This is a genomic window from Nocardioides sp. URHA0032, assembly GCF_000620645.1.
In the GTDB taxonomy this organism is placed as follows: domain Bacteria; phylum Actinomycetota; class Actinomycetes; order Propionibacteriales; family Nocardioidaceae; genus Nocardioides.
This window is the reverse complement of record NZ_JIAV01000020.1, coordinates 113,988-169,941: the sequence shown is the minus strand read 5'-3', so window position 1 is coordinate 169,941 and position 55,954 is coordinate 113,988. Positions and strand designations below refer to the sequence as shown.

The 55,954-nt window shown below is 71.7% G+C and carries 56 protein-coding genes and 2 tRNA genes (2 of these 58 only partly in view); 20 read left to right on the top strand and 38 right to left on the bottom strand.

The window, feature by feature from the left end:
* Both N538_RS0111240 and N538_RS0111235 read right to left on the bottom strand, forming a co-directional pair.
* Nucleotides 1-128, bottom strand: the 5' end (the start) of a protein-coding gene (locus tag N538_RS0111240) for an LLM class F420-dependent oxidoreductase (protein WP_028637391.1). 760 nt of this gene lie to the left of the window's left edge; only the first 128 of its 888 coding nucleotides appear in the window; it begins with the start codon at nt 126-128; the stop codon falls past the left edge of the window.
* Nucleotides 129-159: 31 nt separating this feature from the next.
* The gene (locus tag N538_RS0111235) at nt 160-1,377 is read right to left on the bottom strand and encodes a CaiB/BaiF CoA transferase family protein (RefSeq protein WP_051549191.1); all 1,218 of its coding nucleotides are present in this window, start codon (nt 1,375-1,377) and stop codon (nt 160-162) included.
* A gap of 131 nt (nt 1,378-1,508) precedes the next feature.
* Between N538_RS0111235 and N538_RS24950 the strand changes: the two genes are divergently transcribed.
* Nucleotides 1,509-1,832: a WhiB family transcriptional regulator gene (locus N538_RS24950; protein WP_051549226.1), complete on the top strand. Its 324-nt coding sequence runs from the start codon at nt 1,509-1,511 to the stop codon at nt 1,830-1,832.
* Between the two features lie 44 nt (nt 1,833-1,876).
* Nucleotides 1,877-2,053, top strand: a complete 177-nt coding sequence (locus N538_RS0111225) for a hypothetical protein (protein ID WP_155992058.1) — start codon at nt 1,877-1,879, stop codon at nt 2,051-2,053.
* Here N538_RS0111225 and N538_RS0111220 read toward each other — a convergent pair.
* From N538_RS0111220 to rocD, 4 genes are all read right to left on the bottom strand, one after another.
* Nucleotides 2,050-2,292 (bottom strand): hypothetical protein, encoded by a 243-nt coding sequence (locus N538_RS0111220; protein ID WP_028637388.1) that lies wholly within the window; start codon nt 2,290-2,292, stop codon nt 2,050-2,052. The two genes, N538_RS0111225 and N538_RS0111220, sit on opposite strands and share 4 nt — an antisense overlap.
* Nucleotides 2,293-2,337: 45 nt before the next feature.
* Nucleotides 2,338-3,756 (bottom strand): Re/Si-specific NAD(P)(+) transhydrogenase subunit beta, encoded by a 1,419-nt coding sequence (gene pntB / locus N538_RS0111215; protein WP_028637387.1) that lies wholly within the window; start codon nt 3,754-3,756, stop codon nt 2,338-2,340.
* 2 nt (nt 3,757-3,758) lie between these two features.
* Nucleotides 3,759-5,339 (bottom strand): Re/Si-specific NAD(P)(+) transhydrogenase subunit alpha, encoded by a 1,581-nt coding sequence (locus N538_RS0111210; RefSeq protein WP_051549225.1) that lies wholly within the window; start codon nt 5,337-5,339, stop codon nt 3,759-3,761.
* A 148-nt stretch (nt 5,340-5,487) separates the two neighbouring features.
* Entirely contained in the window at nt 5,488-6,741 is a 1,254-nt protein-coding gene (gene rocD, locus N538_RS0111205) for an ornithine--oxo-acid transaminase (RefSeq protein ID WP_028637385.1), read from the bottom strand.
* A gap of 138 nt (nt 6,742-6,879) precedes the next feature.
* On the opposite strand from rocD, the gene pruA reads away from it, so the two are divergent.
* Nucleotides 6,880-8,508, top strand: coding sequence for an L-glutamate gamma-semialdehyde dehydrogenase (pruA, locus tag N538_RS0111200; RefSeq protein ID WP_028637384.1), 1,629 nt, complete (start codon nt 6,880-6,882; stop codon nt 8,506-8,508).
* A gap of 67 nt (nt 8,509-8,575) precedes the next feature.
* Nucleotides 8,576-9,430 (top strand): MurR/RpiR family transcriptional regulator, encoded by an 855-nt coding sequence (locus N538_RS24945; protein ID WP_197025307.1) that lies wholly within the window; start codon nt 8,576-8,578, stop codon nt 9,428-9,430.
* 66 nt (nt 9,431-9,496) lie between these two features.
* Here N538_RS24945 and N538_RS24940 read toward each other — a convergent pair whose 3' ends face one another.
* From N538_RS24940 to mftD, 8 genes are read right to left on the bottom strand one after another with little or no spacing between them, the layout of a single operon-like run.
* Nucleotides 9,497-10,600: a branched-chain amino acid ABC transporter permease gene (locus N538_RS24940; RefSeq protein ID WP_081790430.1), complete on the bottom strand. Its 1,104-nt coding sequence runs from the start codon at nt 10,598-10,600 to the stop codon at nt 9,497-9,499.
* Nucleotides 10,597-11,472, bottom strand: coding sequence for a branched-chain amino acid ABC transporter permease (locus N538_RS0111185; RefSeq protein WP_028637383.1), 876 nt, complete (start codon nt 11,470-11,472; stop codon nt 10,597-10,599). Before N538_RS0111185 ends, N538_RS24940 begins: the two co-directional genes overlap by 4 nt.
* Nucleotides 11,469-12,203 (bottom strand): ABC transporter ATP-binding protein, encoded by a 735-nt coding sequence (locus N538_RS0111180; protein WP_028637382.1) that lies wholly within the window; start codon nt 12,201-12,203, stop codon nt 11,469-11,471. The genes N538_RS0111185 and N538_RS0111180 overlap by 4 nt, the downstream gene beginning before the upstream one ends.
* A 1-nt stretch (nt 12,204) precedes the next feature.
* Complete coding sequence (locus tag N538_RS0111175) at nt 12,205-12,954, bottom strand: ABC transporter ATP-binding protein (RefSeq protein WP_051549186.1); 750 nt, start codon at nt 12,952-12,954, stop codon at nt 12,205-12,207.
* Complete coding sequence (locus N538_RS0111170) at nt 12,951-14,207, bottom strand: ABC transporter substrate-binding protein (protein ID WP_028637380.1); 1,257 nt, start codon at nt 14,205-14,207, stop codon at nt 12,951-12,953. The genes N538_RS0111175 and N538_RS0111170 overlap by 4 nt, the downstream gene beginning before the upstream one ends.
* 56 nt (nt 14,208-14,263) lie before the next feature.
* On the bottom strand, nt 14,264-15,571 hold the full coding sequence (locus N538_RS24935; RefSeq protein ID WP_028637379.1) for an aspartate aminotransferase family protein: 1,308 nt from the start codon (nt 15,569-15,571) through the stop codon (nt 14,264-14,266).
* On the bottom strand, nt 15,555-17,051 hold the full coding sequence (locus N538_RS0111160; protein WP_028637378.1) for a GMC family oxidoreductase: 1,497 nt from the start codon (nt 17,049-17,051) through the stop codon (nt 15,555-15,557). Before N538_RS0111160 ends, N538_RS24935 begins: the two co-directional genes overlap by 17 nt.
* Before the next feature lie 26 nt (nt 17,052-17,077).
* Nucleotides 17,078-18,259 carry a pre-mycofactocin synthase MftD gene (gene mftD / locus N538_RS0111155; RefSeq protein ID WP_028637377.1) on the bottom strand — a complete coding sequence of 394 codons (1,182 nt, stop codon included), beginning with the start codon at nt 18,257-18,259 and terminating at the stop codon, nt 17,078-17,080.
* 273 nt (nt 18,260-18,532) lie between these two features.
* Between mftD and N538_RS0111150 the strand changes: the two genes are divergently transcribed.
* From N538_RS0111150 to N538_RS0111140, 3 genes are read left to right on the top strand one after another with little or no spacing between them, the layout of a single operon-like run.
* The gene (locus tag N538_RS0111150; RefSeq protein WP_036570169.1) at nt 18,533-19,825 is read left to right on the top strand and encodes a glutamine synthetase family protein; all 1,293 of its coding nucleotides are present in this window, start codon (nt 18,533-18,535) and stop codon (nt 19,823-19,825) included.
* Nucleotides 19,815-20,957, top strand: coding sequence for an amidohydrolase family protein (locus N538_RS0111145; protein WP_028637375.1), 1,143 nt, complete (start codon nt 19,815-19,817; stop codon nt 20,955-20,957). Before N538_RS0111150 ends, N538_RS0111145 begins: the two co-directional genes overlap by 11 nt.
* Nucleotides 20,950-22,113 (top strand): M20 metallopeptidase family protein, encoded by a 1,164-nt coding sequence (locus tag N538_RS0111140; RefSeq protein WP_028637374.1) that lies wholly within the window; start codon nt 20,950-20,952, stop codon nt 22,111-22,113. Before N538_RS0111145 ends, N538_RS0111140 begins: the two co-directional genes overlap by 8 nt.
* Before the next feature lie 441 nt (nt 22,114-22,554).
* Here N538_RS0111140 and N538_RS28410 read toward each other — a convergent pair whose 3' ends face one another.
* The 10 genes from N538_RS28410 to N538_RS0111090 all read right to left on the bottom strand — a co-directional run bounded on the left by N538_RS28410 (nt 22,555) and on the right by N538_RS0111090 (nt 29,451).
* Complete coding sequence (locus tag N538_RS28410) at nt 22,555-23,385, bottom strand: site-specific integrase (RefSeq protein WP_051549185.1); 831 nt, start codon at nt 23,383-23,385, stop codon at nt 22,555-22,557.
* The gene (locus tag N538_RS24925; RefSeq protein ID WP_051549184.1) at nt 23,382-23,618 is read right to left on the bottom strand and encodes a helix-turn-helix transcriptional regulator; all 237 of its coding nucleotides are present in this window, start codon (nt 23,616-23,618) and stop codon (nt 23,382-23,384) included. The genes N538_RS28410 and N538_RS24925 overlap by 4 nt, the downstream gene beginning before the upstream one ends.
* A gap of 156 nt (nt 23,619-23,774) precedes the next feature.
* Nucleotides 23,775-23,850, bottom strand: a tRNA-Ala gene (locus N538_RS0111125).
* A gap of 57 nt (nt 23,851-23,907) precedes the next feature.
* A complete protein-coding gene (locus tag N538_RS0111120; protein ID WP_028637373.1) occupies nt 23,908-24,372 on the bottom strand; it encodes an SRPBCC family protein in 465 nt (154 codons plus the stop codon).
* A gap of 16 nt (nt 24,373-24,388) precedes the next feature.
* A complete protein-coding gene (gene sepX, locus N538_RS0111115) occupies nt 24,389-25,195 on the bottom strand; it encodes a divisome protein SepX/GlpR (protein ID WP_028637372.1) in 807 nt (268 codons plus the stop codon).
* A gap of 61 nt (nt 25,196-25,256) precedes the next feature.
* Complete coding sequence (locus N538_RS0111110; RefSeq protein ID WP_028637371.1) at nt 25,257-25,868, bottom strand: GNAT family N-acetyltransferase; 612 nt, start codon at nt 25,866-25,868, stop codon at nt 25,257-25,259.
* Nucleotides 25,865-26,344, bottom strand: coding sequence for a MogA/MoaB family molybdenum cofactor biosynthesis protein (locus N538_RS0111105; RefSeq protein WP_036570166.1), 480 nt, complete (start codon nt 26,342-26,344; stop codon nt 25,865-25,867). The genes N538_RS0111110 and N538_RS0111105 overlap by 4 nt, the downstream gene beginning before the upstream one ends.
* Entirely contained in the window at nt 26,341-26,826 is a 486-nt protein-coding gene (gene moaC / locus N538_RS0111100) for a cyclic pyranopterin monophosphate synthase MoaC (protein ID WP_028637369.1), read from the bottom strand. Before moaC ends, N538_RS0111105 begins: the two co-directional genes overlap by 4 nt.
* Entirely contained in the window at nt 26,826-28,058 is a 1,233-nt protein-coding gene (gene glp / locus N538_RS0111095) for a molybdotransferase-like divisome protein Glp (RefSeq protein WP_028637368.1), read from the bottom strand. Before glp ends, moaC begins: the two co-directional genes overlap by 1 nt.
* A complete protein-coding gene (locus tag N538_RS0111090; RefSeq protein ID WP_036570164.1) occupies nt 28,051-29,451 on the bottom strand; it encodes a UTP--glucose-1-phosphate uridylyltransferase in 1,401 nt (466 codons plus the stop codon). The genes glp and N538_RS0111090 overlap by 8 nt, the downstream gene beginning before the upstream one ends.
* A 23-nt stretch (nt 29,452-29,474) precedes the next feature.
* Between N538_RS0111090 and N538_RS0111085 the strand changes: the two genes are divergently transcribed.
* Entirely contained in the window at nt 29,475-30,062 is a 588-nt protein-coding gene (locus N538_RS0111085) for a 5-formyltetrahydrofolate cyclo-ligase (RefSeq protein ID WP_028637366.1), read from the top strand.
* A gap of 8 nt (nt 30,063-30,070) precedes the next feature.
* On the opposite strand, the gene N538_RS0111080 is transcribed toward N538_RS0111085, so the two are convergent.
* Nucleotides 30,071-32,653, bottom strand: coding sequence for a penicillin acylase family protein (locus N538_RS0111080; RefSeq protein WP_036570162.1), 2,583 nt, complete (start codon nt 32,651-32,653; stop codon nt 30,071-30,073).
* Between the two features lie 81 nt (nt 32,654-32,734).
* On the opposite strand from N538_RS0111080, the gene N538_RS0111075 reads away from it, so the two are divergent.
* Genes N538_RS0111075 through N538_RS0111065 form a run of 3 tightly spaced genes read left to right on the top strand, consistent with a single transcriptional unit; the run spans nt 32,735 to nt 34,101 of the window.
* Nucleotides 32,735-33,040, top strand: a complete 306-nt coding sequence (locus N538_RS0111075) for an FmdB family zinc ribbon protein (protein WP_028637364.1) — start codon at nt 32,735-32,737, stop codon at nt 33,038-33,040.
* A gap of 56 nt (nt 33,041-33,096) precedes the next feature.
* Complete coding sequence (locus N538_RS0111070; protein WP_028637363.1) at nt 33,097-33,717, top strand: SAF domain-containing protein; 621 nt, start codon at nt 33,097-33,099, stop codon at nt 33,715-33,717.
* A gap of 9 nt (nt 33,718-33,726) precedes the next feature.
* Nucleotides 33,727-34,101, top strand: a complete 375-nt coding sequence (locus N538_RS0111065) for an MscL family protein (protein WP_028637362.1) — start codon at nt 33,727-33,729, stop codon at nt 34,099-34,101.
* Here the strand turns inward: N538_RS0111065 and N538_RS28990 are convergent, their stop codons facing one another.
* Nucleotides 34,102-34,272 (bottom strand): hypothetical protein, encoded by a 171-nt coding sequence (locus tag N538_RS28990; RefSeq protein ID WP_197025306.1) that lies wholly within the window; start codon nt 34,270-34,272, stop codon nt 34,102-34,104.
* A gap of 24 nt (nt 34,273-34,296) precedes the next feature.
* A complete protein-coding gene (locus N538_RS0111055) occupies nt 34,297-35,481 on the bottom strand; it encodes an LCP family protein (RefSeq protein ID WP_028637361.1) in 1,185 nt (394 codons plus the stop codon).
* Between the two features lie 159 nt (nt 35,482-35,640).
* On the opposite strand from N538_RS0111055, the gene N538_RS0111050 reads away from it, so the two are divergent.
* A tRNA-Arg gene (locus N538_RS0111050) sits at nt 35,641-35,716 on the top strand.
* Nucleotides 35,717-35,761: 45 nt separating this feature from the next.
* Here N538_RS0111050 and N538_RS0111045 read toward each other — a convergent pair.
* Entirely contained in the window at nt 35,762-36,784 is a 1,023-nt protein-coding gene (locus N538_RS0111045) for a cation diffusion facilitator family transporter (RefSeq protein ID WP_028637360.1), read from the bottom strand.
* Between the two features lie 108 nt (nt 36,785-36,892).
* Between N538_RS0111045 and N538_RS0111040 the strand changes: the two genes are divergently transcribed.
* Nucleotides 36,893-37,258 (top strand): ArsR/SmtB family transcription factor, encoded by a 366-nt coding sequence (locus N538_RS0111040; protein ID WP_028637359.1) that lies wholly within the window; start codon nt 36,893-36,895, stop codon nt 37,256-37,258.
* 37 nt (nt 37,259-37,295) lie between these two features.
* Here the strand turns inward: N538_RS0111040 and N538_RS0111035 are convergent, their stop codons facing one another.
* The gene (locus tag N538_RS0111035) at nt 37,296-38,453 is read right to left on the bottom strand and encodes a saccharopine dehydrogenase NADP-binding domain-containing protein (RefSeq protein ID WP_036570258.1); all 1,158 of its coding nucleotides are present in this window, start codon (nt 38,451-38,453) and stop codon (nt 37,296-37,298) included.
* 43 nt (nt 38,454-38,496) lie between these two features.
* Between N538_RS0111035 and N538_RS0111030 the strand changes: the two genes are divergently transcribed.
* Nucleotides 38,497-38,766 (top strand): DUF2277 domain-containing protein, encoded by a 270-nt coding sequence (locus N538_RS0111030; protein ID WP_028637357.1) that lies wholly within the window; start codon nt 38,497-38,499, stop codon nt 38,764-38,766.
* Nucleotides 38,763-39,572: an NAD-dependent protein deacetylase gene (locus N538_RS24920; protein ID WP_036570160.1), complete on the top strand. Its 810-nt coding sequence runs from the start codon at nt 38,763-38,765 to the stop codon at nt 39,570-39,572. The genes N538_RS0111030 and N538_RS24920 overlap by 4 nt, the downstream gene beginning before the upstream one ends.
* 12 nt (nt 39,573-39,584) lie before the next feature.
* Here N538_RS24920 and N538_RS24915 read toward each other — a convergent pair whose 3' ends face one another.
* Nucleotides 39,585-41,015, bottom strand: a complete 1,431-nt coding sequence (locus N538_RS24915; RefSeq protein ID WP_051549183.1) for a serine/threonine-protein kinase — start codon at nt 41,013-41,015, stop codon at nt 39,585-39,587.
* Between the two features lie 67 nt (nt 41,016-41,082).
* Nucleotides 41,083-41,769, bottom strand: coding sequence for a metal-dependent transcriptional regulator (locus N538_RS0111015; RefSeq protein WP_028637356.1), 687 nt, complete (start codon nt 41,767-41,769; stop codon nt 41,083-41,085).
* Nucleotides 41,770-41,817: 48 nt separating this feature from the next.
* On the opposite strand from N538_RS0111015, the gene N538_RS0111010 reads away from it, so the two are divergent.
* A complete protein-coding gene (locus N538_RS0111010) occupies nt 41,818-43,137 on the top strand; it encodes a cryptochrome/photolyase family protein (protein ID WP_028637355.1) in 1,320 nt (439 codons plus the stop codon).
* A 51-nt stretch (nt 43,138-43,188) separates the two neighbouring features.
* Nucleotides 43,189-44,769, top strand: coding sequence for a glycoside hydrolase family 13 protein (locus N538_RS0111005; protein WP_028637354.1), 1,581 nt, complete (start codon nt 43,189-43,191; stop codon nt 44,767-44,769).
* Here the strand turns inward: N538_RS0111005 and N538_RS28405 are convergent.
* The 3 genes from N538_RS28405 to N538_RS24910 all read right to left on the bottom strand — a co-directional run bounded on the left by N538_RS28405 (nt 44,730) and on the right by N538_RS24910 (nt 47,068).
* Nucleotides 44,730-44,906, bottom strand: coding sequence for a hypothetical protein (locus N538_RS28405; RefSeq protein WP_155992057.1), 177 nt, complete (start codon nt 44,904-44,906; stop codon nt 44,730-44,732). The genes N538_RS0111005 and N538_RS28405 overlap by 40 nt on opposite strands.
* A 61-nt stretch (nt 44,907-44,967) precedes the next feature.
* Nucleotides 44,968-45,444, bottom strand: coding sequence for a MarR family winged helix-turn-helix transcriptional regulator (locus tag N538_RS0110995; protein WP_028637353.1), 477 nt, complete (start codon nt 45,442-45,444; stop codon nt 44,968-44,970).
* Nucleotide 45,445: 1 nt separating this feature from the next.
* Complete coding sequence (locus N538_RS24910) at nt 45,446-47,068, bottom strand: MDR family MFS transporter (protein ID WP_331279520.1); 1,623 nt, start codon at nt 47,066-47,068, stop codon at nt 45,446-45,448.
* 197 nt (nt 47,069-47,265) lie between these two features.
* On the opposite strand from N538_RS24910, the gene N538_RS0110985 reads away from it, so the two are divergent.
* Genes N538_RS0110985 through uvrA form a run of 3 tightly spaced genes read left to right on the top strand, consistent with a single transcriptional unit; the run spans nt 47,266 to nt 50,902 of the window.
* Complete coding sequence (locus N538_RS0110985) at nt 47,266-47,784, top strand: SigE family RNA polymerase sigma factor (RefSeq protein WP_028637352.1); 519 nt, start codon at nt 47,266-47,268, stop codon at nt 47,782-47,784.
* The gene (locus N538_RS24905; protein ID WP_197025305.1) at nt 47,781-48,401 is read left to right on the top strand and encodes a hypothetical protein; all 621 of its coding nucleotides are present in this window, start codon (nt 47,781-47,783) and stop codon (nt 48,399-48,401) included. Before N538_RS0110985 ends, N538_RS24905 begins: the two co-directional genes overlap by 4 nt.
* A gap of 47 nt (nt 48,402-48,448) precedes the next feature.
* Complete coding sequence (gene uvrA / locus N538_RS0110975; RefSeq protein WP_028637350.1) at nt 48,449-50,902, top strand: excinuclease ABC subunit UvrA; 2,454 nt, start codon at nt 48,449-48,451, stop codon at nt 50,900-50,902.
* Nucleotides 50,903-51,164: 262 nt separating this feature from the next.
* Here the strand turns inward: uvrA and N538_RS0110970 are convergent, their stop codons facing one another.
* The 4 genes in view from N538_RS0110970 to pdxH are tightly spaced (at most 42 nt apart) and all read right to left on the bottom strand, a layout consistent with a single transcriptional unit that may run on beyond the window.
* Nucleotides 51,165-53,132, bottom strand: coding sequence for an ABC transporter ATP-binding protein (locus N538_RS0110970; protein WP_028637349.1), 1,968 nt, complete (start codon nt 53,130-53,132; stop codon nt 51,165-51,167).
* A complete protein-coding gene (locus tag N538_RS0110965) occupies nt 53,129-54,865 on the bottom strand; it encodes an ABC transporter ATP-binding protein (RefSeq protein ID WP_028637348.1) in 1,737 nt (578 codons plus the stop codon). The genes N538_RS0110970 and N538_RS0110965 overlap by 4 nt, the downstream gene beginning before the upstream one ends.
* Nucleotides 54,865-55,473: a TetR/AcrR family transcriptional regulator gene (locus tag N538_RS24900; protein WP_155992056.1), complete on the bottom strand. Its 609-nt coding sequence runs from the start codon at nt 55,471-55,473 to the stop codon at nt 54,865-54,867. Before N538_RS24900 ends, N538_RS0110965 begins: the two co-directional genes overlap by 1 nt.
* Before the next feature lie 42 nt (nt 55,474-55,515).
* Nucleotides 55,516-55,954: the 3' portion of a pyridoxamine 5'-phosphate oxidase gene (gene pdxH / locus N538_RS0110955; RefSeq protein ID WP_028637347.1), read on the bottom strand. 194 nt of this gene lie beyond the right edge of the window; the window shows 439 of its 633 coding nt (coding positions 195-633); its start codon lies off the right edge, out of view — the gene reads right to left on this strand; it ends in the stop codon at nt 55,516-55,518.

Below are 55,954 nucleotides of genomic sequence, written 5' to 3'. Positions count from 1 at the left end.
GGCAGGGCGACGTGATCGGTCATCCAGAGCGAGTCGAACCCGACCTTCTCCGCGAATTGGGCGATCTCCGTGATCGCATCGGGGCCAGCCCACGGGCCTGCGCCCGGGATCCTGATTCCGACCTTCATCTACATGTTCCTCTCGTGAGTGCTTCGGTGGTCATCGGACGACGGACGCGGCCGTCAGCCGATCGACGTCCTCCGTCGAGTAGCCCAGGTCGAGGAGGACCTCGACGCTGTGCTCCCCGACGGACGTCGGTGGCCGGCGGATGCTGCCCGGCGTGTCCTGGAGCTTGATCGGGATCCCCGGGATGCGAAGGGGACCGAGCTCGTCGTGCGCGACATCGACCACGAGGTCCATCGCGCGGATCTGGGGGTGGGCGACCGCCTCGTCGTAGGCGAGGACGGGGGCGCAGATGATGTCGTGGCTCGACAGCAGCGCCACGATCTCGTCGCGGTCGTGCTCGGCGAACCACGGCGCGAGTGCCGCGTCGATCGCCGCCGCGTTGGCGAGCCGATGTGCGGCGGTGTCGAACCGCGGGTCCTCGAGGAGCTCGGGCTGTCCGGTCGCGTTCACGAGCTTGGCGAAGTGCCGGTCGTTGAACGCGACCACGTGGACCAGTCCCGAGTCCTTGGTCCGGTAGGCGTTGTACGGCGCGTAGAAGTTGCTCGCGTTGCCCGGCCGTTCCTGGACGTAGTCGGCGAAGAGGTACTGGCCGAACCACGGCGCCTGGAGATGGAAGAGCGCGCCGACGAGCGAGACCGATCCGTTCTGACCCGCTCCCGACCGCTGCCGCGCGAACAGCGCCACGAGCGCGGCGACGGCGACGAGGTATCCGGCAGAGCTGTCGGCGATCGGCGGTCCCGCCTTGATGGCGTCACCGTCGCGCGGCCCCGTCGCGGCCATGAATCCGGTGATCGCCTGGGCGACCGGGTCCATCGCCGGCCGACCGGCCAGCGGACCCTGGTCGCCGTACCCGCTGACGTTGAGCGCGACCAGGTGCGGATGGCGTGCCTCGAGCTCCTCGGCGGTCAGCCCGAACCGCTCGCGGACCGCGGGGAGCATGTTCTCGATGAGGACGTCGGCGCCGGCGAGGAGGCGGTGGAAGACCTCGCGGCCCTCGGCGGTCCGCAGGTCCACCGCGACCGCCTTCTTGTTCCGGTTGACCCCGGAGTAGACCCCGCTCATCCCGTCGCGGCCCGGGCCGAAGGTACGCGACTCGTCACCGCCGATCGGCTCCACCTTGACGACGTCCGCTCCGAAGTCGCCCAGGATCGACGCACCCAGGGGGCCGGCCACCATGGTCGCCGCGTCGATCACCTTGATGCCCTCGAGTGCCTGCACGTCGATCCCTTGTTCATTATCCTGAACCTTCATCAGGATTTCGAACACCGTAGGTCGCCGGAAGACCCGTGTCAAGCGTCACTTCACATCCGGAGCCCGACGACGTATGTTCGTCATAATGATCGGGGTTCTCTATGTCGAACACTGCTGGGAGGCGCACGGACATGCACGAATGGAGCACGGACGCCAGGTGCCTCCACGAAGATCCCGAGCTGTTCTTCCCCCGCGGGGAAGGAAGCCGGGCGCAGCGTCAGATCGAGGCGGCCCGCGTCGTCTGCGCGAGCTGCCCGGTGCGCGGCGACTGCCTCGCCTTCGCGGTGACCACGGATGCCCAGTACGGCGTCTGGGCCGGCACCACCCCGCGGGAGCGCCGCCGGCTCCGCCGCCGGGCCGGCCTTGCCGCCAGTCCCAGGAGGGTCGTGCGGCGCACCCTCGCCGAGCTGTCCCAGGCTCGCGACCAGTACGACCTCACGCCGAGGTCGTCATGACGTCTCACCGATCACACGGATCGCACCGAAAGGACGTGGCCCCCATGGCCGCTCTGCTGAAGCTCGTGGCGCACGACGTCGCCCACCTCCTATGGAGGGGGGTGGTGGTCATCGGCGCTGCCCGGTCCCCGTTCCTGTACGGCGAGCTCCGCGCGCAGGCCCGGTCCGCGCACGTCGGGCCCCTGTTCGACCAGGGCCGCCCGCGCCCTCCTCGCGGCTAGGCGGACGCCTCGACGCCGACGGTCGCAGCGGCCGCGCAGTCCGGGCACGCCCGGTCGTGCGGCACCGTGTCGAATGCGGCCCAGTGCTTCTGCCAGCCACTCGCATCCTGGCCGCACGCGGAACGGGACGTGCCGACCGTCTTGGCATGGACCAGGTACAGCAACGGGTCCATCGGACCGGTCGCCTCGGGCGCCTGGTCCAGCCCGAAGGGTGACGTCGCGAACCAGGGTTCGGGCATCTCTTTCTCCTCTGCTCGGTTGGTCGTGACGGGTCGTCGGTGCGGTCACATGGCTCGGAGGATGTCCCCGACGCGGTCCTTGGCGTCGCCGAAGAGCATCGAGCTGTTCTCCCGGAAGAACAGGGGGTTCTGGACACCGGCGTAGCCGACGGCCATCGAGCGCTTGAAGACGATGACGTTCGATGCCTCCCACACGGTGAGCACGGGCATGCCCGCGATCGGGCTGGTGGGGTCCTCTGCGGCGGCCGGGTTGACCGTGTCGTTGGCGCCGATCACCAGCACGACGTCGGTGGCCGGGAAGTCGTCGTTGATCTCGTCCATCTCGAGCACGATGTCGTAGGGCACCTTCGCCTCGGCGAGCAGCACGTTCATGTGGCCGGGCAGACGACCTGCGACCGGGTGGATGCCGAAGCGGACCTGCACGCCCCGGTCGCGGAGCTTCCGGGTCAGCTCCGCGACGCCGTACTGGGCCTGGGCGACCGCCATCCCGTAGCCCGGGGTGATGATCACCGAGGACGCACCCGAGAGCAGCCCGGCGACCTGCTCCGCGCTCATCTCCCGGTGCTCGCCGACGTCCCCGTCCTCGGCCGGAACGCCGACGATGCCGAAGCCACCGGCGATGACCGAGACGAACGAGCGGTTCATCGCCCTGCACATGATGTACGACAGGTACGCGCCCGAGGAGCCGACCAGGGCACCGGTGATGATCAGCAGGTCGTTGTCGAGCAGGAAGCCAGACGCCGCGGCGGCCCAGCCCGAGTAGCTGTTGAGCATCGAGACGACGACCGGCATGTCTCCGCCGCCGATCGAGGCGACCAGGTGCCAGCCCAGGGCCAGCGCGACGACCGTGACCGCGACCAGCACCCACAATTGCGGGCGGGCGCAGAACCACGCCGTCAGCCCGACGAAGGCGGCGAGGGCGCCGAGATTGAGGAGGTTCTTGCCCGCCAGCGTCAGCGGGGCCGACCTGATCCTCGCGGAGAGCTTCAGGTTCGCGACGATCGACCCCGTGAAGGTGACCGCGCCGATGAACACCCCGATGACGACCTCGGCATGGTGGATGCCGAGCATGTCCTGGGACTGCAGGTCCAGCGCTTCTGCCCCGTGGGCGGCGTGCTCGACGAGCAGGTAGCCGTTCCATCCGACCAGCACGGCAGCCAGGCCCACGAACGAGTGGAGCAGCGCGATGAGCTCGGGCATGCCGGTCATCTCGACCACCCGGGCCCGCCGCAGGCCGATGCCCCCGCCGAGCGCCGTCGCGACGACGAGCACGACGAGGTTCGTGACCGGGACGTTGTCGTGGACCGTCACGGCAGTCGTCGTGGCGAGCGCGAGCGCCATGCCGGCGATGCCGAGCTGGTTGCCGACGGCGGCGGTCTCGTGCCTGGAGAGTCCCCCGAGGGCGAGGATGAACAAGAGGGCGGCCACCAGGTACGCCGCCTGGCTCGCAGTCTCGATGGTCATGGTCAGCTCCTCGAGAACATGGCGAGCATGCGTCGCGTCACCGCGAAGCCACCGAAGATGTTGATGGAGGCCAGCAGCGTCGCCGCGGCAGCGAGCACGATCACCGCCGGCTCGTCGTTGGCCAGGTTGAGCAGGGCGCCGACGACGATGATGCCGCTGATCGCGTTCGTCACCGACATCAGTGGGGTGTGCAGCGCGTGGTGCACGTGGCCGATGACGTAGAACCCGATGACGATCGCCAGGGCGAAGACGGTCAAGTGCGGCAGCAGCGTCGGGGGCGCGAGCGCCGCAAGGAGGAGGAGGGCGAAGCCGAGCGCCAGAGTCCCGCCGAGGCGGTCCGCCGTACTGCGTCTCGCACTCGACGGTGGGGCGACCGCCGGATCGGCGGCGGGGGGCTCCGCGGGAGCTGCCGAGACGTGTACCGGCGGTGGTGGCCAGGTCGGCTCGCCGTGCCGCACGACCGTCATCGCTCGCTGGACGGCGTCCTCGAGGTCGAGGACCAGCCGACCGTCCTTCTCCGGCGTCAACAGCTTCATCAGGTTCACCACGTTGGTGCCGTAGAGCTGCGAGGCCTGCGCCGGCAGTCGGCCGGCGAGGTCGGTGTAACCGATGATCGTGACGCCGTTGGCGGTGACGATCGCGGCGCCGGGGACGGTGCCTTCCACGTTGCCTCCGTTGGCCGCAGCCATGTCGACGATGACACTGCCCGGCCTCATGGCGGCGACGACCTCCGCGGTGACCAGCACCGGCGCGGACCGGCCGGGGATGAGTGCGGTGGTGATGACGACGTCCATGCCAGGGACCGTGGCTGCATAGAGCGCCGCGGCGCGGGAGCCGTAGTCATCGGACATCTCTCGGGCGTAGCCGGTCGCCGACACCTCCACGTCCGCGGACTCGACCGGCAGGTACTCGCCGCCCAGCGAACGGACCTGGTCGGCGACCTCGGGCCGCGGGTCGGTCGCCTTGACCACGGCACCGAGGCTTCCGGCCACACCGATGGCGGACAGGCCGGCGACGCCGGCGCCCACGACCAGGACGTTGGCCGGCGGCATCTTCCCCGCGGCGGTGACCTGGCCGGTGAAGAAGCGTCCGAAGACGTGGGCGGCCTCGACCACGGCGCGGTAGCCGGCCACGTTGGCCATCGACGAGAGGACGTCGAGCGACTGGGCGCGGGAGATGCGAGGGACCGCGTCCATCGCCAGTGCGGTGATCGGACGCCGCGACAGCGCCTCGACCACGTCGGGGTTCGATGCCGGGCCGAGGATGCTGATCAGGGTCGCACCGTCGCGGAGCCCCTCGAGCTGCTCGTCGGTGGGCGCGTTCACGCCGAGCACGACGCCTGCACGCAACGGGTCCCCGATGACGGCGCCCGCCGCCACGTAGGAAGCGTCGTCGAAGCCGGATCTCGCGCCAGCCCCGGCCTCCACGACGATGTCGTAGCCCAGGGCGACCAGCTGCCGCACGGTTGCGGGAGTCGCAGCGACCCTGGTCTCCCCCGGGCTCGCCTCCCTGAGGACTCCGATGACGTCCGGGTCGCCGGTGGGCCGGTCGAGGTCGGTGGGTGAACCGCCTGTGGTGTCGATCACGCGACGATGATCCGGCCGCCGAAATCCTGAGTCAAACGAAACGTTCGTTTTTTATCTGGAATCCAGGCGCACAGACGAAACACCCGCGATCGGTCGCCGATGACCGCGTGACACTCAACGTCATCTCTCCGGTGACTCCCCTGAACTAGAGCCGGGCGGCTCGGAGGGGGCAGCGCTCGTCCAGGACGGAGTGCAGCGCCTTGACCAGCAGGTCGATGTCGTCCTCGCTGGCCACGATGGGGGGCGCGAAGCGGACCGTCGAGCCGTGCGCGTCCTTCGCCAGCACGCCCCGCTCGAGCAGAGCCTCGCAGACCTCCCGGCCGGTCATCAGTGCTGGGTCGACATCCACTCCGGCCCACAGCCCGCGGACCCGAACGGCGAGCAGTCCGGCACCGACGAGCGGCGCGAGGCCGCGCTCCAGCCGCTCTCCGAGAGACCGCGCGCGCGCCTGGAACTCGCCGGTGGCGAGCATCTCGACTACCTCGCGCCCGATGGCCGCGGCCAGCGGGTTGCCGCCGAACGTGGAGCCGTGGGTGCCCGGCTGCACGACACCGAGGACATCAGTGTCCGCGGCGATCGCGGACACCGGGTAGAGGCCACCGCCCAGTGCCTTGCCGAGGATGTAGATGTCCGGCACGACGTCCTCGTGATCGCAGGCGAACGTGCGCCCGGTGCGAGCGAGGCCGGATTGGATCTCGTCGGCGACCATGAGCACGCCGCGCTCGGTGCAGAGGTCACGGAGGCCACGGAGGAACCCCGCCGGCGGCATCACGACGCCGCCCTCGCCCTGCACCGGCTCGAAGAGCACGGCGACCACTGTGTCGTCGATTGCCTCGGCCACGGCGGCGAGGTCGCCGTACGGCACGCTCACGAAGCCCGGCGTGAAGGGTCCGTAGTCGGCGGTCGCCTCGTCGTCGTCGGAGAAGCTCACGATCGTCGTGGTGCGGCCATGGAAGTTGCCCTGCATCGTGACGATGGTGGCAGCGCCGGGAGCCACACCCTTGACCTGGTAGCCCCACTTGCGACTCACCTTGATGGCGGTCTCGACAGCCTCGGCGCCGGAGTTCATCGGCAGCACCATCTGCTTGCCCGTGAGTCCCGCGAGGGCCTCGACGAACGGGCCGAACTGGTCGTTGTAGAACGCCCGACTGGTCAGCGTCAGCCGCTGCAGCTGCTCCGTGGCGCAGGCCACGAGGCGCGGGTGGGCGTGGCCGAAGTTGAGCGCCGAGTAGCCCGCCAAGCAGTCCAGGTAGCGCCGACCCTCGACGTCGGTGACCCAGGCGCCGCTGCCTTCGGCGACGACCACGGGCAACGGGTGGTAGTTGTGCGCGGCGTACCGCTCCGTCTGCTCGATGTGCGCCGACGTCGACGTCGCGACGTCACTCTCAGTCGTGGTCACGGGTCTCCACCTCTCACTGCGTGCTCGAGCATCCGGGCGCGTCGGCATCTCGTCTAGTAGAACAATTTGTACCAATATCTGTCAACTAGGCTAGTCTGTAATAGATATTTCTCCGCTGTCGTGATGCCAGGAGCCCCCATGGACGCCACCACCCGAGTGCCCACCCCCGTGAACGAGCGCGTGCTGGACTACGTGCCCGGGAGCCCCGAGCGCGACGCCCTCGACGCGGCCCTCGCGGATCTCGCGTCGGTGGCGACGGACCTCCCGCACATCGTCGCGGGGCGGCCGCTCGTCGGTGACGGCGAGGCGTTCGAGGTCCGGGCACCGCACGACCACGCCCTGCTGCTCGGCACAGGCCGGAACGCCACCCGCAGCGACGCCGCGGCCGCCGTCGATGCGGCCCGCTCGGCGGCGCCGGCGTGGCGTGCCCTGCCCTTCGACGAGCGCGCCGCGGTCTTCCTGCGCGCGGCCGAGCTGGTGGCCGGGCCGTGGCGGGCCCGGCTGGTCGCGGCCACGATGCTCGGACAGTCGAAGACCAGCCACCAGGCCGAGATCGACGCGGCCTGCGAGCTCATCGACTTCTGGCGCTTCAACGTCCACTTCGCGCGGCAGATCATGGCCGAGCAGCCGATCGCGAACAGCCCCGGCGTGTGGAACCGGACGGACCACCGCCCACTCGAGGGCTTCGTCTACGCGATCACGCCGTTCAACTTCACCGCGATCGCGGGCAACCTGGCCACGGCCCCGGCCCTGATGGGCAACACCGTCGTCTGGAAGCCCTCTCCCACCCAGCAGCTCGCCGCGAGCCTGACGATGCAGATCCTGGCCGAGGCCGGACTGCCGCCCGGGGTCATCAACATGGTCACCGGCGACGGCCTGGCCGTCAGTGACGTGGTGCTCGGCGCTCCGGACCTCGCGGGCATCCACTTCACCGGCTCGACGGCGACGTTCCGCCACCTGTGGCGCGAGGTGGGGGCGCGGATCGACGACTACGACGCGTACCCGCGGCTGGTGGGCGAGACAGGCGGGAAGGACTTCGTGCTCGCTACGCCGTGTGCGGATCCCGTCGCCCTGCGGACGGCGCTGGTGCGCGGCGCCTTCGAGTACCAGGGGCAGAAGTGCTCGGCCGCCTCCCGCGCCTACGTGCCGCGGAGCCTCTGGGCCCAGGTGCGGAGCGATCTGGTCGCGACGACCGAGGGTCTCGATGCGGGCGACGTGCGCGACCACACCCAGTTCATGGGAGCGGTGATCGACGCCCGGGCGTTCGCCAAGCACCGTGCGGTGATCGACGACGCCCACGCCGACCAGGGCGTGCAGGTCATCGCCGGCGGCAAGTACGACGACAGCCGGGGCTGGTTCGTCCGCCCGACGGTCCTCGAGATCGAGGACCCGGCCCACCCGGCGTTCTCGACCGAGTACTTCGGTCCGATCCTGGCCGTCCACGTGTACGCCGACGAGGACCTCGACCAGGTGGTCGACCAGCTGGAGTCCGTCTCGGCGTACGCCCTCACCGGCGCCGTCCTCGCCACCGACCGCACCCTGGTGCACCGGCTCTCGGAACGGCTGCGGTTCGCGGCCGGCAACTTCTACGTCAACGACAAGCCCACCGGCGCCGTCGTCGGGCAGCAGCCGTTCGGCGGCGGACGCGCGTCGGGCACCAACGACAAGGCCGGAGCCGCGACCAACCTGCTCCGCTGGACCAGCCCCCGCTCCATCAAGGAGACCTTCGTCCCCGCGACCGAGCACGGCTACCCGCACATGGGTTGAGAGGAACCCACCAGGGGACTCTGTAACAAAAGTTACTCAACCTAGTGAATCTTGGTAAAATCTAATGGTGAGTGAGATCCCGGGCGGCCACGCCTCCGTGCGCAAGCTGCTCATGTCCACCCTCGACGACCTCAGCAACGGCGAACGCAAGGTGGCCCGCGCCCTGATGGCGCAGTACCCCACCGCCGGCCTGACGACGGTCGTCGACCTCGCGGAGATCTCCGGAGTCAGCCCGCCCACGGTGGTCCGCTTCGTGACCCGGCTCGGGTTCACGGGGTTCCCGGCCTTCCAGCGCGCCCTCGTGCACGAGCTGAACGGCGAGCTGGGCTCGCCCCTGAAGCAGTACCCCGAGAAGGGCGGCCCGTCCGCGCTGGGCATCCTCCCCGAGACCCACCAAGCCTTCGCCGAGATGCTGCTGGCGTCCTACTCCGAGCTGCCCGAGTCCGAGTTCAAGAAGGCCGTCAAACTCCTGTGCGACCCGGCGCGGGACATCCGAGTCACCGGCGGCCGGTTCAGCCGCTCGGTGGCGGACTACCTGGTCGCCCACCTGCGTCTGCTGAGGTCCGGGGTCCACGGGGTCGGGGCCGACGACGAGATCGACCGGCGTACGACGGTCGCAGACGCCGGCCCGGGGACCGTGCTGGTGATCTACGACTACCGCCGCTACACCGACCAGAACCTGGTCTTCGCCGAGCGGATGGCGGCGCGCGGCGCCGTCGTCTGCCTGATGACCGACAACTGGCTCTCGCCCATCGCCAAGGTCGCGAAGGTGGTGCTGCCGGCCCGCGTCGACTCGGCGTCGCCGTTCGACTCGCTCGTGGCCTCGATGGCCGTCACCGAGAGCATCGTCGCCGGCGTCGCCGAGCGCCTGGGCACCGCCGGCATCGCCCGGCTCGAGCTCGTCGAGGAAGCCGTCGAGTGACGGCCCGCGCGCCGCTCCCGGCGCGCGAAGACCCGCCGGCCGACGAGGCCGACGGGTCGCGAGCAGTCAGCCTCGCGCGACGCCCTGCGTCGCCCGGTCCAGGGGTTCGCTGACGACCTCGACTCCGCTGTCCGGGCGCTCGCCCGACACCGGGCGACGTCGGAGCAGGCTCAACTCTCGGACCCCCATCAGTCCGAGCGGCGCCATGATGAGGACGAGCAGGAGCACCGCCGCGAGGATCAGGTCGGCGGTCCCGGCGGGCAGCGCGCTGCCTCCCGTGAACTGGCCGTCCTGGAGCCGGCGGAGCACCTCCTGGAGAGCGCTCACGGCGAGCGCACCGATCACGGCCCCGCTCAGCGACAGGTAGCCGCCGAGCACCACCATCACGATGAAGGCGAAGGTCGCGGAGAGGAAGAACGCGTTGACGTTGAACGACGTCAGGTAGCCGGCGTACAGCGAACCCGCGAGGCCGCAGACGAAGGCGCTGAGGATCCAGGAGAGCGCCCGGTGCCGACCGACCGCGATCCCGGACGCCTGCGCCGCCCAGTAGTCCTCGCGTGAGGCCTGGAGCTGCAGTCCGCTGCGCGAGCGACGGTAGCCCCAGGCCGCCGCGATCGACACGGCTGCGACCGCGAAGGCCAGCCAGATGGTGGTGTTGCGCGGGATGCCGATCATGCTCGACGACCCACGCGTCACGTCGGTCCAGCTGTTCAGGACGTTGTAGACGATGAGCAGCAGGGCGAGGGTCGCGATGCCGGACTGGAGGCCACTGAGCCGCGCCACGATCGGCGAGGTCAGCACGCCGACCGCCGCGGCCGCCAGGCCGCTCACGACGAGGGCGACCAGGAAGCCGGCGTGGACGTCGACCAGCCAGGAGAGCCAGCCGGGCAGGTCCGTGAAGAGCGCGGCCTTCAGGTTCACCGGGATCGTGAGGTACGCCGTGGTGTAGGCGCCGACCGCCATGAACGCCACGTGCCCGAAGGACATCACCCCGGAGTTGGCCGAGAAGATCGACAGCCCGGTGACGAACACGACCGAGACGATCGCCAGGGTGGCGACCCGCGCGATGGTGACGTCGCCGCCGACGCCGACGAGGACGGCGAGCAGCACGAGCCCGACGAGCAGCACGGGCGTCTCGACGGTGCGGGTGACGGGACCGAGCTTCTTCACGAGACACGCACCTTCGCACCGGAGAGGAGGCCCTGGGGCCGAACGACGAGGACCACGATCAGGGCGGAGAACAGGAACGCGTCGCGGAACGCGATGAGGTCGGTCGGCAACAGGGACTCGAGGAGCGCGGTCGCCGCGCCCAGCAGGAAGCCACCGAGGGCCGCGCCCTTGAGGCTGCTCATGCCGCCCAGCACGGCGCCGACGACGCCGATCAGCATCGGCTGGAGCCCCATGTCCGCCGAGACGGCGCCCTGCCGCGCCACCAGCACGGCCGAGCCGATCGCGGCCAGGACACCAACGGTGACGAACGCGCTCGGGATGACGAGGTTGGCCCGGACGCCCAGGCTCGAGGCCATCTGGAAGTCCTCGGCCGCGGCCCGGAGCTGGATGCCCAGGCTGGTGCGGCCCATCATCCACGCCACCGCGACCAGCATGGCGCCGCACAGGGCCAGGGTGAGCAGGTCCAGCACGCTCACGTCGGCGCCGAGGAGGTCGACCCGGTGGGAGAGGAAGTCCTCGGGCGGCACGCCACGCGTGCGGGGCAGCACCGTCATCCGGGCGAGGCTCTGGATGGCCAGGCTGACCGCGAACGACGCGATCATCAGGGTGACCGGGTCGGCGTTACGCAAGGGGTGGAAGGCGAGCCGCTCGCTCAGGAGGGCCACGACGACCGCGAACACGATCGCCATCAGCAGGGCGACGAACCACGGCTGGTCGCGGAACAGGTACATCGCGAAGGCGCCGGCCATGACGATCTCGCCGTACGCGAAGTTCATCAGGCCGAGGACGCCGAACAGCAGCGCGACGCCGATGGTCAGCAGTGCGTAGAGCGCACCGAGGCCGACCGCGGAGATCAGGAACTCGAGAATCATCGGGCGACACCCACTTCGGCAGCAGAGAAGCCGAGGTACTCGACCACGGCGGGAAGCTTCCCGAGCTCGGCTGCCGAGCCGCTGCCCAGCACCTTCCCGGGAGCCTGGAGCACGTACGAACGGTCCGAGACCTCCAGGGAGCGCACGGCGTTCTGCTCGACGAGCAGGATCGTCATGCCTTCCTGGCGCAGCTGAACCACGACGTCGAAGATCAGGTCGACGATGATCGGCGCCAGCCCGAGGGTGGGCTCGTCGAGCAGCAGGAGCCGGGGCTTCAGGAGCAGTGCCCGGGCAATGGCGAGCTGCTGCTGCTCACCGCCGGAGAGCAGGCTCGCTCCCCTGCTCCAGTACTTGCGGAGCACGGGGAACCGCTCGAGCTCTCGCTCGAGGTCGGCCGCCAGGGCCGACTTGTCCTTGCGGGTGATCCCGCCGAGGCGCAGGTTCTCGCCGACGGTCAGGCTGGCGAAGATGCCACGGTCCTCGGGGACGTGGGAGATGCGGTTGCGCACCGTCGAGAAGGTCCGGTCCGTGACGGACCGGTTGTCGACCGTGATCGTGCCGCCGTGCAGCGGGACCTGGCCCATGACGGCCTTGACCAGCGTGCTCTTCCCCGCGCCGTTCTGGCCGATGAGGGAGACCAGCTCGCCCTCGGCGACGTGCAGGGAGCAGCCCTGCACCGCCATGACGGAGGCGCCGTACTGGATGTAGGCATCATCGATGCGCAGGACCATGTCAGTGTCGCTTCCCGAAGTAGATCTCGATGACGCGGGGATCCTTGCGGACCGTGGCGGGCTCGCCCTCGATCACGGTCCGGCCGCTGTCCAGGACGTGCAGCCGGTCGCAGGTGCCCATCACCACGGACATGTCGTGCTCCACGAGCAGGACCCCGCAGTCACGGCGCCGGGCGAAGCCACGGATGGAGGTGATGAGCTCGACGGCCTCCGCCTCGTTCTGCCCGGCGGCCGGCTCGTCGAGGAGGAGGAACCGGGGGCGGGCGGCGAGCGCCCGGGCGATGGCCGTGGTGCGGATCCGACCGGCGGTCAGGCTGTCCGCGCGAGTGGCGGCCACCTCGCCGAGGCTCAGCTCGTCGATGATCTCGTCGCGCAGCCGCCGAGCGGGACCGCGGCGAGACCCCGCTCCGAGGGCGGCCGCCTCGACGTTCTCCGCCACCGTGAGGCGGCCGAACACGCGGCCGCTCTGGAAGGTGCGTACGACGCCCCGCTGCACCCGCTGCCGCATCGACGAGCGGGTCAGGTCGTGGTCGTCGAGGTGGATCCGCCCGGACGTGGCGCGGAGCATCCCGCTGAGCAGGTTGAGCGTGCTGGTCTTGCCGGAGCCGTTCGGGCCGATCAGCCCCAGCACCTCGCCGCTGCGAACCTCGAGGGTGACCCCGTCGACGGCCTTGACGCCGTCGAAGTGGATCCCCCCGCCGGCCATCCGCAGAACGGATGACCGGCGGGAGAGCTGGGCGGCGTCGGTCATGACGCGCAGGCGTTCTCGTCGCCGATGTCCGGGATGCTGTCGACGCGCTGCTGGTCGACGTACTTCATCGCGCCGTGGTCGACCTCGACCACCGAGAGCGGCATGTCGATGATCTTGTGGCAGGTGTCGGAGAAGTACTGGACGTCGCCGATGGGCGTCGACACCGGACCGGCGTTCTCGAGCGCCGCCTTGATGTCGGCGCCGTCGAGCGAGTCGGCGTCTGCGAGTGCACCGGCGAGCGCCGACACCATGTTGTAGCCGAGGAGGGCGTAGCTCGAGGCCGGCTTGGAGTCGTACTCCGCCTCGTAGTCGGCCACGAACGTGTCCAGGTCGGCGGAGTCGGCACCGGTGCAGTACACGTAGCAGGCGAACCCGGTGTAGTAGACGTCGCTGGCGCCGTCGCCGACGATGTCGAGCAGCACCTGGCCATCGAGCGCGGCCGGGCCGACGACCGGCACGTCCACGCCGGCCTCGCGCAGCTGGCGGATCGCCGTGGCGCCGCCCGGGTTCCAGCTGGCGACGTAGACGAAGTCGGGCTTCGTCGCCAGGCCCTTGATCCGGGCGACCTGGCTGCTGATGTTGACGTTGTCACCGCCCGGGAAGGCGTCATTCCCGACGACGGTGCCGCCGAGCTCCTCGAACTCCGCCTGGAAGTAGCGGCCGGCCGACTTCGTGTACTCGATGCTCTCGTCCTGGAGCAGGTACGCCGAGGTCCAGCCCTGCGCGTCGGCCCAGGCCGCGCCCGTGGCGCCCTCGACATCGCTGCCCGCGTTGGCCGAGAAGACGTAGTCACCCAGGGTCGTGGTGTCGGCCATCTTGGGGTCACCCGCGCAGATCGACACCGACGGGATGGACGCCGCCTGCGCCACCGCCGCGCCCGGGGCGCTCAGGTCGAAGTCACACGGGGTCACCAGCAGGTCGATGCCGTCCGCCACCAGCTCGGTGGCCGCGGTGCCGACCGTGTCGGGGTCGGAGCGGACGTCCTTGACGACGGTCTTGATCTGCTTGCCGTCCACGCCACCGTCGGCGTTGATCTGCTTGATGCGGAGCATGGCGGCGTTGCCGGGTTCCACGTCGAAGGGCGCCATGTTGCCGCTCTGGCTGAGGGCGAACCCGATGGTGATCACGTCGGCGTCACTCGCCGAGCTGTCGGATGCGCTGTCGGAACAGCCGGCAGTGACGACCAGCGAGGCCACGGCGGCTGCCGCGAGGATCGCCTTCCGGCCCGAAAATGGGCGCGCTGAGGAGAGCATCTGTCCTACCTAGGTGTGTGAAGGGGTGGAGAGGTGGGTGGTGCCGTGCGGTGAGCTCAGCTGATCGCAGCTCGGAGGGCGACCCGGACGCACTCGATCGTGGAGGCCACGTCGGCCTCGGTGGTGGAGGCGTTGAGCCGTCGGTCGCCCGTCGGGAAGGCGGGCTCGAGCACGCCCTGGGCGAGCAGGGACGCGTGGTAGCGGCCGTACAGGTGCGGATCCGACTCCATCGCCTCGCGGAAGTTGGTCGGCAGCTCCTGACGGAAGTAGACGCACCACTCGGAGCCGAGCCCGGTCACCGTCGCGGGTGCGCCGGTCTCGTCGATGGCCGCCTGGATGCCGGCCCGCATCTGCGCCCCCCGGGCGTACAGGGTGGTGAAGACGTCGTCGGACTCCATCAGCTCGAGGGTCTTGTTCGCGGCCGCGAGTGCGTACGGCGAGGCGTTGAAGGTGCCGTCGATCGTGGCCTCGTTCTTGCTGTAGGCACCGAGGTGGCCCATCAGCGCGTCCGAGCCCGCGAGGCCCGCGAGCGAGTACCCGTTGGCGACCGCCTTGCCGAAGGCCGTCAGGTCGGGGGTCACGCCGCAGATCGACTGGTAGCCGCCCATGGCCGCCCGGAAGCCGGTCTTGATCTCGTCGAAGACCAGCACGGCTCCGTGTCGCGTGCAGAGATCACGCAGCAGCTCGAGGAAGCCGGGGGCGGCGGGGACGCAGCCGAAGCTGTGCACGTAGCCCTCGGCGAACGCGACGGCCAGCTCGTGGCCGTGCTGCTCGAAGGCGGCACGGAGCCCGGGCTCGTCGTTCCACTCGACCACGACCACGTCGTCGACGACCGCCGGGTGCAGGCCACCGCCGTTCGGGGTGTTCAGGGCCGACGTCGCCGTGAGGTCCTTGCGCGAGCTGCCGACCGCGACGTGGTCGCTCCAGCCGTGGTACGACCCGTGGAACTTGAGGACCTTGAGGCGGCCGGTGGCCGCACGGGCGACGTGGACGGCGTGCATCGTGGCGTCCGTGCCGGACGTGCAGAACGCGACCTTGTCGGCCGACGGCATCACCTCGCAGATCTTCTCCGCCAGCTCGATCTCCCCGGCCTGGGGACCGACGCCGGTGAGGTCGCAGGTGTTGACGGCGGCGAGGACCGCCTCGTTGACGCGGCGGTCGCTGTGCCCGAGCACGATCGGACCCCAGGCGTTGAGGTAGTCGACGTACTGGTTGCCCTCCTGGTCCCAGATGTAGGCGCCCTGGGTGCGCACGAAGACCTGCTGCCAGCCGACCCGGTGACCCGACGACACTCCGCGGGGCACGGACGCCTCGGCCCGCCGCCACGTGGCGGCCTGGTCGAGCTGCTCAGAGACTGTGGACACGGGTCCCTCCTTGGTGGTGGGCGAGCGGGCCGCGCTGGGTCCCGGTCGCGAGGTCGGCCAGCAGGGCGCTGCTCAGCCGCTCGGCCAGCATCACCGCCGGCAGGTGGGTGTTGGCGGCGGGGACCTCGGGCATGACGGAGCAGTCGATCACCCGCACCCGGTCCAGGCCGTGGACCCGGCCGCGCTGGTCGACCACCGCTCCCGGGTCGTCGAACGACCCCATCCGGGCCGTGCCGACCGCGTGGAAGTAGTCACCGACCGATCCGGCGAGCCAGCGCTCGTAGGTGTCGGGGTCGTCCAGCGCCGAGACGGGCGTCCCGTCGGCGTCGATGAACGCCTCCTCGACGATCTCCCGGAAGGCCTCGGTCTCGAGCAGGCGTACGGCGTGCCCGATGGCCTCGCGCATCACGGCGCGGTCGCGCTCGGTCGTGAGCATCCGCTCGGCGATCACGGGCGGTCCGGTCGGCCGCTCGGGATCGAGCCGCACCTCGCCCGTGGAGGTCACCGTCATCACGGCCGCCATCACGACGGCGTGGTGCTGGGGCGAGCTCACCGACAGCGCCCCCTGCATCGGGAGGATGTGGATGTCGCCCTCCGCGACCTGCGATGAGAGCCGCAGCACCGCGTTGATGCAGGACTCCCCGGCACGCACGTCCTGGTGACCGGGCTTGAGCGCCAGCATGATCGAGGCCGCCGGGTGGTCCTGCAGCCCCTTGCCGACACCGGGGCGGTCGCAGCCGCTGCGGAGCAGGATCGCCGGCGTCTCGATCGTGCCGGCGCTCAGCACGACCTGGTCGGCGTGGAGCAGGGAGCCGTCCGTGAGCAGCACGCCGGTGACGTCGCCGTCCTCGACCAGCAGCCGGTCGACCCGGGCGTCCGTGCGGACGAGCAGGTTGTGGCGGTCGCGGGCCGGGGCGAGGTAGGTCTCCAGGCTCGAGCGCCGTCCGGTGCGGTCCGCGTGGCGCCAGAGGGTGCCGGCGCCGTCCTGCGGGGTGTGGGTGTCGACGTCGCTCGGCAGCCCGAGCTCCGCCGCGGCACTCACCAGCGCACGGTCCGTCGGCGTGTAGCCCGCTGGCGGGGTGGCGACCAGGTCGCGCTTCAGGGCGCGGAACGTGCCCTCGACGGCCGACCACGACCAGTCGTCGAGCCCGTAGACCTCGGCCCACCGGTCGTAGTCGCGCGGCAGCCCGGGTAGTGCCAGCATCGCGTTGACGGAGCCGGACCCGCCGAGACCGCGCCCGCGGTGGTACTGCCGCGGCGCGTCGGTGGCGAGCCGGGTCGCGAGCAGGTCCGGGTCGAACGCCGCGGTCGCGCCCATGGCGTCGATCCAGTTGGCCGATGCCAGCCGGGTGCCGACGTCCGTGCCGGCGTGGTCGGGCCCGCCTTCGAGCAGGACCACCTCGTGGCCGTGGTGCTGGCTGAGCCGCGCGGCCACGACGCAGCCGGCGCTGCCCGCGCCCACGACGATGATGCGTGCCATCAGTTGCTCCGGTTCTGTTCGTTCGCTCAGCTGGCCGGGGGGACGAGGAAGTGCGGGTTGAGGAACATCAGGTCGTCGCGGGACACGTCCGAGAGCCTGCTGTGCCCGATGCCGAACATCGTCTCCTCGATCCCGCGGCGCAGGATCTGGAGGACCTCGTGGACGCCCTCCTCGCCGGACACGGCGAGCCCGTAGAGGAAGGCACGCCCGACGAACACCGCCTTGGCGCCGAGCGCCACGGCCTTGACAACGTCCGAACCGCGGCGGATCCCGCCGTCGACCATGACGTCGACCTGGTCGCCCACGGCCTCGACGACGTACGGCAGGTAGCGCAGCGGCGAGGGGCTGCCGTCGATGTTGTTGCCGCCGTGGTTGGAGAGCGAGATGGCGTCGGCGCCGAGGTCGACCGACATCTTGGCGTCCTTGATGGTGTTGACGCCCTTGACCATGAACGGGCCGCCCCACAGCTCGCGCAACCACTTGACGTCTGCCCAGGTCGGCGGCGGGGTGTTCTCGAACTCCGACCACGCCTTGCCGAAGTACGGCACCGTGCCGTCGGCCTCGAACAGGTTGGGGACCTTCAGCTCCGGGATCCGGCCACGGCGGAGGTAGCTGGCGAACCACAGGGGCCGCGACAGCGCCTCGGGAGCCAGGTTCGCCATCGTCCGCAGCCCCATGTCGCTGGGAGGAGCGGGCGGGACGCCCCAGTCGCGGCGCGGGGTGTGCGACCAGTCGAGGGTGACGATGAGGGCCTTCGCGCCGGCGGCGCGCGCCGCCTCGACGCGAGCCTCGATCTGCGGCTTCGTGCCGACCCAGTAGAGCTGGAAGAGCGTCTTGTCGTTCGCCCGGGTCACGTCGGCGACCGCGTCCGACGCCCACGAGCTCAGCCCCATCGCCGTCCCGGCGCGGGCCGCGGCCCGGGCCACGCCGACCTCGCCGTCCGGGTGGATCGCCTGGGCGCCGACCGGGGAGACCAGCACCGGGAAGTCCACCTCGAGGCCCAGGATGCTGGTCCGCGTGTCGAACGTGGTGGGCCGGTCGAAGATGGTGGGTGAGAACCCCAGCTCGTTGAACGCCCGCAGGTTCTCGTCGAGCGTCCAGCCCTGCTCGTTGCCGGCCTTGACGGCCAGCCACACGGCACGGGGCAGCCGACGCTTGGCCAGGCGCTCGGCCTCGGCCAGGTTCCTGAAGCGGACCTTGGTGCTCATCGGGTTCCTTCCACTGGGCGACGACCCTCACGGTAGGATGAAATATCTCTTACGGCAATGGCAATCGACGAACTTTCTGTAACGCGGATGCCAGACACGGCCACCGCGGCTTCGACCCCGAAGTTCGAAACCAATATTTCAGACCGTCGCGCTTGACGCATTTTTGAAATGGATATATCAATCTGGTTGTGTGTTCGACGCCGTGACACCACGCCATCCTGACCGGCTGGCTCGTCGAGCTCCGTGGCGCCCAGCGATCCGAGAAGGTGGAGCATGACCCCCGACCCCACAGTGTTCGTCGCCACCAGTGACCTCGCGGGCCAGATGCGCGGTCGCTCCGTCCCCGCGAGCGCCCTCGACTCCGTGCTGCGGCGTGGCGTCGGGTGGGTGCCGGCGGACCTGGCGATCACGGCGTTCGGCGCCATCGCGGCCAACGTCTTCGGCTCGACCGGCGACCTGCGACTGATGCCGGACGCCGCGACGCAGGTCGAGATCCCCGCCCACAAGGACGACCCGAAAGTGACCGTCGTCCTGGCGGACCAGACGCTCCCCGACGGCACACCGTGGGCGTGCTGCCCGCGCACGTTCGCTCGTACGGCGCTCGAGGACCTGCGTGCGGCCACGGGTCTGGACGTCGTCGCCTCCTTCGAGCACGAGTTCATGGTGGCGGGTCTGCCCAAGACAGGCCCGTTCTCGTTCGAGCGGCACCGCAGCATCGAGCCCTTCGGCTCCGAGCTGGTCGCGCTCCTCGAGGGCGCCGGCCTGGAGCCTGAGAACTGGCTCCCCGAGTTCGGGGCCGACCAGTTCGAGATCACCCTCCAGCCTGCCCCCGGCCTCGTCGCTGCCGACCGCGCCGTGCTGGTCAAGGAGCTGGTGCGCGACCTCGCCCGGCGCCACGGACGGCGCGTCACCTTCGCTCCCCTGCTCCACCCCGACGGGAGCGGCAACGGCGTCCACGTGCACCTCTCGCTGCGCGACAGCACCGGCGCTCCGGTGCTGTACGACCCCACCCGACCCGCGGGGCTCTCCGCACTCGGGCACCGCTTCGCGGCCGGCGTCCTGGCCCACGCGCCCGCCCTCCTCGGACTCACGGCGCCCAGCCCCGCCTCCTACCTGCGACTGACGCCGCACCGCTGGAGCGCGGGCGGGATCTTCCTCGCCGAGCGCAACCGCGAGGCGCTCCTCCGCATCTGTCCCACCAGCACGGTCGGCGGCGGCGACACCGCCGGGCAGTACAACCTCGAGTTCCGTCCCTCCGACGCCACCGCCAACCCGTGGCTCACCCTCGGGGTGCTCGTGCGCGCCGGTCTGGCGGGTCTCACCGGGGAGTACGACGAGCCCACGATCTGGCCGGAGACGGTCACCGAGCCGGAGCTGGCGGGGGTCCCCACCCTGCCCTCCGGCCTGGGTGAGGCGCTCGACAATCTCGCCGCCGACCCCGTCGTCGCCGGCTGGTTCGACCCCGACCTGCTCGCCACCCACCTCGCCGTGAAGCGTGCCGAGCTGGCCGCGGTGGCGGGCCTCGACGACGTCCAGCTCTGCGCCAAGATGGCCGATGTCTACTGAGATCGCGGAGGCGGTCGCCGCCCTGACGCTGGTCGACCACCACGTGCACACCTGCTCGACGGCCGCACCGAGCCTGGCCGGCTTCGGCGACCTGCTCACCGAGTCCGACCGGCCACCCGCTCGCGGGACGTCGCGCTTCGACTCGCAGGTGGGTTTCGCCGTACGTCGTCACTGCGCGCCGCTCCTCGGCCTCTCGCCCCATGCCGACATCGAGGAGTACTGGCAGGCCCGCCAGCTCCTTGCTCCTGCCGAGCTCGACCGACGGCTCCTGGGTTCCGCCGGCGTGGACCGGTGGCTGGTCGACACGGGCTTCAAGGGCGACGAGATCCTGGACCTCCCCACGTTCGCCTCCCGGGTGCCCGACGCCAGGGTCCAGGAGATCGTGCGGCTCGAGACCCTGCTCGAGGACGTCGTCGTGAGCGCCGAGGCGACAACCCTGGAGGAGCGCTTCCGGGTCGCGCTCGACCGGGCGAGTGCCGGCGCGGCGGGGCTGAAGTCCGTGATCGCCTACCGGTACGGCTTCGACTTCGACCCGCAGCGACCGTCGGCCGGCGAGGTCCGCGCCGCCGCTGCGGAGTGGCTGGCCGAGCTCGAGGGCGGCGCGACGCCGCGAGTCACCGACCCTGTGCTGCTGCGGATGGCCCTCTGGGCCGGTGTCGAGACCGGGCTGCCCGTGCAGCTGCACGCCGGTTACGGCGACCCGGACCTCGACCTGCGGCGGTGCGACCCGCTCCTGCTCGCCGCCTGGATCAAGCTCGTCGAGCCGCTGGGCACCGAGGTCGTGCTGCTGCACTGCTACCCCTTCCACCGCCAGGCGGGCTATCTGGCGCAGGCCTTCCCCCACGTCTACTTCGACGTCGGCCTCGCCGTGAACTACACCGGCGCGGCCTCCGCGGCCGTGATCGCCGAGTCGCTCGAGCTCGCGCCGTTCGGCAAGGTCCTCTACTCCTCCGACGCGTGGGGCCCGCCCGAGCTCCACCTCCTCGGCTCCCTGCTGTGGCGCCGGGGCATGACCCGCGCGCTCTCGGGCTGGGTCGACGAGGGCGAGTGGTCCGTCGCGGACGCCATCCGGGTCGCGACCATGGTCGGTCGCACCAATGCCGAGCACCTCTACGGGAGCGACCATGGCTGACCCCACCGTGTGGGACCTGCTCGAGCGACACCTGGGACGGGCCGCCGAGCTGCGGCGGCTGCTGCACAGCGAGCCCGACCTCTCCGGCGATGAGTCGATGACCCGGGACCGGGTGCTCCAGGCGCTGCCGGGCAACCAGACGCCGACCAAGGTCGCCGAGACCGGCGCCGTCCTCCGGCTGGGCGGACCCGGCCGGAGCATCGGCATCCGGGGCGAGATGGACGCGCTCCCGGTGGGTGAGCGGACCGGCGTCGCCTGGGCCTCGCGGCACGAGGGCACCATGCACGCCTGCGGCCACGACCTCCACCTCGCCGCGCTGGTGGCCGTCGCCTGGGCGGTCCACGAGGCGGGCGGCACGGTCCCCCTGCTCGTCGTGCTCCAGCCCCGGGAGGAGACCTACCCGTCGGGCGCCAAGGACATCGCAGAGCACGGGATCCTCCAGGCCGAGGAGTGCGCGGCGATGATCGGCGCCCACATCCAGCCCTCGCTGCCGCCGGGTGTCGTCGCATGCGTGCCGGGCGGGGTGAACGCGTCGTCGGACGAGTTCGAGATCCGCGTGCACGGAGCGTCCGGCCACGCGGCTTACCCCCACCTGAGCTGCGACCCGCTGCTCGCCCTCTCCGAGATCGTGGTGGCTCTCCAGAGCGTCGTCAGCCGCTCCGTGGACCCGATGTCGGCGGCCGTCGTCGGGGTCTCGTCGTTCTCGTCGGGCCAGGCCGCGAACGTGATCCCGGGCCTGGCGCGGGCGACGGGCACCATCCGGGCGCTGGGCCCCGACACCCGCACCCTGCTGCGGAACCGCATCGTCACGGTCGCGCAGCACGTCGCCCGGGCGCACGGGTGCGAGGCGGAGGTGACGATCACCGACGGCGAGCCCGTGCTCGAGAACGATCCGGAGCTCGTGCGCGCCATCTCCGCGCACCTCACCGACCAGGGGATGGGCCTCTCGACCACCCTGCGGTCGCTGGGCTCCGACGACTTCTCCTTCTTCTCCGAGCGGATGCCCTCCGCGATGATGTTCGTGGGCAGCGAGACCAACGAGCCGCTGCACTCCCCGTCGTTCCTCCCGACCGACGGGGACCTGCATCTGACTGCCCGCGCCATGCTCGCGGGCTACCTCGGGGCCGCCGACCTGCTCATCGGCTTGGGTCACTGAGCCCCGGGCGCGGGCCATCTCGACCACGATCCCCACGTTGTCTACGCGGCCCCGGAGCGCGGCGAAGCGGTCGACCTCACCCTGCACCGCAGAGAGGCAACCGGTCACCCGGGTGGCGTTCTCCTGGTCGTCACACATGTGACAACACGGCTCGCGACGGACCCCAATCCACTCGGCGCTTCCACTTCCCGGCGCTTCTCGCACCCTCCAGATCGAGCGACACGCATGCTACGGAGCTCCGTAGGTGGGCGGTGAGCACCTAGAGACCACAGAGTGTCGGGGGTGGTCGCGTGCATGACGGGGTGAAGTTCTATCGCGGCGCCGCGGGGGCAGCACGGGCGTACGTGGAGCGCGACCGCTCGCGTGCCGATGACTACTACTACCTTGCCGAGGGCAGCGGTGTCGCGACCCGATTGGTCGCCACGCCTGACGGCGTCGAGGTCACTGGCCCGATGGACCGCGACACGTACGAGCAGTCGGTGGCCGGGTCGATGTCGACACCGGCGCGAAGAAGGCGACGGTCCCGGTCACATGCACGACCATGCCGCGGTCGCTGTCGGTGACGTCGCAGGGGCGCAGCGCCAGCGCCTCACCGGGGCGCATCGCGGTGCCGAGGAGGACCTCGATGATGTCCCGGACGTTGCCGTCACTCTTCGGGCCGGGCAGTCCCGCCTCCGTACGCCAGGACGCGGCCGCAGCGCGGATCGCCGCGATCTGGTCCAGAGTGAGCGCCTGAGGGGCGCGTCTGGGAGACGGCAGCGGGGACGTGCCCTCGACCGGGTTGCGGCCCAGGGCATCGTGGCGCAGCGCGAACCCGAAGAGCAGGTTCAGCAGCGTCCGGGACCGCCGGGCCATGGAGGTCGAGACCGCCGCCTGGGACTTCAGGAACCACTCGACCTGGCCGGTGGTGATCTCACCGAGAGTGAAGTGCTCCAGGGCCGGCCCCACGTGCGGGCGCAGGTGGTCGCGGTAACCGTGCTTGGTGGTCTCAGTCAGATCCCGCCGGTCCAGGTCGGCCAGCCACAGCTGGGCGAGCGCGGGGAACGGAGACGACGGGCTCAGCGCACCGTTCACCCCACGGGACGGACGCTCCAGCAGCCGCTCCTTCAGCCGGGCCGTGGCGGCCCGCTGGGAGCCGGCGGTGGCGGTGACCTTGCGAAGCCGACCCTCCGCGTCGCGGATGCGGGTCTCGGCCACACACCGGCCACGGCGGGTCATCACGTAGATCTCGCCGTAGGCGCCGATCGAGGTCCGCGGGCGGCCGCCGCTCACGGCGCGCTCCGGCGCGGGTGGCGCTCTTGGTCGGCGTCCTCGAGACCGGCGAGCCAGGCCTCCACCTCGCTGATCCGGAACCGGAGCTCCCGGCCGACCCGGAACCCGCGCGGTCCGCGGCCCTGGCTGCGCAAGTCGTAGATCAGCTGGACGCTCACGCCGAGGTCAGCGGCCAGCTCCGAGATCGTCAGCACGGCTTCGAGGGCGGAGGGGTGTGCGTTGGTGGTCTCCATGACCCTCAGGTGCGCGGGCCGCGCCGAGAGCCGCCGAGACCACGCCGTGTGGCGCCGAGACGCCAGGGTGTGAATGGCTGAAGTGCCGAGTTTGTGCCGACTTTTCACTCCGTCTCCTCGGGGAGGAGCCTGGAGTCACCGCCTGACCTGCAGGTTTGGTGGAGCTGAGGGGATTCGAACCCCTGACCTTCTCATTGCGAACGAGACGCGCTACCAACTGCGCCACAGCCCCAGGATGTTGCGGAGCGCAACGTTAGCACCAGCCCCACGGGTGTTCCGAATCGACCCGTCAGGCCACCAGGACGTCCTCGAGACGCTCCAGGGCGATGCGCGCGTAGGGCCGCCACATGCGGGCGAACACCGGCATCGCGAGGGCGCCGAGGCGGCGCCGCGGGTGCACGGTCCACGCCCAGGTGACGCGGACGCCGGTGCCGGCGGGGTCGAAGGTGAAGCGGCCGTCGATGGCGGTGGCGAGCACCTTCATCGGGCCGGTGATGTCGGTGAGTCGGTAGCCGAACGCGTGCGGTCGGTCCACGTCGGTGAGGGTCTCCAGGATCGTGCCGCCGTCACCGAGCACGATGGTGCGGGTCTGGCCGGCCGTGTCCCACGAGCCCTGGTCCCGGACCGCGGTGACAGGCGGGATCGCGGCGTACCGGTGCGCGGAGAGGTACGGCAGCGGCAGGGGCAGCACGATGTCGAACGAGCGTGCGACCCCCGCGGGGTAGGTGCGGGAGGCTGCGAGCTCGACGGCCATGCCCCGAGCCTAGGGCTCAGGAGCCGGTCGCGCGCTCCGCGTCCTCGCGCGCCTTGCGGGCCGCCTTGTCCGCCTCGTCGGCCTCGCGGGCGAGCTGCGCGTCGGACTCGGTGCGGCCCGAGGTCCACACGCCGGTGCCCTCGAGGTCGATGGTGCGGACGGTGCGGCGCGTCGCGGCCGGCTTGCCGACGTACGTCGGGAGCGTGACCGGGACCGGGTCCCACAGCGCCGGGTCGACGATCGCGGCCATGCCGGCGGAGGTGTCGGCCATCGGGTCGGCGTCCTGCTCTTCCTTCTCATCCTCGACGAGGACGCGGCCCTCCATGGACCCGGCCTCGGCATCGGTCTCCATCGCAGTCGCGACGCGTGCGGCCGGCGACAGCGCCTTCCGCTCGCCCTTCACCATGATCCGGCAGGCGACCAGCCACGCGACCAGGAGGCCGGCCGGGATCGCGACGTACGCCCAGGCGACCACGCCGGACGCGGCGACGCCGGCCACCACCAGGTTCGCGACCAGGATGAGCGCCAGGACGTTGCGCCGGCGCTTGGTGGCCCGCTTGGCCGCTGCACGTCGGGCGCGGGCCTGCGCCGGGTCGAGCTCGGCCGTGGCGGCAGCGGGGGCTGCCGGCGCGGCGGTGTTGACTACCAGCCGGGCCGACCTGGGGCTCACCGGCTCACGCCGGGCCAGCACCCGCATCCGGTGCGAGAAGCCGTCGACGGACCGCGACGTGGCGCCGTCGCTGTGGTGACGGAGCGCCATGGGAACGAGGTAGACGGCCCACGCCACAGCGAGGGCGACGAAGATCAGTGCGCTCAGGTCCACGAGTCAGAGGTTAGGAGCGCTACCGCAGCTGGCTTCGGATGTCCACCAGTGTGTCGCAAAATCACTCATGTGACTCGTGGTGCTGGAGTCGTGCGAGCAGCCCGTCCGGCACCTCCTCGACGGTGACCGCATAGAGCCGGTGGTCGCGCCACTCGCCGTCGATGTGCAGGAACTTCGGCGCGTACCCGACCTCCCGCAGCCCGAGCTTCTCGACCACCCGCAGCGAGTTGGAGTTCTCCGGCCGGATCGCGACCTCGATCCGGTGCAGCCCGGCGGCGGTGAAGCAGTGGTCGATCACCAGCGCGACGGCGCGCGGCATCACGTCGTGCCCGGCGTGCTCCCGGTCCAGCCAGTAGCCGATCGAGCCGAACTGCGCCGAGCCACGCACCACGTTGTTGACCGTCACCTGGCCCGCGAACCTCCCGTCCACGTCGATGGCGAACGGGTACGTCGTGCCGGCGCGGGCCTGCCGGTGCAGCCGCCAGACCAGCGCGCGGAACGACGAGGGCCGGGCGTCGGCGCCCGGTGGGACGGTGGCGTCCCAGGGCCGGAGCCACGCGGCGTTGCGCCGCCGGGCGTCACGCCAGGAGCGCGCGTCGGAGTAGGCGAGCGGACGGACGGTGACCTCGCCGGCGGTGAGCCGGGCCGGCCACGCGCTCGACCACGGCCTCAATGGTCACTCCCCACGACCTGTTCGGCAGCGTGCACGAGGATCGGCCGGAGCACGGCGATCGCGTCCTTCACGCCGCCGCGCGAGCCGGGCAGGTTCACGACCAGGCTGGTGCCGACCACGCCCGCCAGCCCGCGCGAGAGCACGGCCGTCGGCACACCCTGCGCGACGCCGTACGCCCGGATCGCCTCGGCGATGCCCGGCACCTCGCGGTCGAGCAGCGTCCGGGTCACCTCGGGGGTCCGGTCGGTCGGGGTGAGGCCGGTGCCGCCAGTGGTCAGCACCACACGAGCGCCGCCGTCGGCAGCGGCGCGGATCGCCGCGCCCACCGGCTCGCCGTCCGGTACGACGACGGGCGGCTGGACCGCGAAGCCGAGCTCGCGCAGGAAGTCCACGAGCAGCGGCCCGGTGGTGTCCTCGTAGACACCGGCCGCGGCGCGGTTGGACGCGACCACGACCTCGGCCCGCAGGCTGGTCATCGCGACCAGTCCCCCGACTTCCCGCCGGACTTGGCCTCGACACGCACCTCGGTGATGACCGCGGACTTGTCGACGGCCTTGACCATGTCGACCACGGTGAGTCCGGCGACCGCGACGGCGGTGAGCGCCTCCATCTCGACGCCGGTCCGGTCGGAGGTCTTGACCGTCGCGGTGATCTCGACGGCGTCGTCGGCGACGGTCAGGTCCAGGGTCACGCCGGAGATCGCGAGCGGGTGGCAGAGAGGGATCAGCGCGGGCGTCTGCTTCGCGCCCATGATCCCGGCGATCCGCGCCACCGCGAGTGCATCACCCTTGGGCACGCCCTCGCCGCGCAGCAGCGCCACCACCTCGGCCGAGACGAGCACCCGGCCGGACGCGGTCGCCGTACGAGCCGTGACGTCCTTGCCGGACACGTCGACCATCCGCGCGGCGCCGGACTCGTCGACGTGCGTCAGGCCTCCCGGATCCGGCAGAGCGGACATCAGAACTCCTCGTCGAGCCTCAGCACCTGGACCTGCTCGCCGGCCGCGATCCGGGCCACGCCCTCGGGCACCACGACCAGCGCGTCGGACTGTGCCAGATCGCCGATCAGGTGGGAACCGTGTCCGCCGACCGGCGTCACGGCGGGGCCGGCCTTGTCGACGGCGTACGACGCGCGGGCGAACTGCCGGCGGCCGTCCGGCGAGGTGAGGTCATGGGTGAGCCGCGCCGTGGTGGTCGGGCGCCCGTAGGGCCGCAGCCCCATCAGCTTGCGGATCGCGGGGAGCACGAAGGTCTCGAAGGAGACGTAGGAGGAGACCGGGTTGCCCGGCAGCGTGAAGATCGGCGTGCCGTCGTCGCCCAGCCGGCCGAAGCCCTGCGGCTTGCCGGGCTGCATCGCGACACCGCCGAACCACACCGACCCGAGTGGCGCGAGCGCCTCCTTCACGACGTCGAAGTCGCCCTGCGACACCCCGCCACTGGTGACCACGAGGTCGGCGCGGACCAGCTGGTCGTCGAGAGCCTCGAGGAAGGCCCGCGGCTCGTCGGGCACGATGCCGACGCGGTACGCGATCGCGCCCGCTCGCCGCGCGGAGGCCGCGAGCAGGAACGAGTTGCCGTCGTAGATCGAGTCGTGTCCGAGCTCGGCGCCGGGCTCCCGGAGCTCCGAGCCGGTCGAGATCACCACCACCCGGGGACGGGGCCGGGCGGGCACGGTAGGACGGCCCACCGCCGCGAGCAGCCCGAGGTGGCGCGGGCCGAGCACGGTGCCCTCGGAGACGAGCACGTCGCCGACCCGCACGTCGTCGCCGACCGGCCGGACGTGCTGGCGGTACGACGGGGCGCGCTCGATGCGCACCTGCGCGACGCCGCGGTCGGTCCACTCGTACGGCACCACGGAGTCCGCCCCGGCCGGGACCGGGGCCCCGGTCATGATCTTGACCGCGGTCCCCGGCGACATCGCGAGCAGCTGCGCCTGGCCGGCCCCGATCTCGCCGACCACGGGCAGGTGCACCGGGGCCTCGGCCGAGGCCGTGGCGACGTCCTGGTGCCGGACGGCGTACCCGTCCATGGCGGAGTTGTCGAAGGAGGGCAGGTCGATCGTCGCGACCACGTCCTCGGCAGCGGCGAGCCCGAGCGCCTCCATCAGCGGCTGGGGGTAGGCCGGCAGCGGCTCGATGGCCGCCAGGATCCGCGCGAGGTGGTCGTCGACCGTGGTCAGGCCGTCAGCCATCGGCACCGTCGGCACCGTCGGTCGAGAGGACGGTGTCGGCGCCGACCCGCTGGGCCGAAGTGGCGTCGAGCTCGACGTCGCCGATCACCTGGACGCCGTGGCCGAAGGTCCAGTCCCCGGAGACCTTGAGCGAGCCCGCCTTCTTCAACGAGGGCGCGCCCTCGGGGAAGCGCTTGTCGAAGTCGCGCACCAGCTTGTAGTGCTCGCTGTCCAGGTCGACGTACGGCACCTCGGCGGCGGCCTGGTCGAGCACGAAGTCGCCGCGGATGTCGTAGACGTCGGACCGCAGCACCAGCAGGTCGTTGGTGGTCTTCACCGGCACGAACCGGTCGCGGCCGACCTCGATCAGCCGGGAGTCGTCGAAGACCTCGACGGCGGCGCCCATCGCGGTCTCGACCTGGATCACCTCGGGGGTGGACCTGTCCCCCGGGTCGACGTTCTTGACGTTGCGGATCAGCGGCAGCCCGAGGATGCCGTCGCGCACGTCGAGGGCGTGCTTCATCGCGGCCAGGTCGAACCAGAGGTTGTTCGTGGAGGCGAACCGGTGCCGGTCCAGGTCGGCGAGCGCCGCCTGGTCCGCCGCCGGCGTCTGGGCGGTCTCGCGGAGCACGATCCGGCCGTCGGCCTTGCGGCGGGCGAAGTGGCCGCCCTTGCGGTCCGACGGCGTACGGCGTACCGCCTCGATCGCGAACGGCGCCCCGGTGCCGGCGAACCAGCCGGCGATCCGGGGCTCGGGCACGGCGCCGAGGTTGTCGGAGTTCGAGACGAAGACCCGCTCGTAGCCGGCGGCGATCAGCTTGTCGAGCAGGCCGGAGCCGCGCATCGCGGTGTAGAGGTCGCCGTGGCCGGGCGGGCACCACTCGAGGTCGGGGTCCTTGGGCCAGCTCACCGGCGTGAGGTCCTTGACCAGCAGCTTGGGCTCCTTGTTCTGCAGGAACTCCAGCGGCAGCCCCTCGACCGGGAGGCCGTCGTACCGTGCCAGGGCGGCCATCGTGTCGGCCGAGGTCCGGAAGCTGTTCATGAAGAGCAGCGGGAGCGTCGCGTCGTACTCCTCGCGCAGGTGCAGGACCTGACGGGCGATCACGTCGAGGAAGGACAGGCCGCGACGAACGCACAGCAGCGACTTGGCGCGGTCCATGCCCATCGAGGTGCCGAGGCCGCCGTTCAGCTTGATCACGGCCGTGCTGCGGATGGCCGCGGCGGCGGCCTCGTCGGAGACATCGACGCCGGCGAGCGACTCCATGTCGACGGGCTCGATCGACGCCTCCGGGATCATCCCGGTCTCACCGTGCTCGAGGAGCCGGTAGTAGTGAGCGAACGTGTCGATCGCCACCGGGTCGACCCCGGCCGCCGTCATCTTGTCGCGTGCCTTGTTCAGGCCAGCACTTCCCATGCTCACGATCGTAGGCTTCCCCCGTGAAGGGCACGCAATCACCCGCGAAGATCGCGGTTCGGGACCGGTTGCTGACCGCCCGCAACCGCCGCCCGATCGCCGAGGTCGGCGCGGCGGCGCGGAAGCTCGCCGAGCACCTGCTGGCCACGGTGGACGTACGGCGGGCGGCGACCGTGGCTGCGTACGTCTCGATGAACGGCGAGCCCGGCACCGGTCCCCTGCTCGACGGGCTGCGCCGGGCCGGCAAGCGGGTGATCCTCCCGGTCCTGCTGCCCGACGGCGACCTGGACTGGGCGGTGTACCGCGACGCCGGCGACCTGGCGCCCGCGCGGCTCGGGCTGCTGGAACCCATCGGCGAGCGGCTCGGCCCGGACGCGGTCGCGACCGCCGACGTGGTGATCGTGCCGGCGCTCGCGGTCTCGCCCACGGGCGTACGCCTCGGCCGCGGCGGCGGCTCCTACGACCGCGCCCTCGGCCGGGTGCCCGTCGGCACCTTCACCTGCGCCCTGCTCTACGACGGGGAGGTCGGCCTCGACATCCCCGTGGAGCCCCACGACCGCCCGGTCCTCTTCGCGGCCACCCCCTCCGGCCTCCGCCCCCTCCGCCGTTGAGTTCCGACTCAACCGTCGGCGGGGGCGGGGAGGAGGGTGAGTACGTCGGCGCCGGCGCGCTCGACCGCGTCGGGAGAGAACGGCCAGGGCAGGGTCCTGCCGTCGACGTACAGGTCGGTCTGGTCGGTGTAGTGCCGGTCGAACGGGTGTCCGGAGACGCCGGTGAGGTTGATCCAGCGGGAGTCGTCCCAGTCGGCGAGCGACACGACCATCCGCATCGAGGGGGCGCTCTCGACGCCGTACCCCTCCGCGGCGTCCCACGACGACGCGTCGACGGTGGACGAGCCGCCGCCGACCTCCCAGCCGTCCCGGTTGACCAGCCACTCGACCGCGCCGGTGCCGGACTCGCCGAGTGACGGGCTGTGCAGGTCCAGCCGGTGCAGGTGCCCCCAGGTCCAGTCGTCGCTGTCCAGCGCCTGCCGCCGGGTCAGCTCGTCGCGCGCGTCGAGCATCGCCTGCCGCAGGATGTCGTCGCGGGTCTCGTCGACGTCGGCCGTGTTCGCGTCGTCCCACCACGCGGAGCTCGGGTCGTGCAGCAGGTTCGTGACGACGGCGTACCACCGGTCCCCGCCGTCGGGCCAGATGCCGGTCGGCAGGTCGTCGTGGAAGGTGAGCGCCAGCAGGTTGCGCCACACCACGTTGAAGTACGCCGCGCCCGGGCTGTCGGCGTCCTGGTGGAAGTCCCAGGCCCGCAGCTGCTGCTGGCCCGCGGAGTAGTAGCCGTGCGGCAGGTCGATGTCGAGGAGGTACGGCGTGAGCTCGGCCGCCATCGGGTGCAGGTCGTCGAGCTGCATGGCGAGCATGTCGTCCATCGACACCGTCCCGTCGCCGTCGAGCTGCCGCTGGAGCAGGTCACGGATCCGCTGCGACCGGTAGCCGCGGTCCCAGTCGTCGGTGAGGAAGTACGGGTAGTCCGGCCCGGTGACCGCCTGGTTCGCGGTCACCACGAACCCCTCGTCGGGGTCGAGCACGCTCGGCAGCCCGTCGAACGGCACGTCGTCGCCGGTCCAGTCGTCCTCGGGCTTCCAGCCCGCGGCCGGGAGCAGCCCGTCGTTGCCGGACTTGCGGATCGGGACGCGCCCGGGCGCCTGGTAGCCGATGTGACCGTCGCGGTCGGCGTACACCAGGTTCTGGGCCGGTACGTCGAACGACGCGGCCGCGGCCCGGAAGCTCTCCCAGTCCGTCGCGGCGTCGATCCCGAGGACGGCGTCCGCGGTCGGCGACGGCTGGAGCGCGGTCCACTGGAGCGCGACGGCGTACGTCCCGGCGCGCACCCCGGGCGGGTCCTCCCCCACGTCCGCCACGTCGTCGGCGACGTCGGAGAGCAGCGGCCCGTGCGCCGTGGACCGGACCGTCAGCGTGACGTCGGCGCCGTTGACCACCTTGATCGTCTCGGTCCGGCGGCGTAGTGGCCGCCAGCGCCCGTCGTACCGCCACCGGTCGCCCTCGACCCGCTCGAGATAGAGGTCGCTGACGTCGGGGCCGAGGTTGGTGAAGCCCCAGGCGATGTCCCGGTTGTGGCCGATGATCACGCCGGGCACGCCGGAGAAGGTGAACCCGGCGACGTCCAACGGGCAGTCGTCGGTGACCTCGCGGCAGTGCAGGCCCATCTGCATCCAGACACCGGGCAGCGAGACGCCGAGGTGCGGGTCGTTCGCGAGCAGCGGCTCGCCGGTGTCGGTGTGGTCCCCGGCGACGACCCAGCTGTTGCTGCCGAGGCCGTCGCCGTGGCCGAGCAGCGGCGGCAGCTTCGCAAGGCCGGCACGCAGCCGGGCCAGCGCGCCGCGCATGTCGGCGGTGTACGCCGGCCGGCGGGGGTTGCGCGTGCCCGGGCCGGTCGCGTCCTGCTCGAAGACGCCGTCGACCACGGCGCCCTGCCGCACGATCGGCGCGTGCGCGTCGTAGTCGTACGCCGGGTAGAGCTGCCGCACCTGGCGGGCGGTGTGCCCCGCCAGCGCCAGGACCCGGTCGATCTCGTCGGTCATGTTGCCGCGCAGGTCCCACGCCATCGCCTTCAGCCACGCCAGGGAGTCGACCGGTGTCCACGGCTCCGGCTCGTAGCCGAGGCCGCCGGCGTTGAGGACCGTGTACTCGACGGCGATCTGGCTGGGCGTGTGGGTGTCGAGGTAGGCGTTGACGCCGTCGGCGTAGGCCTCGAGGGCGGCGCGGGTCTCCGGCGAGACCAGCGCGAGCTCCTGCCCGGCGACCCGGCGCCAGCCCATGGTGCGGACGTACTCGTCGCTCTCCAGCCCGGCCGTGCCGAACATCTCCGCGAGCCGTCCGGCGGTCGCGTGCCGACGGACGTCCATCTCGAAGAACCGCTCCTGGGCGTGCACGTAGCCCTGCGCCATCATCAGGTCGTCGACGGAGTCGGCGTAGACCTGCGGGATCCCGGCGTCGTCGCGCACCACGGTCACCTTCCCGGCGAGCCCGGGGACGTCGATCTCGCCGGTCGTCTGCGGGAACGGCTCCCGCACCAGGTGGACGGCGGTGAGCAGCGTCGCGATCAGGAGGACGACCACGCCGGCAGCGACGTACGTCGCGATCCGGGCCGCGCGCGGCCACCCCCGGAACCCCAGCCCACCAACCATGTCGCCGCTCATTGTGCCGTGTCGTACCATTGGCACTCGTCAGGGCCGAGTGCCAATGACCGGCCATCGCGGAGGAGAACCGTGCCGACCTACCAGTACGCCTGCACCGAGTGCGCCCATGCCTTCGAGCGGGTCCAGAGCTTTTCGGACGACGCGCTCACCGAGTGCCCTGAGTGCCGCGGCCGGCTGCGCAAGGTGTTCAACGCGGTCGGCGTGGTGTTCAAGGGCTCGGGCTTCTACCGCACCGACAGCCGCTCCGGGAGCGCCTCGGACGCCCCCGCGGCCTCGACGACCGAGACGAAGACCGAGACGAAGACCGGGGCCAAGACGGAGACCAAGAGCGAGGCGAAGCCCGCAGCCGCGGCCGCCTCGACGTCCTCCGACTGAGGGGGGCCCTGTGGAGGGCCGACGCGCCGCCGGCTGATCCCGCCTAGCGTCGCGGCATGCGCCGCCTCGCCCCGATCCTCCGCCCGGTACGCCGGGCCGTGCTCGCCCGGCGCCGGCTGCTGGCCGCGCTACTGACCGCCGTCGCGGTCGCGACCGGCCTGCACGCGGCCACCGCCACCCCACCCCCCGAGGTGCGGGTCGTCGTCGCCGCGCACGACCTCCCGTCCGGCACGGTCCTCGGCGACGAGGACCTGCGCACGGTCGGGTTCCGGCCGGGCTCGGTCCCCGCCGGCGTGGCCGCCGCGCCCGCGGGCCGCACCCTCGCAGCGCCGCTGCGCGCGGGCGAGCCGGTCACCGACGTCCGACTCGTCGGGCCGTCACTGACCGAGGGCTATCCCGGGCTGGCGGCCGTGCCGGTGCGGCTGCCGGACGCGGCGATGGCGGACCTGCTGGCGGTCGGCGACCGGGTGGACCTGGTCTCGGCAGATCCGCAGGGCAGCGGCGCGACGGTGGTGGCGTCCGGCGTACCGGTGCTGGCGCTCCCCGCCGGCGACGGCGAGGTCGGTGCCGCCGAGCTGACCGGCCGGCTGGTCGTGGTGGGCGCGGCGCCTGCGGACGTGGCCCGGATCGCGGACGCGTCGGTGCGGACCTTCCTCACGGTCGCGTTTCCCGGCTAGCGTGCGGGCATGACCGGGTTCAAGAACTTCATCCTCCGGGGCAACCTCGTCGAGCTGGCGGTTGCGTTGATCATGGCGCTCGCCTTCACCGCGGTGATCACCGCCACCGTCGACCTCATCATGGGCCTGATCGGGAAGGTCGGCGGCCAGCCGGACTTCACGGGCTGGACGCCGGGCGGTCTCCCCTTCGGCGCCTGGGTCACGGCGGTGATCAGCTTCGTGATCATCGCGGCCGTCGTCTACTTCCTCATCGTGATGCCCTACACCAAGGCCAACGAGAAGTTCTTCCCTGCCGAGGACCCGGGCACCCCCGTGGACATCCAGCTGCTGGAGGAGATCCGCGACCTCCTGGCCGCACAGCAGGGGCGTCCGCCGACGATCTGATCAGGTCCCGTGGTGCGGGGGCACCTGGTCCCGCAGCCACTGGTCGCCGTCCCGCTCCTGCGCCGGCGCGTCGTCCCGCTCGTCGCTCGTGGTCTCCGGGAGCGCGTCGCCGAACACCTCGGCGAGCCGCTTGCGGCGCTCCCAGGCGGTCTCGGACTGGCGCTCGGTCATGGGCGCTGCCTCATCTGCGCTGCCTCATGTGCACAGACCGGCGTCCTCGAGTGCCTGCTTGTCGGCCTCGTTCTTGCCACCGTTGCCGGACGAGGAGGGCGACCCGGAGCCGGGCACGTTGCCGGCGCTGATCACGTCGTCGCTGAGCTTCTTGGTCAGCGGCTCGTCGTGGGCGATCTTCTTCCACACCTGCTTGGCCTCGGGCTGCTTCCAGACCAGGCGGTTGGGGTCGGCCGGGTCCGGCACGTTCGGGATCGTGATGAACTGGATGTTGTCGAGCCCGATGTTCTTGAACTGGATGCCGAGCTTGGTGATGTCCACGAGGTTGTCGAAGCCCTTGTCGACCGTCAGCGACTTGGTCGCGGCGTCGAGGAACCGCAGCAGGTGGTCCGGTCGGGCCAGCGTGCCGGCGGTGACGACCTGGTGGGCCATCGAGGCGATGAACGCCTGCTGGCGCTTCATCCGCCCGATGTCGGAGCCGTTGCCGACGACGTACCGCTCCCGCACGTAGTTGAGGGCCTCCTTGCCCTTGATCTTGCGGGTGCCCGCCGGGATGTTGATGCCGTGCGAGGGGTCGACGATCGGCTCGGGGATGCAGACCTCGACGCCGCCGATCGCGTCGACCATGCCCTGGAAGCCCTCGAAGTTGACCACGACGAAGTGGTCGAGGCGGATCCCCGTCAGCTGCTCGAACTGCTGGATGGTGCAGGCCGGCCCGCCGAGGCCGAACGCCTCGTTCCACATCACGTTGTCCGCGCCGGGGATCGTCGACCCGTCCTGGGCCTTGCAGTCCGGTCGGTCGACCAGGAGGTCGCGCGGGATCGAGATGCCGTACGCCCGCTCCCGGTCCGCCGAGAGGTGGAACAGGATCGTGGTGTCCGAGCGCTGCCCGCCGCCGGTCAGGTTGTCGATGTTGCAGCCGGCGCAGTCGCGGCTGTCCGACCCCATCACGAGCACGTTGAGCGGCTCCTGCGGCCCGGTGACGGCGAACTTGTCCGGCCGGTTCTCCAGCTGCGAGGTGATGTCGATGCCGTTGAGGTTGCCGCTGAGGTGCCGGTAGAGCCAGATGGTGCCGAGACCGGTCACCATGGCGAGGACGAGCACGCTGGCGAGCAGCACCTTGCCGACCGTGTGCCGCTTGCGGACCTTGCCGCGGCGCTTGGGGACGACGGGGTCGCGCTCGGCGCTCTCAGGCGCAGCGTCGGACATCGTCGAACCTCGTGGTCTCGGGGACAGGGCCGTCGTCAACGTACGGCCCGAACCTTAAGTCTCCCTGTGACCAGCGCGTTCAAACAAAACGTCGGTACGCCGAGCCGGCCCGCCAGCCCCACGTGAAACACTGTGCGCCGACGTCACACCGGCGTCGCTGCCCCAGTAGCTCAGCGGATAGAGCAGCCGCCTCCTAAGCGAAAGGTCGCAGGTTCGACTCCTGCCTGGGGCACCAACCACGTGTGTTACGTCGCCTGAGAGGCGACATTCGGGCTCGCGGTCACCGTCGTGCAGGTGCTGCTGGACTGACGTGGATGACGGCATCGGTCAGCCTGGCGATGCCCGCCACGAGGCGGTCCTGGGCGTGGTGGCTGATGTCGTGGGCGGCGACCACGTCGAGGTCGTCAGCGACCACGATGCCCGCGTCGGCGCTCATCCGGTGCCCGAGCCACCGCAGCCGGACGTGCTCGACCTCGAGGACGCCGGGCGTGGCGGCGAGGATGCCACGGGCCCGATCGGTCGTCGCCGGGTCGACGGCGTCCATGAGACGCCGGTAGATGTCGCGCGCCGCGCCGCGCAACACCACCAGGATCGCCAGGGTGATGAGAAGGCCGACCAGGGGGTCGGCGAGCGGGAACCCGACCAGCACCCCGATTGCGCCCAGCACGACCGCCAGGGAGGTGAACCCGTCGGTGCGGGCGTGCAGACCGTCCGCGACCAGCGCCGCCGAGCCGATCTGGCGCCCGACCCGGATGCGGTAGGACGCGACGACCTCGTTGCCGACGAACCCGATGACCCCGGCAGCCATCAGCACCCAGGGATGCCCGAGGTCGGCGGGGTCGAGGAGCCGGCGGATCGACTCGACTCCGGCGACCACGGCCGACGCGGCGATCATCGCGATGATGAAGATGCCGGCCAGGTCCTCGGCGCGGCCGTACCCGTAGGTGAACCGTGCGTTCGGGCGGCGGCGGGAGAGCGCGAACGCGACCCACAGTGGGACGGCGGTCAGCGCGTCGGAGAAGTTGTGGATGGTGTCGGCCAGCAGGGCGACCGATCCGGTGACGGCGACGAGGACCGCCTGGACGAGCGCGGTGAGGCCGAGGACGACGAGGCTGGTCTTGACCGCTCGGATGCCCTGGGAGCTGGCCTCGAGGGCATCGTCCACCGAGTCCGCCGCATCGTGGCTGTGCGGCCGGAACAGCTCGGACAGCCAGCCCTTCACGCCGCCTGCGTGCCCGTGGTCGTGGTCCTGGTCGTGCTCGTGGTCGTGGTCGTGGTCGTGGTCGTGGTGGGTGGATCTCATGGTGGTGCTCCGATGGACTCGACCTGGCGGGGCTGAAGGGCGCGGGCGCCGACGCCGACCATCGTAGAACACATGAAGGAGCGCTCATATTTGGCGTACGGTTGGCTCGTGGGACACCAGCGCAACGGCAACCGACTCGCAGGAGCAGCACGCGACCGGCTGGGCGACGACGACGCCACCACCGTTGCGGCAGTCCTTCACGGACTCGCGACCCCCAGCCGTCTCCACCTCATCGTTGCTCTCCAGCACGGGCCGCTCACGGTGGGCGAGCTCATCGCCGCGGTCGACATGTCCCAGTCCGCCGTGTCCCACCAGCTGCGGAAGCTGCGCGAGCTGCGATTCGTCGTTGCCGAACGTCACGGCCGCCACGTCGTGTACCGGCTGTTCGACGACCACGTCATCGACATCATCGACCAGGCCCTCTCGCACACCGAACACGTCCAGCTCGCAGGTGAACCGGTCCTCCGGCCGTGATCCTGCGTGGGCAGTACGCTCACCGCCCGGGGCACCCCTACTCGACGACCTCGAACCGGATCCCGGCCGCCTGCAGCCGCGCGAGCAGGTTGTCGCCCATCGCCTGCGCGGTGGTGACCTGGCCCGCGGTCGGGGGGTTGTCGTCGAGCGCGAGGCAGAGGGCGGACTCGGCGAGCATCTTCGCGGTCTCGGTGTAGCCGGGGTCGCCGCCGCTGACCCGGGTGTGCACCGTGCGGCCGTCGCCCTCGCCGACGAAGTCGACGCGGAACCACGACTTCGCGCGGCGCCCCTCGTCGGGACCCTCGCCCTGCGGCACCCTGCCGAGCAGGAAGTTCCGCACCGGCGGGACCTGGGCGGCACCGAACAGCGCGGCGACGCCGACCGCGCCGCCGACGGCGTACCGCAGCGTCCTGGTGCCGGCGTAGTGGGAGTAGCTGAAGTCGGGGCCGTACGCCGGGAGCGCGGCGCCGCTGCGGGCGACGACGAACGGGTCGATGGTGGGCAGCGGGAGCAGCCAGTACTTCAGCAGGGGGTCGCGATGCGGCTTGCCGGACACAGCGCGCGACCGGCGGCCCTCGGGTCGCGGCTCCGCCCGGCGGCGCTCCTGCATCACGGCGCGCATCTGGCGGGCCCGGGAGAACTGGCCGAGCGCGGAGTGGATGGTGCCGCCGGACGCCGTCGCGCCGGTGCGGACGACGCCGCGCATCCGCACGGGCCCGGAGGCGGCGAGCTGCTGGACGCAGTGCATCGCGCCGAGGTCGTGCGGGATCGAGTCGAAGCCGCAGGCATGCACGAGCCGGGCGCCGGTGCGCTCGGCCGTGGCGTGGTGCTGCAGGTAGACCCGGTCCACGAACTCCGGCTCGCCGGTGAGGTCGACGTAGTCGGTCCCGGCCTCGGCGCAGGCGGCGACCAGCGGCTCGCCGTGCTCCAGGTAGGGCCCGACGGTCGTGATCACCACGCGGGTGCTCGCCGCGAGGTCGGCCAGGGAGGCGGGGTCGCTGGTGTCGGCGTGCAGCAGCGGCACGTCCACCCCGATCCGGTCCCGGACGGCCTCGAGCCTGGCCGGGTTGCGCCCGGCGAGCGCCCAGCGCAGGCCCGCCGGTGCGTGCCGGGCGAGGTACTCGGCGGTCAGCCCACCGGTGAAGCCGGTCGCGCCGACCAGGACGACGTCGTGCTCGCGGTTCGCGGAGGTCATGGAGGCCATGCTGGCAGGTGCGTGGGCGACGTACGCTCGGGGCATGTGCCGGAACATCCGCCCCCTGAACAACTTCGAGCCGCCGGCGACCCGCGACGAGGTGAGCGCGGCTGCGCTGCAGTACGTCCGCAAGGTGAGCGGCACGACGAAGCCGAGCCAGGCGAACCAGGCAGCGTTCGACCGCGCGGTCGCCGAGATCGCGCACATCACCGAGCACCTGCTCGACGACCTGGTGACCACGGCGCCGCCGAAGGACCGCGACGTCGAGGCCGCCAAGGCCCGCGCGCGCGCCGAGCTCCGCTACGCCCGGTGATCGAGGCCCTCGACCTCCTGCACGGCCGTCCGCTGGTCGTGCTGACCGGCGCCGGGCTGTCCACGGACTCCGGGATCCCGGACTACCGCGGGCCTGGCTCCCCGTCGCGGCTCCCGATGACCTACCAGGAGTTCGTCTCCGGACCGGCCGCCCGGCAGCGGTACTGGGCGCGCAGCCACCTCGGCTGGGGACGGATGCGGCGGGCCGACCCCAACCCCGGCCACCTCGCGCTCGCCGAGATCGCGCCCGAACTGCTGATCACCCAGAACGTCGACGGCCTGCACGAGCGCGCCGGCACCCCACGCCTGGTGGCGCTGCACGGCCGGATCGCCGACGTGGTCTGCCTCGGCTGCCGGCAGACGTCGGCGCGGGCGGCCCTGCAGGAGCGCTTGGCGGAGCTGAACCCCGGCTTCGCGGAGCGGTACGCCGACGTGGCGGTCCGCCCGGACGGCGACGTCGACCTCGAGGAGACCGCCGGGTTCGTCGTACCGCCGTGTGCCGCGTGCGGCGGCGTGCTGAAGCCGGACGTCGTGTTCTTCGGGGAGAACGTCCCGGCGCCGCGCGTCGAGCGGTGCTACGCGGCGGTCGACGGCCTCGCCGGCACGCGCGGTGCCCTCCTCGTGGCGGGCTCGAGCCTCACCGTGATGTCCGGCTTCCGCTTCGTGCGGCGCGCCGCGAAGGCCGGTGTCCCGGTGGTGATCGTCAACCGCGGACAGACCAGGGGCGACGAGCTGGCCACCTGCAAGGTCGAGGCCGGGTGCAGTGAGTTCCTGGCGGGGCTCAGGTCGTCACGAGCTGCCGCGTGAGCGACCGCCCGGTCATCCCGTCCCGATGTCCTCGGCGATGATCCAGCCCGCACCGCTCTTCTCCATCCGCAGCTGCCGGGTCTCGGAGTCGTCCCCGTTGTAGGTGAGCTCGACCGACACGACGTCGTCCGAGAGTGACGTCCCGCCCACCTCGACCGACTCGATCCCGCCCCAGAACGCGGCGTAGTTGCCGTACCCGTGGGCGCTCGCCCGCGCCTGCGGCCCCAGCATCTGCCACGCGTCCTCCGTGTCGTCGGGCAGGAGACCGTAGTAGGCCTCGACCGCCTGCTCGGGATCGGTCGCGACGGGCACCGACCCGGTCGGCGACGCCTCCACCGGGGCGGTCGCCGTCGTCGTCACCGTCGCCGTCGCCGTGGACGGCTCCCCGGAGGGCGTGGACGACCGGCTGGTCGAGGTCTTCGGATGCCCGGCCGAGGAGCCTCCGGAGGGGTCGTCGGAGCGCAGCGCATACGCCGCCGCGGCGACGCCGCCCACGAGCAGGAGGACCACGAGCGCGACGACCAGCGGCCACCGCGTGCGGTGCCCGGTGCCGTCGTCCGGCGGGGACGCTGCGGCCGTCCCCGCCACCGGGGTGTCGGGTCCGGGGCGTCGTGGCGCCGTCTCGAGCGTGGCCGGCGCCCGGTGCTGCTCGTGCAACCGCCTCAGCGCGTGGGCGGCATCGGCCATCGACCACCGCGAGACCGGGTCCGGGTCCAGCATCCGGCCGATCGCGTCGGTCAGGAACCCGGCATGCGCGGGCGGAGCCGGCCGGGCCTCCGCGATGGCGGTCAGCGTGGCGATCGCGTTGCCCCGGTCCTCGATGGGCGGGGAGCCCTCGACGGCGGCGTAGAGGGTGGCGCCGAGCGCCCAGACGTCGTCCGCCCGAGTCGGGGCCAGGCCCCGGGCCAGCTGCGGCGAGAAGTACAGCGGGGTGCCCATCACCATCCCGGTCTGCGTCAGCTGGGCGTCACCGGCGGTGCGGGCGATCCCGAAGTCGCTGATCTTCGCGACCTCACCGTCGATGAGGACGTTGCCCGGCTTGACGTCGCGGTGGACGGTCCCGCGCGCGTGCGCGGCGGCCAGCCCGTCGGCCACCTGGGCACCGATGTACGCCACCCGTTCGGGGTCGAGCCGACCCTCCCGCGCCATCAGCTCCGAGAGCGTGGAGCCGGGCACGTACTCCATCACCAGCCAGATGTGGTCGTCGACCTCCACGGCGTCGTAGACCGACACGACGTGCGGATGGTTGAGGGCGGCCGACGAGCGGGCTTCGCGCAGGGCACGGGCGAGGTCGGGTGCCGACTCGCCGGGCATCAGGCCGACCTGCTTGACCGCGACCTCCCGGCCCAGGACCTCGTCCCGGCACAGCCACACCGTGCCCATCCCGCCCCGGCCGATGGCGCGCTCGACGTGGTAGCGCCCCGCGATGGTCTCCGGTGGCATGCGGGGGCGGTACCCGCACCGGGCCAGGGTGAAGCCTGTCGCGGTCGCGACCCCGGGTCGAGGCCGCTCAGAGCTTCCGGACGAAGATGTGGGCGGCCGCCTCGGGCTCGATCTCGGCGGTCTCGCCGCCGGAGCCGACGAGGATGCCCTCGGCGGTCGCGACCACGGTGACGGTCTTGTCGGGGAGGGCGCCGACCCGGCGCATGGCGCTCATCAGCACCTCGTCCTTCTGCATCTCCTCGGAGATGCGGCGGACCAGGACCCGGCCCTCCTGCGGGCTGGCGGCGGTGGAGAGCGGCTCGACGCCGTCCATGAACTCCTCGCCGACCTCGCTCTCGCCGAGCTCGTCCAGGCCCGGGATCGGGTTGCCGTACGGCGACTCGGTCGGGTGGTCGAGCAGCTCGAGGAGCCGCCGCTCGACGGTCTCCGACATCACGTGCTCCCAGCGGCAGGCCTCCTCGTGCACGAGCTCCCACTCGAGGCCGATCACGTCGGTCAGCAGCCGCTCGGCCAGCCGGTGCTTGCGCATCACCCGGGTGGCCAGCCGGTCACCCTCGTCGGTGAGCTGGAGGTGGCGGTCCCCCTCGACGGTGAGCAGCCCGTCGCGCTCCATCCGGGCCACCGTCTGGGACACGGTCGGGCCGCTCTGGTGGAGTCGCTCGGCGATCCGGGCACGCAGCGGGACGATGCCCTCCTCGACCAGCTCGTAGATGGTCCGGAGGTACATCTCGGTGGTGTCGATCAGATCGCTCACGTCGCTCATTCTGTCCCATGCCTCCAGCGGCTGGCAGGCTGGCGGGTGATGCCCTCCGTGATGTGGTTCCGCCGCGACCTGCGGCTCCGTGACAACCCCGCGCTCGTCGAGGCCGCCGCGGACGGGCCGGTCCTCCCGCTGTTCGTGCTCGACCCCGCGCTCTGGGGGCCGGCCGGCCCGAGCCGGCGGGCGTACCTCGCGGCGTCGCTCCGCGCCCTCGACGCGCCGGTCGCCGTCGTGGCGGGCGACCCGGTACGCCGGGTGCTGCTGGCCGCGCAGTCGGTGGCGGCCGAGCGGGTGCACGTCGCCGCGGACTTCGGGCCGTACGGAGCCCGCCGGGACGCCGCGGTCGAGGCGGCGCTGGCCGAGCACGGGGTCGAGCTGGTGCGCACCGGCTCGCCGTACGCCGTCGGGCCGGGACGGGTGACCAGCGGCAGCGGCGAGCCGTACCGGGTCTACACGCCGTTCTCGCGCGCCTGGGCCGAGCACGGCTGGCGCGGGCCGGTCGACGCGCCGACGGGGGTCCGCTGGCTCGGGCTCGCCGGGGGCACCACCGACCTCCCGGAGCCGGCGCTGCCCGACGGCCTGGAGCTCCCCGCGGCCGGCGAGGAGGCCGCGCTGCGCCAGTGGCAGGACTTCCTCGACCGGGTCGACGGCTACGACGAGGAGCGGGACCGGCCCGACCTGGACTCCACGTCGCGGATGTCGGTCCACCTGCGGTGGGGCGAGGTGCATCCGCGGACCCTGCTCGCCGACCTGGCCCGCAGGCGCAGCGCGGGCGCCGCGACGTACCGCAAGGAGCTGGCCTGGCGCGAGTTCTTCGCCGACCTGCTGGCGGCGCGACCGCAGACGGCCCGGGAGTACCTGCGGCCCGAGTACGCCCGGATGCGGTACGACGAGCCGGGCCCGCTGCTGACGGCCTGGCAGGAGGGCCGCACCGGCTTCCCGATCGTCGACGCCGGCATGCGCCAGCTCCGGGCGACCGGCTGGATGCACAACCGGGTGCGCATGGTGGTCGCGAGCTTCCTCGTCAAGGACCTGCACCTGGAGTGGCAGCACGGCGCCCGGCACTTCATGCGCTGGCTGGCCGACGCCGACCTCGCCTCCAACCAGCAGAACTGGCAGTGGGCGGCGGGCAGCGGGGTCGACGCGGCGCCGTACTTCCGGGTCTTCAACCCGACCACCCAGGGCCGCACGTTCGACCCCGCCGGCAGTTACGTGCGCCGCTGGGTGCCGGAGCTCGCGGACGCCGCGGACCCGCACGACCCGGGCCCCGAGGACCGGCGCGCGGCCGGCTACCCCGAGCCGGTCGTCGACCACGCCGCGGAGCGACGCGAGGCGCTGGCGAGGTGGGAGGCCATCCGGTGACGGCGCGCGTGCCCGCGTGAGTCCCGCCGGGCGACCACTACGATGGAGGCCATGGGTTTGAACGATCAAACGAGCGCCGGTCGTCACGAGTGGTGGCGGCACGCGGTCACCTACCAGATCTACCCCCGCAGCTTCGCGGACGGGAACGGCGACGGCGTCGGCGACCTGCCGGGCATCACGTCGCGGCTGCCGTACCTGCGCGACCTCGGCGTCGACGCGATCTGGCTCTCGCCGTTCTACAGGTCCCCGCAGAAGGACCACGGGTACGACGTCGCGGACTACTGCGACGTGGACCCGCTGTTCGGCTCCCTCGCCGACGCCGACGTCCTGCTCGAGCAGGCGCACGAGGTGGGGCTCAAGGTGATCGTCGACCTGGTCCCCAACCACACCTCCGACCAGCACCCCTGGTTCCGCGCGGCGCTGGCCGCCGGGCCGGGCAGCCCCGAGCGCGCGCGGTACATCTTCCGCGACAGCGCGGACGGCCCGCCGAACAACTGGCGGTCGGTCTTCGGCGGTCCCGCGTGGACGCAGGTCGAGGCCGGCCCAGGCGAGGTCGGTCAGTGGTACCTCCACCTCTTCGACGCGAGCCAGCCGGACCTGGACTGGCGCAACCCCGAGGTCGGCGACATGTTCGTCGACGTCCTGCGGTTCTGGCTGGACCGCGGCGTCGACGGCTTCCGCGTCGACGTGGCGCACGGGCTCTTCAAGGAGGAGGGCCTCCCGGACACCGTGACGAGCGCGCGCAAGGAGTCGATGGTCGAGGCCCCCGACGTCGAGGGACCGATGTGGGACCAGCCCGAGGTGCACGACGTCTACCGCCGCTGGCACGAGGTGCTGGCCAAGTACGACGGCGACCGGATGCTGGTGGCCGAGGCCTGGACCCCCACGCCGGAGTCGATGGCCCGGTACATCCGCGAGGACGAGATGAGCCAGGCGTTCAACTTCGCCTGGCTCCTGGCGCCCTGGTCGGCGAGCGCGTTCGCCGAGGTCGTCACCAGCACCCTGGACGCGGTCGGGCTGGTCGACGGCACGCCCACCTGGGTGCTGTCCAACCACGACGTCGTACGCCACCCGACCCGGTACGGCGGCGGCGAGGTCGGCCTCGCCCGCGCTCGGGCCGCGACGCTGGCGATGCTGGCGCTGCCCGGCTCGGCGTACCTCTACCAGGGCGAGGAGCTCGGCCTGGAGCAGGTCGAGGTCGAGCCGGAGTTCCGCCAGGACCCCTCCTGGTTCCGGACCGGCGAGCCCGGGCGCGACGGCTGCCGGGTCCCGATCCCGTGGAGCGGCGAGACCCCGCCGTACGGCTTCGGGCCGGGCACCGGCCAGCCCTGGATCCCGCAGCCGGCCACGTGGGGTCCGCTCACCGTGGCGGCCGAGGAGGCTGACCCCGCGTCGACCATCTCCTTCTACCGCGCGGCGCTGGCCACCCGGCGCACGTTCGCGACATCCGCCGGCGACCGCGTCGAGCTGCTCGACCGCGGCGCCGACGTGCTCGCGTTCCGCCGCGGCCCGATCACGGTCGTGCTCAACTGCGGGTCGGACCCGGTGCCGCTGCCGGACGGCGAGGTGCTGATGGCCAGCGGGCCGATCGACTACAACCTGCCCGCGAACACCGCCGTCTGGGTCCGCTGATCGCCGAGGTGGTCGGTCGGGTCACCGAGCAGCAGCACGATCACCAGCATGACCAGGAGCACGGCCAGGATCCCGCCGACCGCGAGGAACATGACCCGGCGGGTCGTGCGGACCGGTTGCCGCTCGCTCTCGTCCATGCCGGCGGCGGTACCCGCGACGGCGGGTGCGGATGCGCGGCCGGTACGCCGTGAGCGCTCGTCAGTCCCGCTCGTCCAGCGCCGCGTTGTAGCGGCCGAGCAGCGCGACGATGTCGGTCAGCTCGTCGTCGGACCAGTCGCGGAGCCGCTCGTCGATCCAGCGGCGCCGCTTCTCGTTCACCGCGGCCATCCGGACCAGGGCGTCGTCGGTGATGGAGACCAGCGTGGCGCGACCGTCGGCCGGGTCGGGTGAGCGCTCGACCAGCCCGAGCTCGACGAGGTGCTGGATCTGGCGGCTGATGGCGCCCTTGTCGATGCCGAACGACTCGACCATCGCGGAGGCGCGCTGCGCCCCGTGCTGCTCGAGCCAGGACAGCATCAGGTACGACGAGGACTGCAGGTCGGGATGCACCCCCTGGGCCCGCTCGCGGATGATCCGGCGGAGCCGCCGGACCATCGCGCCGACCTCCTGCTCCAGGCCGGTCAGCAGGTCGGCGCGGGCGGCACGGTCAGTACCGCGGTCCGTACGGGTCGCCATCTCAGGCCTCGCTCCGGACCACGGCGCGGTGCAGCTCGGCGGCGACCTCGGGCGAGGCGACGGCCTCGGCCTCGAGGTTCGACGTGCGGAGCGGGACCTCGCGGATCAGCACCACGCAGGCGAGCGCGACCATGGCGAACGGCGTCGCGACCAGGAAGATGTGCCCGAACGACGAGCCGAAGGCGTGCTCCCAGATCGACTGCTCCCAGCCGGGGAGTGACGCGACCTCCGGCACCGCGTGGCTGTCCGCGGAGAAGGTCGGCGGCCGCTGCGCGGCGACGTACCCCTCGGTGACGTGCTGCGCGACCTGGTGACTGAGCAGCGCGCCCAGGACGGACACGCCGATCGAGCCACCCATGGTGCGGAAGAACGCGACGACGGAGCTGGCGGCACCCATGTCGGACATGGTGACGTTGTTCTGGACCGAGAGCACGAGGTTCTGCATGGTGGCGCCCAGGCCGACGCCCAGGATCGCCATGAACGCACCGATCACGACCAGGTTGGTGGTCTCGTCGATCGTGCCGAGCAGGGCCAGGCCGATCACGACGAGGACCATGCCCCCTACCAGGAAGCGCTTCCACCGTCCGGTGTCGCTGATGCTCCGGCCGCTGACCACGCTGGACAGGAAGAGGCCGCCGACCATCGCGATCGACATCAGTCCCGCCTCTGTCGGGCTCATGCCGCGGGCGGTCTGGAAGTACTGGCTCAGGTACACGGTCGAGCCGAACATCGCCACGCCGATCATCACCGAGGCGATGGTGGCGAGCGTGGTGGTGCGGTCCTTGAAGAGCCGCAGCGGGATCACCGGCTCGATCGCGACGCGGGCCTCGACGTACACCGCGGCACCGAGCATCAGCATGCCGAGCACGACGAGCACCGCGGTGGTCGCGGACGCCCAGGCGAAGCTGTTGCCGGCCAGGCTGACCCACACGAGCAGCGTCGAGACGCCGCCGACCAGCAGCGTCGCGCCGAGGTAGTCGATGTGCACCGGGCGCTTCACGACCGGCAGGTGCAGGGTCTTCTGCAGGAGGAAGAACGCGACGATCGCGAACGGCAGCCCCACGAAGAAGCAGCCGCGCCAGCCCAGCGCGGAGTCGACGATCACGCCCCCGATGAGCGGTCCGCTGACGGTCGCCAGCGCGAACGTCGCGCCGAGGTAGCCGGAGTACCGGCCGCGCTCGCGCGGCGAGATCATCGTGGCGATCACGACCTGGACCAGCGCGGTCAGGCCGCCGACCCCGAGGCCCTGGACGACCCGGGCGCCGATCAGCACCTCCATGGAGGGCGCGAACGCCGCGATCAGCGAGCCGCCGATGTAGATGACCAGGGCGAGCTGCACCAGCAGCTTCTTGCTGAACAGGTCGGAGAGCTTGCCCCAGATCGGCGTCGTCGCCGTCATCGCGAGCATGGTCGCGACGACCACCCACGTGTAGCCGGTCTGGCTGCCGTGCAGGTCGCTGACGATGCGCGGGAGGGCGTTGGTAACGACCGTGCTGGAGAGCATGGCGACGAACATCGCCAGCAGCAGGCCACTGAGGGCCTCCAGGATCTGGCGGTGGGTCATCTCACCGGACTCCTCGGCGGAGACCATGGCGGAGACGGGGGCGGTGGACGCCTGGGACACAGAAGCTCGATTCACGTGGAGTACAAGGTTGCTAACGGCAACTATATTCCTCGATCGTTGACACCGGCAACTTCTATGTCGGAGGTCACGCGGCGGGTTCGTCCCGGCGTCCCAGCAGTCTCCAGCGCCCGCCATGGAACCGTCATCATGGTCCAGGTGCTCGTTGTGGGTAGGAGAGCACACAGCGAAGGACGACCGTGAGGCCAGACGAGGACTACCAGGCGTTCGTGGACGCCCGCTACGCGCGGCTGGTCCGCTCGGCGGTCCTGTTCGGCTGCAGCGAGCAGGACGCGGAGGACGCCGTGCAGGAGGCCCTCATCCAGTGCTACGGCGCCTGGGGCCGGGTCTCGACCGCGGATGATCGCGACGCGTACGTGTACCGGGTGCTGGTCAACGGCATCACGCGCAGCCGGCGGCGCAGGTGGCGCGGCGAGATCCCGTACCGGGACCTGCCCGAGCCCCCGGCGACGGAGGACCCGGCCGCGGGAGTGTCGCTGAGCCAGAGCATCCGCGCGTCGCTCGCCCGACTGGGTCGGGAACAGCGCCAGGTCCTGGTCCTGCGGTACTTCGCCGACCTCACCGAGGCCCAGATCGCGACCGTCCTGGGGATCGCCCCCGGAACGGTCAAGAGCCGGGCGTCGCGAGCCATCGCGGTGCTGTCCGAGGACAGGTCACTCGATGACCTCATCACCCGCACGCACGAGGAGAACCGATGATCGACGAACGACAGGTCGCCGAGCTGCTGCGTGCAGCGACCGACGACATCTCGGTGCAGGTCCCCCCGACGCGCGAGCTCGCCGGCGCCGGCAGCAGGCGGCGACGCCGCCGCCGGTGGGCCGTCGCGGGCGTCGCCGCGGCCGCGGTGGCAGCCGTCTCGGTGGCGGTGCCCCTCGCACTGGGCTCCGCGCCGTCCGGCCGGACCGGTGCCTCCGGGGAGCCCACGACGACCACACCGGGCGCGTCGTGCGCCGATCCGGTGCCGACCCGGGTGCTGCCCGACTGGGCCCGCACCGGGTTCACCGATCCGCGTCCCCGGATGCCGTACGTGCTGGGCGACGGCGGTGACATCGCCGCGATCCTCTTCGCCCAGCCGCTGACCGCCCCGCCGTCCGCCGACCACAACAACAAGATCCTCTGGGTCTCGCCCGTCGCCGACGGTTCGTCGCTCCGCATCACAGCGACGCTCGCGGACGGATCGGCCACGGCCACCCGCGTGGTCGACGGCGGGCCCGGTCCCTCGATCATCGACCTGCCGAGGACGGGCTGCTGGCACCTGACCCTGCAGTGGGCCGGACGCACCGACACCATGGACCTCGCCTACGTCGCCCCCTGACCTGGCACCCGTGCGTCCGGCCACCGGGCGCTGGGTACGGGTCGGGCGTGCCAGACGATGCGATCGACCACTTCGTCCGTGTCCGCGGAGCCGCCGAGAACAACCTGTGCAACGTCGATGTCGACATCCCGCGCGACGCGATGGTCGCCTTCACCGGCGTCTCCGGCTCCGGGAAGTCCTCCCTCGCGTTCGGCACGCTGTACGCCGAGGCGCAGCGCCGGTACTTCGAGTCGGTCGCGCCGTACGCGCGCCGGCTGCTGCAGCAGGTGGGCGCCCCGCACGTGCAGGAGATCACCGGGCTGCCGCCCGCGGTCGCCCTGCAGCAGCGTCGCGGTGCGCGGAGCTCCCGGTCGACCGTCGGCACCATCACCACGCTGTCCAACCTGCTGCGGATGCTCTACTCGCGGGCCGGCAGCTACCCGCGCGGAGCTCCGCGCCTGGACGCCGAGGCGTTCTCGCCCAACACCGTGGCGGGCGCGTGCCCCCGGTGCCACGGCCTCGGGGTGGTCCACGACGTCACCGAGGACCTCCTGGTCCCCGACCCGTCGCTGAGCATCCGCGACGGCGCGATCGCCGCCTGGCCGGGGGCCTGGCAGGGCGCCAACCTGCGCAGCATCGTGGCCGGCCTGGGCATCGACATCGACAAGCCGTGGCGCCGGCTCAGGAAGAAGGACCGCGACTGGCTGCTCTACACCGACGAGCAGCCCGCGGTCCTGATCAAGCCCGAGCGCGACCGGATCGACTACGGCTACCACGGCACCTTCTGGAGTGCCCGCAAGCACGTCATGCACGTGCTCGCCGACTCCACGAGCGAGCGGATGCGCGAGCGGGCGCTGCGCTTCGTCGTCGACACGCCCTGCCCCGACTGCGGCGGCAGCGGGCTGCGGCCCGAGGCCCTGGCGGTGACCTTCGCCGGCCGGTCGATCGCCGAGGTCAACGCCATGCAGCTCGCCGACCTGGTCACCGTGCTGCGGCCGGTGGCCGACCTCCCCCAGGAGACCAACGAGGTGGCGGTGCGGATCTGCACCGACCTGCTCGCCCGGGTCGAGGTCCTGCTCGACCTCGGCCTGGGCTACCTGAGCCTCGACCGGCGGTCGACGACGCTCTCACCCGGCGAGGCCCAGCGGATGCGGATCGCCACCCAGCTGCGATCGGGGCTGTTCGGTGTCGTCTACGTGCTCGACGAGCCGTCGGCCGGCCTGCACCCGGCCGACGCGGAGCCGCTGCTGGACGTGCTCGACCGGCTGAAGGCGTCGGGCAACTCGCTCTTCGTCGTCGAGCACGACCTGGACGTCGTACGGCGGGCGGACTGGATCGTCGACATCGGGCCGGGTGCCGGCGAGGGCGGCGGGCGGGTGCTCTACAGCGGGCCGGTCGCGGGCCTCGAGGAGGTCGAGGAGTCGGCCACCAGCCGCTACCTCTTCGGCCGCGCCGAGCCGCTGGAGTGCCGGGCCCGTCCCCCGCAGGGCTGGCTGCACCTGCGTGGCGTCTCCCGGCACAACCTGCGCGACGTCTCCGTCGACGTCCCGCTCTGCGTGCTGACGGCGGTGACCGGCGTCTCCGGGTCCGGCAAGTCGACCCTGGTGACCCAGGTGCTCGCCGAGGTCGTCGGCAGGCACCTGGGCCTGGCGCCCGAGGACCGTGGCCGTGGCGAGGCCGGGGAGGACGGGCGGCTCGAGGTCGACGTCCAGGACGCGGCCGGCCTCGAGGCGTTCGACCGGCTGGTCCTCGTCGACCAGCGCCCGATCGGCCGGACCCCGCGGTCCAACCTGGCGACCTACACCGGCATGTTCGACGCGGTGCGCAAGCTGTACGCCTCCACCGACGAGGCGCGGGAGCGTGGCTACTCGCCGGGGCGCTTCTCGTTCAACGTCCCGGAGGGCCGGTGCGAGACCTGCCAGGGCGAGGGCTTCGTCGCGGTGGAGCTGTTGTTCCTGCCCGGCACCTATGCGCCGTGCCCGACCTGCCACGGTGCGCGCTACAACGCCGAGACCCTGGAGGTGACCTACCGGGGCAGGAACATCGCCGAGGTGCTGGCGCTGTCGGTCGACGGCGCCGCGACGTTCCTCGGCGATCTCCCCGCTGCCGCGCGCAGCCTCGAGACGCTCCGCGACGTCGGGCTGGGCTACCTGCGGCTCGGCCAGCCGGCGACCGAGCTCAGCGGCGGTGAGGCCCAGCGGATCAAGCTGGCCACCGAGCTCCAGCGTGCCCGCCGGGGTCATGCGCTCTACCTGCTGGACGAGCCGACGGCCGGGCTGCATCCCGCCGACATCACGTTGCTGCTGCACCAGCTGCACCGGCTGGTGGACGCCGGCAACACGGTCGTCCTGGTCGAGCACGACCTCGACACGATCGCCTCGGCCGACTGGGTCGTCGACCTCGGCCCCGGTGGTGGCGACGCGGGCGGGCGGGTGGTCGCCACCGGGCCGCCGACCGAGGTCGCCAGGGCCCAGAACAGCGCGACCGCGCCGTACCTCGCGAGGCGGCTCCGGAGGGTCTGAGGTCCGGACGTGCAGCGACCCGCAGGTGTGGACTCCTGACGGAGCCCGCTCCGGTGGACGTGATGACCGGATCACCTGCGGGTCGGGTGACTGCGATGGATTCACCAGCAGCCTGCCCGGAGTGACTCCACCCCGGGTTCATGCCAGTGGGCTGCTAGCGGGCAGCCACCTCACGCGTCCCAGAAGAACTCATTCTTCGGACCACCTCCTTTCCCGTGTGCGGCAACGGTAGGTCGGCACGCGGGGCGGTTCAAGGGATTAATCAGGCCACCTCCTCGTCGAGCGCGGCGGTGAACTGGGCCCGGTAGAGCCGGGCGTAGGCGCCGTCCCGATCGATGAGCTCGTCGTGGCTGCCCTGCTCGACGATCGCGCCGTCCTCCATGACCAGGATCAGGTCGGCGTCGCGGATCGTGCTGAGCCGGTGGGCGATCACGAACGACGTGCGGTCGGTCCGCAGCGCCGCCATCGCGTGCTGGAGCAGCAGCTCGGTGCGGGTGTCGACCGAGGACGTCGCCTCGTCGAGGATGAGCAGGGCCGGGTCGGTCAGGAAGGCCCGTGCGATCGTCACCAGCTGGCGCTCACCGGCGGAGAGGTTCGACCCCTCCTCGTCGATGAGGGTGTCGTACCCGTCGGGCAGGGAGTGCACGAACCGGTCCACGAACGTCGCCCGCGCGGCCTCGAGGATGTCCTCCTCGGTCGCGTCCGGACGTCCGTAGGCGATGTTGTCCCGGATCGTCCCGGCGAACAGCCAGGTGTCCTGCAGCACCATCCCGATCTGCCCACGCAGCGCGGCCCGCGGCATGCCCGCGATGTCCACGCCGTCGAGGGTGATCCGGCCGGCGTCGACGTCGTAGAACCGCATCACCAGGTTCACCAGCGTGGTCTTGCCGGCGCCCGTCGGGCCCACGATCGCGACCGTCTGCCCGGGTCGCGCGACCAGCGAGAGGTCGGTGATCAGCGGGCGGTCCACGTCGTACCGGAACGACACGTGCTCGAAGGCCACCTCGCCACGACGGCCGGGAGCCGGCAGGCCGCCGGCGTCCTCGGGCTCCTCGTCGGCGTCGAGCAGCTCGAAGACCCGTTCCGCGGACGCGACGCCGGACTGCAGCAGGTTCGCCATCGAGGCCACGGTGGTCAGCGGCTGCGTGAACTGCCGGCTGTACTGGATGAAGGCCTGCACCTCGCCCAGCGACAACTGGCCGTGCGCGACCCGGAGGGCGCCGATGACGGCGACGAGCACGTAGTTGAGGTTCCCGATGAACATCATCGACGGCATGATCAGGCCGCTCACGAACTGCGCGCCGAAGCTCACCCTGGCCAGCTCGTCGTTCTCCTCGGCGAACTTCCTCTCGACCTCCGCCTGGCGGCCGAACACCTTGACCAGCGCGTGGCCCGAGAACGACTCCTCGACGTGCGCGTTGAGGGCGCCGGTGCGCCGCCACTGCGCCACGAACTGGCCCTGCGACCGCTTCATGATCTGCGCGGTGACGACCAGCGACAGCGGCACGGTGATCAGCGCCACCAGGGCCAGCAGCGGCGAGATCCAGATCATCATCGCCAGCACGGCGACGACCGTCATCACCGAGGTGAGCAGCTGGCTCATCGTCTGCTGGAGCGTCTGGCTGACGTTGTCGATGTCGTTGGTGACCCGCGACAGCAGCTCGCCGCGCGGGGACCGGTCGAAGTAGCCCAGCGGCAGCCGGTTGATCTTGTCCTCGACGTCCTGGCGCAGCGTGCGCACCGTGTTCTGCACGACGGTGTTGAGGACGAAGCCCTGGAGCCACGAGAGCAGCGACGCGACCGCGTAGATCGCGAGCACGATCATCAGTACGTGCCCGACCGCGGTGAAGTCGACGCCCCGGCCGGGGACGACGTCCATGCCCTGGATCGCCTGCGGCCAGGCGGACTCCGGGGTGCCCGGCGGGATCTTCGAGCCGATGTAGCCGTTGAAGACGAGGTCGGTGGCGTGGCCCAGGATCCGCGGGCCGATCGACATCAGCGTGACACTGGCGATGCCGAGCAGCACGACGAGGACCGCCTTGCCGCGGTCCGGCCGCATCCGGGCGGCGAGCCGCTTGCCGGACGGCCCGAAGTCCATCGCCTTCTGGCCGACCATGCCGCCGCCCATGGGGCCGCGGCCCGGGCCGCCCATCGGCGCCTCGATGCGCTCGGTCTGCTTGAAACCCTGGGGCTTCGACCGGGTCGGGGTCTGGTTCTCGGTCTGGCTCATGCCGCCTCCTCCGCGGTCATCTGCGAGGTGACGATCTCCTGGTACGTCGTGCTCTCGGCCAGCAGCTCGTGGTGCGTGCCGCGGCCGACCACCCGGCCGTCCTCGAGCACCAGGATCAGGTCGGCGTCCTTGATGGTGCTGATCCGCTGGGCCACGATCACGACCGTCGCGTCCCGCGTCTCGGGCCTGAGCGCGGCGCGCAACCGCGCGTCGGTCGCGAGGTCGAGCGCGGAGAACGAGTCGTCGAACAGGTAGATCCCGGGCTTACGCACCAGCGCCCGCGCGATCGCGAGCCGCTGCCGCTGGCCTCCGGAGAAGTTGGTGCCACCCTGCGTGACCGGGGCATCGAGGCCCTCGGGCAGCGCCTCGACGAAGTCGCGGCCCTGTGCCACCTCGAGCGCGGCCCACATCTCCTCGTCGGTCGCGTCCGCCTTGCCGTACTCGAGGTTGCTGCGGATGGTGCCGCTGAACAGGTACGCCTTCTGGGGGATCAGGCCCAGCTGCGCCCAGAGCAGGTCCTGGTCGAGGTGCCGGACGTCCTGGCCGGCGACCCGCACCGAGCCCGAGCTGGCGTCGAAGAGCCGGGGCACCAGGTTGACCAGCGTGCTCTTGCCGGCCCCGGTCGAGCCGATCACGGCGACCACCTGGCCGGGGCGCGCCTGGAAGGACACGTCGCTGAGCACCGGCTCGTCGGCGCCCGGGTAGGCGAAGGTGACGTGGTCGAGCTGCAGGTGCCCACGCAGCGCCGGGTCCGGGGCGACCGGCTCGGCCGCCGGCTCGACGGACGTCTCGGTGCCGAGCACCTCCGCGATCCGGTCGCCGCACACGGATGCGCGCGGGACCATCATCAGCATGAACGTCGCCATCATCACCGACATCAGGATCTGCATCAGGTAGGAGAGGAACGCCGTCATCGCGCCCGGCAGCATCTGCCCGCTGTCGATCCGGTGGCCGCCGAACCAGATGACCGCGACGCTGGAGACGTTCACGACCAGGATCACGAGCGGGAACATCGTGGCCATCCAGCGTCCGGCCCGGACCGAGACCTCGGTGAGGTCGTCGTTCGCCGTACCGAACCGCCTCGCCTCATGGGGCTCACGGACGAACGCCCGCACGACGCGGATGCCGGTGATCTGCTCCCGCAGCACCCGGTTCACCTCGTCGATGCGTGCCTGCATGGCGCGGAAGCTCGGCACCATCCGGCTGACGACGAACCCGACGCAGAGGAACAGGGCCGGCACGACGACCGCGAGGATCCAGCCGAGGCCGGAGTCCACGTGCAGCGCCATGATCACGCCGCCGACCATCATGATCGGCGACTGGACCGCGATGTTGCAGGCCATCAGCACCAGCATCTGAACCTGCTGCACGTCGTTGGTGCTGCGGGTGATCAGGGACGGCGCGCCGAAGTCCTGCACCTCCCGGGCCGAGAACGCGCCCACCCGCCGGAACAGCGACACCCGGACGTCCTGGCCGAACGCCATCGCGGTTCGCGCGCCGAACCACACCGCGAGCACCGAGCACACGATCTGGCCGAGCGAGATCGCGAGCATCAGCGCGCCGGTGTGCATGATGTAGCGGGTGTCGCCGGTCGCGATGCCGCGGTCGATGATGTCGGCGTTCAGCTTCGGCAGGTAGAGCATCGCCACCACGGCGGCGAACTGGAACAGCACCACGAGCGTGATCCAGGTGCGGTACGGCGCGAGTCGCTCGCGCAGGAGCTGGAGCAGCATCAGGGGTTCCTTCTCGTGAGGCCCAGGAGGACGGTGTCGACGATCTGGTCCGGGCTCATCAGCCGGCCGTCGGAGATCAGCTCGTGGCTGCCGGCGAAGGTCAGGAGTCGCAGCACGTGCACGAACTCGAGGACCGGCACGGTGAGCTGGTCGGCGTCGGGTGCGACCAGCTCGGCCATCAGCCCCTCGAGCTGGTGGCGCCAGGCGGCGGCCGCGGTCGAGTCCCGGGCGTCGCGGGGCGGGCCCACGAGCCCGACCTTCTGCATCAGGCCGAAGGTCGCGCGGAACCGCTGCTGCAGGATCGCCACGAGGGCGACCAGCCGGGACCGGAGGGGGAGGCCCGGGTCGATCTCCGCGATCCGGGCGACGACGTCGCCGGGCTCGAACGCGCGCCGGATCGCCGCGTCGACGAGCTCGTCCTTGGAGTCGAAGACCCGGAAGATCGTGCCCTCCGCGACGCCGGCCTCCTCGGCCAGCTGCCGGGTGGTGATCTCGCGGCCGTGCACGCGCAGCAGGTTGAGCGTCGCGTCGACGAGGTGCTCACGCCGCTCGTCGGGCGACATCGGGCGAGCGCGCTCGCGCCGCGGCTGTCGGTTGGTGAGGTCCACGAACCGGGACTCTAAATGAGTGAGCACTCACTCACAAGTCTTTTACGGCGCGAGGCGCTCCGTGACCCAGTCGCCGCCGTCCGGCCGGCGGTAGCGCAGCCGGTCGTGCATCCGACCCGGCCGGCCCTGCCAGAACTCCACGGCGTGCGGGCGGACGACGTACCCGCCCCACTCCTCCGGCGGAGGCACCTCCTCGGGGTACCTGGCCTCCGCCTCCTCGAACGCGCCCGCGAGCTCCTCCCGGGTGGTGACCCGCGACTGGCGGGACGCCCAGGCGCCCAGCTTCGACCCTCGTGGCCGGCTGGCGAAGTAGGCCTCGACGTCCGCGCGCGGCAGCGGGGTCGCGACGCCGTCGACCCGCACCTGGCGCTCGAGGACGTGCCACGGGAAGAGCAGCGCGCAGCGCGGGTTCTCGGCCAGCTCGGTGCCCTTGCGCGAGCCGGTGTTGGTGAAGAACACGAACCCCGCCTGGCTCAGCCCC

Coding starts and splice junctions, on each gene's coding strand:
- N538_RS0111235 (WP_051549191.1), bottom strand. CDS start 1,377: ATGAAGGTTCAGGATAATGAACAAGGGATCGACGTGCAGGCACTCGAG.
- N538_RS24950 (WP_051549226.1), top strand. CDS start 1,509: ATGCACGAATGGAGCACGGACGCCAGGTGCCTCCACGAAGATCCCGAG.
- N538_RS0111225 (WP_155992058.1), top strand. CDS start 1,877: ATGGCCGCTCTGCTGAAGCTCGTGGCGCACGACGTCGCCCACCTCCTA.
- N538_RS0111220 (WP_028637388.1), bottom strand. CDS start 2,292: ATGCCCGAACCCTGGTTCGCGACGTCACCCTTCGGGCTGGACCAGGCG.
- pntB (WP_028637387.1), bottom strand. CDS start 3,756: ATGACCATCGAGACTGCGAGCCAGGCGGCGTACCTGGTGGCCGCCCTC.
- pruA (WP_028637384.1), top strand. CDS start 6,880: ATGGACGCCACCACCCGAGTGCCCACCCCCGTGAACGAGCGCGTGCTG.
- N538_RS0111185 (WP_028637383.1), bottom strand. CDS start 11,472: ATGATTCTCGAGTTCCTGATCTCCGCGGTCGGCCTCGGTGCGCTCTAC.
- N538_RS0111180 (WP_028637382.1), bottom strand. CDS start 12,203: ATGGTCCTGCGCATCGATGATGCCTACATCCAGTACGGCGCCTCCGTC.
- N538_RS0111175 (WP_051549186.1), bottom strand. CDS start 12,954: ATGACCGACGCCGCCCAGCTCTCCCGCCGGTCATCCGTTCTGCGGATG.
- N538_RS0111170 (WP_028637380.1), bottom strand. CDS start 14,207: ATGCTCTCCTCAGCGCGCCCATTTTCGGGCCGGAAGGCGATCCTCGCG.
- N538_RS0111160 (WP_028637378.1), bottom strand. CDS start 17,051: ATGGCACGCATCATCGTCGTGGGCGCGGGCAGCGCCGGCTGCGTCGTG.
- mftD (WP_028637377.1), bottom strand. CDS start 18,259: ATGAGCACCAAGGTCCGCTTCAGGAACCTGGCCGAGGCCGAGCGCCTG.
- N538_RS0111150 (WP_036570169.1), top strand. CDS start 18,533: ATGACCCCCGACCCCACAGTGTTCGTCGCCACCAGTGACCTCGCGGGC.
- N538_RS0111145 (WP_028637375.1), top strand. CDS start 19,815: ATGTCTACTGAGATCGCGGAGGCGGTCGCCGCCCTGACGCTGGTCGAC.
- N538_RS0111140 (WP_028637374.1), top strand. CDS start 20,950: ATGGCTGACCCCACCGTGTGGGACCTGCTCGAGCGACACCTGGGACGG.
- N538_RS24925 (WP_051549184.1), bottom strand. CDS start 23,618: ATGGAGACCACCAACGCACACCCCTCCGCCCTCGAAGCCGTGCTGACG.
- N538_RS0111120 (WP_028637373.1), bottom strand. CDS start 24,372: ATGGCCGTCGAGCTCGCAGCCTCCCGCACCTACCCCGCGGGGGTCGCA.
- N538_RS0111105 (WP_036570166.1), bottom strand. CDS start 26,344: ATGACCAGCCTGCGGGCCGAGGTCGTGGTCGCGTCCAACCGCGCCGCG.
- moaC (WP_028637369.1), bottom strand. CDS start 26,826: ATGTCCGCTCTGCCGGATCCGGGAGGCCTGACGCACGTCGACGAGTCC.
- glp (WP_028637368.1), bottom strand. CDS start 28,058: ATGGCTGACGGCCTGACCACGGTCGACGACCACCTCGCGCGGATCCTG.
- N538_RS0111090 (WP_036570164.1), bottom strand. CDS start 29,451: ATGGGAAGTGCTGGCCTGAACAAGGCACGCGACAAGATGACGGCGGCC.
- N538_RS0111080 (WP_036570162.1), bottom strand. CDS start 32,653: ATGGTTGGTGGGCTGGGGTTCCGGGGGTGGCCGCGCGCGGCCCGGATC.
- N538_RS0111070 (WP_028637363.1), top strand. CDS start 33,097: ATGCGCCGCCTCGCCCCGATCCTCCGCCCGGTACGCCGGGCCGTGCTC.
- N538_RS0111065 (WP_028637362.1), top strand. CDS start 33,727: ATGACCGGGTTCAAGAACTTCATCCTCCGGGGCAACCTCGTCGAGCTG.
- N538_RS28990 (WP_197025306.1), bottom strand. CDS start 34,272: ATGACCGAGCGCCAGTCCGAGACCGCCTGGGAGCGCCGCAAGCGGCTC.
- N538_RS0111055 (WP_028637361.1), bottom strand. CDS start 35,481: ATGTCCGACGCTGCGCCTGAGAGCGCCGAGCGCGACCCCGTCGTCCCC.
- N538_RS0111045 (WP_028637360.1), bottom strand. CDS start 36,784: ATGAGATCCACCCACCACGACCACGACCACGACCACGACCACGAGCAC.
- N538_RS0111035 (WP_036570258.1), bottom strand. CDS start 38,453: ATGACCTCCGCGAACCGCGAGCACGACGTCGTCCTGGTCGGCGCGACC.
- N538_RS0111030 (WP_028637357.1), top strand. CDS start 38,497: ATGTGCCGGAACATCCGCCCCCTGAACAACTTCGAGCCGCCGGCGACC.
- N538_RS24915 (WP_051549183.1), bottom strand. CDS start 41,015: ATGCCACCGGAGACCATCGCGGGGCGCTACCACGTCGAGCGCGCCATC.
- N538_RS0111010 (WP_028637355.1), top strand. CDS start 41,818: ATGCCCTCCGTGATGTGGTTCCGCCGCGACCTGCGGCTCCGTGACAAC.
- N538_RS0111005 (WP_028637354.1), top strand. CDS start 43,189: ATGGGTTTGAACGATCAAACGAGCGCCGGTCGTCACGAGTGGTGGCGG.
- N538_RS28405 (WP_155992057.1), bottom strand. CDS start 44,906: ATGGACGAGAGCGAGCGGCAACCGGTCCGCACGACCCGCCGGGTCATG.
- N538_RS0110995 (WP_028637353.1), bottom strand. CDS start 45,444: ATGGCGACCCGTACGGACCGCGGTACTGACCGTGCCGCCCGCGCCGAC.
- N538_RS24905 (WP_197025305.1), top strand. CDS start 47,781: ATGATCGACGAACGACAGGTCGCCGAGCTGCTGCGTGCAGCGACCGAC.
- N538_RS0110970 (WP_028637349.1), bottom strand. CDS start 53,132: ATGAGCCAGACCGAGAACCAGACCCCGACCCGGTCGAAGCCCCAGGGT.
- N538_RS0110965 (WP_028637348.1), bottom strand. CDS start 54,865: ATGCTGCTCCAGCTCCTGCGCGAGCGACTCGCGCCGTACCGCACCTGG.